Genomic DNA, 57,671 nt, shown 5'->3' on the forward strand with positions numbered 1-57,671 from the left:
GGGTTATGGTCGGATGCCAGCGCGCAAGGCCTGCGTGACGTTTCCGGTTTGCTGTGCCGTGGCGTAGTGCGCGCCTGCTGGCCTATAAATCAAGCGTTTTCGCTTGAAATATACAGGCCCCGCCGTTTGTCTGCCGAGGCTGCGATTTTCTGGCGGCAGATCCTCTGTCAACCGGCCCGCATGCCTGCGGTCCGTCATGGCCTTGTCGGCTGCCACGATGCGCGGCGCCGGCATATGACTGCTGGTCCGGGGCGTTTCGTGATCTTCAAGACGTCGCATAATCGCTCTCTCCCTAATAGCGATTCCAACCTCATATTTGTATTTTTAGGAAACAAATATGAGGTTGGCAAGCGGTTTGCGATTGGCCGGCCGATATTCTGCACCTGCCGCCAAGGCGGTGCTGTCAGCTTTGGTGACAGTGTTGGGCATGCTTTGGGGGGGATGCTCCGGCGGTCAGACCCTTGGGGCGCGACCTCACTGAACGGGCGAAGGCGTTCTATGAGGCCTTAGCGGTCATGCATCGGATCGGTGTAACCGCTTTCCAGCCATCCCGAGAGGTCCAGCCCGGTGAGGTCCGCCGTGCGGATGATGTCGCGCCGGAACCGTTTGTTGAGCTTGGTGATTGTCGCGGCATCCTGCATGGGCACATGACGCGCATCCACCGGCACGATGTATTTCTTTTGCGCGGGCAGGGTATCACCGTAAGAGGTGTCGATCCCGAGGAAAGCACAGACGCGCCGCAGCGTGTCTTGCTCATGTGTCCAGAGTTGGTCGGTGGTCAGAAACAGCAGTTGCTCGCGCGGAAAAACCGTCAGCAGCCGCCGGATCTGCGGGGCATAACAGGACCGCTCCACATAAGAGAAAACGCGATGCACACCGCCTTTGGCGAACCTGACGCGGCATCGTCCGATCAGCGATACGGCGCGGCTGAAGGAATAGGTTTCCTGAGCGCGGGCGCGCTCCATTTTCCATGCCGAGAGCGCGCGGTAGGTGGGGTGGCGCAAAATGAAAATGAGACGGGCCTCGGGATTATAGCGATGGATGCGCTTGATCGCCTCGGGCCAGTAGAGATAGATCGGCGTGGCTTCCCCGAACAGTTTGGGCTGGCGGAGATCGAAATGGGCATGCAGATCGTCATAGGGCGGGGCCTGCCAGTCGATATCCTCACGGTCGAAAAAATGGATCTCTTTCTGTTTGGAAAAGGCCAGATCGGGGTGCTTGAGCAGCTTCGCCCGCAATGCTGTCGTGCCGCCCTTCTGGGTGCCGGCTATGAAAAAATCCACTTGTCTGTCTGGCATCGCTCGGCTCTTGTCGGTGTCATCAGGCGCGGAATCTGAATATTCGCAGCCTGCGATATATAACAAGTCGTATCCGGTCGATCCGTCGTATAAAGTTGCAAACCGTGGCGGAAAGTCTCGGGCAGGGGGGCCGCCTGCGCCACAGGAGCCGCCCCAAGGCTTTGCGGATGGTCCATGTTTTGAACGGGGGCGCTATGCTCATTCGTGTGGGTGACGAGAGGACCGATACTCTCAATATTGTACTGGCCGGGTTCCTGTCCTCGATCGCGGGCGGATTGAATGCCGTGGGTTTCCTGATCCTGGGCACCTTCACCGCGAATATGACGGGCAATGTGTCGATGATGGCGGATGATCTGGCCGATGGACGGGTGGGGGTCGGGCTTTCACTTGCGGGGCTTGTGATTGCCTTTATCGTGGGTGCCTGCGCGGCGGCGGTGATGGTCAATCTGGGCGAGCGCCGCCGGATGCGCATGGTCTATGCGCTGGCCATCGGTGTGGAAGGGTTTGTGGTGCTGGTATTGGGGGCGGGCCTGCTGTGTGGTGGCGCGGGGTCGGCGGCAGCGCTTGTCGGTTTAAGCGTCGTCATGGGGGGGCAGAACGCGGTCACCACGATGATCTCGCGTTCGAAAGTGCGCACCACCCATGTTTCGGGCATGGCAACCGATATCGGCATCGAACTGGCCGCGCTGATCGGGCCAAAGCCGTTACGCGGCGATGCCCTGCCCAAGCTGCGCCTGCATAGTGTGACGCTTGCGGCCTTCGCGTCGGGCGGTATTCTCGGGGCGCTGCTGTTCGATCTTTGCGGGGCGTGGCTCTTTGTGCTGGCGGGAGTGTCCTTGATGGGGATCTCGTTGGCCGAGATCTGCTGGGCACGGAGATATGTGCCATAGACAAAGGGGCCGGAAGACCGGCCCCTGCAGAGTTTGATCGCGGCTCTGATTAGTTCCAGAAGCCTTCGTCAACATCTTTCGCGTCTTTCAGCTGATCCTCGGTCTGCGAGGTCACAACCACATACTTACCGTCATCGATCGGGACCAGATGGGTTGCATCAACCGGAATGACCACATGTTTGTCACCGATATCGAGGAAGCCACCGACTTCTGCCACCACACCGACCATCTTGCCCTCGGGCGACAGGACGATGTCCTCGATCTCGCCGATATCGTCAAAACCGTCGCCATTCCAGTCCGAAGACACGGCGTTCCAGTCCATCGTGTCCCAGGTTTTGCCACTGTCTTTGGCGATGGTGTAAATGTCGCCACCGGTGATGTCGCGCGCACGGATCAGATTGGTCGAATCCGACATATCGAGACCATTCGCCGTGGCTTGGGTGGCCATTTTGGCGGGTGCCGCGGTGTCTGCGGTGGCATTCGCATTGGTGTCTTCTGCATAAGCTGCGCCAGTAGCCAGAGCCAGTGCGACGGCGGTGGTGGTCAGAAATTTCATAATGTTTTCCTCCGTTTGTTCACTGCATGCCCAACGGTTAAGCAATAAATCTGTTCCATGGTTTTTGTAAAAAATCTTATGAATTTTCGAAAAGGCGATCATCGGGGCGGATTTTGCGAGAGCAAGCGCGGCGCCGCGGGGTGGAGGAAAGCAGAAGCCCCCCGCCTGTCTTGCGACGGGCGGGGGGCTGGGCCGGATCGCCGGCGAAACGGGTTTAATGGGCGATCATCACATGGCGCACGGTGGAATAGTCTTCCAGAGCATAGGACGACATATCCTTGCCATAGCCCGACTGTTTCATCCCGCCATGCGGCATCTCGTTGGTCAGCATGAAATGGGTGTTCACCCAAGTGCAGCCATATTGCAGGCGGGAGGCCACCTGCATGCCCTTGGAGATATCTTTCGTCCAGACGGAAGAGGCCAGCCCGTAATCGCTGTCATTGGCCCAGCCGACCGCCTCTTCGGGCGCATCGAAGGGCGTGACCGACACGACAGGGCCGAACACCTCGCGGCGCACGATCTCGTCGGTCTGCAAGGCACCTGCGACGACGGTGGGTTTGTAGTAAAACCCCGGACCCTCGGGAATGTCGCCGCCAGCGGTGATCTCGATATGGTTGGCCTCGCGGGCGCGGGCCACGAAGCTGGCGACACGGTCGCGCTGGCGCAGGGAAATCAGCGGGCCGATCTCGTTGCGGCTGTCATCTTCATGGCCGAAGGGGATCTCCGCGACGGTCTGGGTCAGGTCGGCCACGAAACGGTCATAGATCCCGCGCTGGACATAGATGCGGCAGGCGGCGGTGCAATCCTGACCGGCATTATAGAAGCTGAACGCCCGCAGCCCCGCGACCGTCGCCTCGATATCGGCGTCGTCGAAGACAATCACCGGAGCCTTGCCGCCCAGCTCCAGATGGGTGCGTTTGATGGTCTTGTTGGCGGCTTCCAGAATTTTGCGGCCTGTGGCGATATCGCCTGTAATCGAGATCATCGCCACTTTCGGATGGTTGATCAGCGCCGAGCCAACCGTTTCGCCACGCCCGAGAATGATATTCACCACCCCTTCGGGCAGGATGTCCGCGAAGATCCTGGCCATCGCCAAAGCCGTCAGCGGCGTTTGTTCCGAGGGTTTGAACACCACCGTATTGCCCGCGCCGATCGCAGGGGCGATTTTCCACGCCATCATCATCAGCGGATAGTTCCACGGCGCGATCGAGGCCACGATGCCGATGGGATCGCGGCGGATCATGGAGGTGTGCCCTGCAAGATACTCGCCTGCCACAGGCCCCGTCATGCAGCGCACCGCCCCTGCAAAAAAGCGGAAACAGTCGATGATGGCGGGCAGCTCGTCATTCAGTGCCAGCGGGCCGGGCTTGCCGCAATTCAGGGCCTCCAGACCGGCCAGCGTTTCGGCCTCGGCCTCGATGCGTTCGGCAATTTTCAGCAGGTAGCCCGAACGTTCTGCCGGTGTGGTGCGCGACCAGCCCGCAAAGGCGGTTTCGGCGGCGCTGACGGCCTCTTCGACCTGTTGCAGCGAGGCTTCCGGCAGGGTGGTGATCACCTCGCCCGTGCGCGGATTGAGGATCTGCTCTTCGGTTTCGGTGCCTGCCACAAGGCGGGCGCCGATCAGCATCTGCTTATCCATGAAAATCTCCCAGTTATTTCTCGGAACCGGCGGTATGTTCGCCGTCTTTTGTCAGGTAGTAGGCGGCAAGGATGGGAAGCACGGTGACCAGCACCACCACCATCGCCACCACATTGGTCACGGGGCGCTGACGCGGTCTTACAAGCTCTTCCAGCATCCAGATCGGCAAGGTTGTCTGGTTGCCCGCGGTGAAGGTGGTCACGATGACCTCGTCGAAACTCAGCGCGAAGGCCAGCATGCCGCCCGCCAGAAGGGCGGTTGCGATATTGGGCAGGATCACCAACCGGAAGGTTTGCGCCCCGTCTGCGCCCAGATCCATCGCCGCATCGATCAGCGATCCCGACAGCCGCCGGAAACGGGCGACGGCATTGTTATAGACGATCACGATACAGAAGGTCGCATGCCCCAGCACGATGGTCCATGTGCTGAACGGGATATCCAGCAACGAGAAGGCCGAACGCAGCGAGATCCCCGTGATGATCCCCGGCAGGGCGATGGGCAGGATGACCAGAAGCGAGATCGTCTCGCGCCCGAAGAACCGCGATCTGGCAACGGCTGCGGCGGTCAATGTGCCAAGGATCAGTGCCAGAACCGTCGAGATTGCGGCCACCTTGACCGAAAGCCCCATTGCCTCCCACACATCCGCACGTCCCAAGGTCACGCCGATCCATTTGGTGGTAAAGCCGGGCGGGGGCCACTGGAAGCTCTTTTCCTCCGTCGAGAAGGCGTAGAGGAAGATCAGGGCAATCGGGGCCAGCAGGAAGAAGAGGCCCCCGAATGCGGCCAGTTTCAGGCTGGTTGGCGAACGGATCTCAGAGTGCATCGAAAGCTCCCATTTTGCGCGCGCCCCACAGGTAGATTCCCATGATCACGATCGGCACCACAGTGAACGCCGCCGCGAGCGGGATATTTCCGGCGGTGCCCTGCTGGGTATAGACCGCCTGACCGATGAACAGGCGCGAGTTGCCGACGATCTGCGGAACGATGTAATCGCCGAGTGTCAGCGAAAAGGTGAAGATGGATCCTGCGACCACCCCCGGCAAAGCCAGCGGAAACAGGACCAGCCGGAAGCTCTGTCTTGGGGTGGCCCCCAGATCTGCTGCCGCTTCGGTCAGGTCTTGCGAGACACGTTCCAAGGCGGCCTGTACCGGAATGATCATATAGGGTAGCCAGATATAGAGAAAGACAAGGAAGGTGCCCAGATAGCTGACCGAGAGCGAGTTGCCCCCGATGACGGGGATCGCCAGCACAGCCTCGAGAAGCCATGTCAGATGCAGTTTGGCAAAGACCCAGTTCAGGATGCCTTCCTTGGCCAGCACCAGTTTCCACGCATAGACTTTGACCAGATAGCTGGACCAGAGCGGCAGCATGACCCCGATGTAAAACAGCGCCTTCCATTTGCCCTTGGCGTAGCGGGCGGCAAAATAGGCGATGGGAAAGGCCAGAACGGCTGCCGCCAGCGTGACGGCGCCGGCCATGCAGACCGTGCGCAGGATGATGTCAAGATTATAGGGGCGCAGAAGCTCGCCATAGGTCTTCAGAGTGAACTCATGCACGATGACGCCGGAAAACTCGTCGATCGCGAAAAAGCTCTGCAGCAGTAAGGCAAGAAGCGCGCCGATATAGACGATGCCCAGCCAGAGCGTGATGGGCAGCACCATCAGAAAGACGAACATTCTCGGATGGCGGATGATCCAGTCGATCAGCCGTGCCAGAAGGCCGGAGCGCGGGCGGAAGATCGCGGCTTGCGACAGGGGCGCGCTCATCCGTCGCGCTCCATGATATGCACCCGCGCAGGGTCCCACGAGATCGCGGTGGTTTCGCCGATCTGCGGCGCATCCTCGCGGGCGGGAACCAGCGCGGTCAGGCTCTGGCCGTTCAGATCCAGCACCAGTTTGGTGACGCGCCCGTGGAAGAACCGCCCGCGCACCGTGGCCGCACGCCCTGCCGGATCAAGCACGATATCCTCGGGCCGCAACGACGCCCATTGTCCCGCCGGTCCGCCTCCTGCCAGATCGGCCGGAAGCACGTTGGAAGAGCCGACGAAATCCGCCACGAAACGGGTATTGGGGCGGCGGTAGATCTCTTCCGCGCTGCCGACCTGCTGGATTTTGCCATGAGCAAACACCGCCACCCGATCCGCCATCGAGAGCGCCTCGTCCTGATCATGGGTGACGAATACGAAGGTCAGTCCGAGCGCGCGTTGCAATTTGCGAAGCTCTTCCTGCATCTGCTCGCGCAGCTTCAGGTCCAGCGCGCCCAGCGGCTCGTCCAGCAGGACCACACGGGGTTTGTTGACCAAGGCACGGGCCAATGCCACGCGCTGGCGCTGTCCACCAGACAGCGCGCCCGCGCGGCGCTGGCCATAGCCGCCCAGCTCGACCAGCTCCAGCGCCTCTTCGGCGGCACGGTGACGCTCGGCCTTGCCGATCCCTTTGACGCGCAGCCCGAAGGCCACATTGTCGCGCACATTCATATGCGGGAAGAGCGCGTAATTCTGGAAAACGGTATTGACGTTGCGCAGATAGGGCGGCACGCCCTCGGCGCGTTCGCCGAAAATTGCGATATGGCCTGCGGTGGGTTGCTCGAAACCGGCAATCAGCCGCAGGCAGGTGGTCTTGCCAGAGCCGGACGGCCCCAGCATGGCGAAAAATTCTCCGTCGCGGATCGACAGGTCGACCTCGTCCACGGCCTTGACGGGTCCGAAATGGCGTGACACGCCCCGGAAGGTTACAGCATCTGTCATGTTTGGTCTTTCAGGCAGGGATGCCCGAACCCACAGGGGAAAGGGGTTCGGGCAAATCTGATGTGATCAGCGGCCGCCGATCACACCGATATAGTCAGAGACCCAGCGGTAATAGGGCACGCAATTGCCCTGACTTTCACAGCTGGATACCGGCGTTTGCCAGAACCGGATCCGGTCGAAATCGTCCAGACCATTGGCCGAGCAGCCCTCTGCGGTCTGTTTGCCGGAGCCGTCGGTGCAGGCCGAGGGCACCGAAGGGACGGCCCCGAACCATACCGACAGATCGGACTGGAGGTTGGAATTGAGCGAATGCTCCATGAAGGCATAGGCGCAATTTGGATGCTTGGCCTCGGAATGCAGCATCAGCGTATCGGCCCAGCCGGTCGCCCCTTCCTCGGGGATCACCGACGCGACCGGCACCCCGTCGGCTTTCAGCAGGTTGACCATGAACGGCCAGGACGATGATGCGACGACCCCCTCGTTCTTGAAATCGTCGATCTGGATGAAGGCATCATGCCAGTAGCGCGACACGAGTTTGCGCTGGCCACGCAGCAGATCAAGGGCTGCGGCATATTGGTCCTCGTTCAGCTCGTAGGGGCTGGTGATGCCCAGTTCGGGCTGGTGGGCCATCAGATATAGCGCGGCATCGGCAATATAGATCGGCCCGTCATAGGCCTGCACCCGCCCTGTATTGGCCTTGCCATCGGGCAAGGTCATGGCCTTGAAGACCACCTCCCAGCTTTTGGGCGCGTCGGGGAAGGTCTCGGTATTATACATCAGGACATTCGGCCCCCACATGAAGGGGGTGCCGTAATGTACGCCCTTGACCGTATGCCACGGCGCGTCTTTCAGGCGGTCATCCACGCGCGACCAGCTGGGAATGAGGTCGGTGTTGATCGGCTGCACACGTCCGCCCGCAATCAGCCGCAGCGAGGCATCGCCCGACGCGGTCACCAGATCGAAGCCGCCCTCGTTCATCAGGGCCACCATCTCGTCCGAGGTATTGGCCGTCTTGATCTCGACCTTGCAATTCGTGCTCTGTTCGAATTTGGTCACCCAGTCATAGTCCGGATCGGTCTCGCCGCGCTCGATATAGCCCGGCCATGCGACAATCGAGACGGTCCCTTCGCCCGGTTCGAGCGTGGTCAGCATATCCGCCGCCTGTAGCGGAACGGAGCTTGCGGCAAGCAATGCAAGGCCCGAGACACAGGCGCTTAAAATCGGTTTCATCATGGCTTTCCCTGTTGCAGCGGGAGTCACGGCTCCCTTGCACACAACCCTGTGAAACTCCTTTTGCTTTCACAAATTCAATTATCAGGTTTCAGGTATCGGAAATGCCGATACCGAAGAATTACTTCATGTTTTTATGGGCTTGTGCCGTCAGAATAAATTCTCTTGTGACGCGGCTCAGCGGGGCACCTTTGCGCCAGACAGTTCCAACCTGCACAACTGGTAGGCTTCCGGACACATCGCGCGACACGATGCGGTCCCCCTCAAGCGACCAGCGCCGGTAGACCATTTCGGGCAGCAGCGCGATTCCCGCCCCCGTGGCCACAAGCGAGCGGACCGCCTCGACCGAGCGGGTGCGGAAGGCAACCCGCGGGCGGGCCCCGAAGGCCGAAAGCAGCTTGCGCGTGGCCTCTTCGATCTCGTCGATTTTCAGCATGATCATCGGGGCATCGGTGAGATCCTCGATAGAGACCGAGGGGCGCGTGGTCAGCTCGTGGCCGTTGGGCAGCCATAGCTGATAGGGAGATGTGTCGATAATTTCGGTATGCAGCGCCATCCGGTCGCGCATATTGGAAGCCACCATAACCGCCACATCCAGCTCGCCGCCGACTAGAAGATGTTCGAGATAGTCGCCGCTATCTTCAAGGGCGGTCACCTCGACCTGCGGATTGGCGCGGCGGAAGCGGGCCAGAATATCCGACAGCACATAGCCTGCCACCAGCGAGGTCACACCGATATGCAACGTGCCGGTCAGAGCCTCGCTTTCCTGTGTCAGGGCGTGACGGGCATCGGAGACACCGGCCAGGATGCCGGTGGCATGGCGCAGGAACTGGTGCCCCTTATGGGTGATATCCAGCCCGCGCGGATGGCGGGTGAACAGCGCCACGCCCAGATCGGTTTCCAGTTCGCGGATGGCTTCGGTCACCGCCGATTGCGAGATCGCCAGCGCCTGCGCCGCCCCCGATACCGTGCCGGTTTCGGCCACAGCAATAAAATACCGCAGTTGTTTGAGTGTGAATGCCATCGCCTGCCGCCTGCGCGCAACGCCTCTGCGCTGCGCTATCTGTCCCGATTTGACGCGCCCGCGCAAGGGCCTGTCTGCCGGTCGGCGCTTCGGGGCCTAAGGGAGGGACCAAGGGCAAGGACCGGACACCCGGCGCCTATTTTCCGTCGCAAAGCTTCAGCAGCACGATGCCAAAGAGGATGCTGGCCACGGCGATCAGCCGTGCGGCTGTGGCCTGTTCGCCAAGAAACGCTATCCCCGCCACCACGGCCCCTGCGGTGCCGATACCCGTCCAGACGGCATAGGCCGTGCCCAGAGGCAGGGATTTCATCGCCACCGCCAGCAAGGCGAAACTTGCGATCATGGTGAGGACGGTGATGATGCTGGGAACAAGCAGGGTGAAACCGTCGGATTTTTTCATATAGAACGCCCAGACGGTTTCAAGGATGCCTGCGCAAAACAGAATGAACCAGGCCATTGGGCTCCTTTACGAAGGGGTTGGAGGGACAGGGAGCGTGTCGGGGAAGATCCCCGCCGAGGTCTCGGCCCCGTCATCGAAGCGCGCCAGATAGTCTACGATCAGATCGCGATTCACGGCAAAGCCTTTATACTCGGCCAGCGCCGGATCGAGATCGCGCAGCACGCGGTGCAGGCGGCGGGCCCATTTGGGCTGGGTGCAGATATCTTCGAGGCTCAGCAGATAGCAACGGATCGGGAATACCAGCGCATTCGAGCGCGGCAGGCGGAGGAAGGATTGCAATTCGACGCGCAGAAACTGTTTGCGCCCGACATTCTCGGCGGTGAGTGTGCGTTTCTCCGGTCCCCAATGCGGATAGTTTTCGGGGCTGGTGTCAAGGCGTGGATTGACCGTCATGGTCCAGTTGAGGCGGCGATAGCTCTGGCCCTGCTGCACCGCCAGCAGGAATTTCAGCGCCTTGGTAAACACCCCCATCTCTCCGGCTTTCGGTACGGGGGCGTGCCATTCGAAGAAGTTCATGCCGATATCGAAATCCAGCGACCAATCGGCCTGACTGGTGATCATACCGGCATCCATCCACAGATTGCCCTCGCGTTCATGCAGCAGCGCGAAATCGCCTTGGGCCTGACGGGTAATATATTCCATCGGGCCATAGGGCAGGGTCGCGGCCTCCAGAAAGGTAAAGCGCTGCTCGATGCCGAGAGGGCGGTTGATCCAGTGCCAGCGGTCTCCGTCACGATTGAGCGTGAACAGCTCGGGATAGTCGCGCGCCTTGGCCTGCATGATGCATTCCAGCAGATCCCAACCGGCCAGCTCCATATGTGGCAGCGACTGGCAGCGCAGCGGGTCCTGCGCCAGAGTGATCTCGCGGTCCCGCATCTCGGAGACGTAATGTTCATCGACATCGAAGGCAAACTCGAAGGGCGTGCCGGTCGGGCCGCCCGGATGTTGTTCGATATTGACCGAATACATGTAGCTGTCTTGGTCGAAGGGGAAGGGAAAACGGCGGATGGCCTGTGGCGAGTTGTAGAAGGTGTAATCGCCACGGAAGGTCTCGTCATTGAAGCGCAAAGTCATGGGATGTCCTTACAGATCGAGGGTGAGGTCTTCGCCGAGAAAGCGCGACATGCAGGGCATGATCTTGGTCTGTGCGGCGCGTTCGTCTTCGCTGAGCCAGTGATCATGGTGCAGGATGCGCCCGTGGCACGCGCGCACCGCCGTTTCGCAGCGACCGCAGGCCCCGCCACGGCAGGACCAGTCAATGGGCACATCCGCCGCCTCGATCGCCTCAAGCAGGCTCTGATGCGGCCCGACGGTCAGTGTCCTGCCCGAACGCCCCAGCGTGACCGAGAAAGCAGCCCCCGGTGGCGGGGCAGCAAAGGCTTCGGAATGCAGATGCGACTGCGGCCATCCCAGACGTGCCGCCGTGGCCTCCACTGCCGTGATCAACCCCTCCGGCCCACAGCAGAACACATGGGTTCCGGCGGGTTGCCCGTCCAGTAACGTGGCCAGATCCATGCGGTTGCCCTCGTCCGAGAAATGCAACGAGATGCGGGAGGATCGGGGCAGCAGGCCCAGTGCTGCGGCCTCCTTGCGCGAGGGGGCGGCATAATGCAGCGCCCAATCCAGATTGAGCCGGTCAAGCTGCCGGATCTGCGCCAGAAACGGCGTGATGCCGATGCCTCCCGCGATCAGCAGATGGCGTTTGGCGCGCGGATCGATGGCAAAGAGGTTTGCGGGCATCGACACCCGAAGGCGGTCTCCCTCGCGCACTTTCTCGTGCAGGAACCGCGAGCCGCCCCGCCCTTGCGGGTCCAGCCGGACCGCGATCTCGTAGCCCGAAGGGTCATGCGGGTCGGAAATCAGCGAATAGGAGTTGCGCCGCAGCACGTCGCCATCGGGCATCTCGACCACGATATGGGCGCCGCCCGAGAAAAGCGGCAGCGGGGTTGCGGCCTCGAAACGGAAGAGTTTGACCTGCGGCGTCAGGGCCTGCACCCGTGTGACGGTCAGCGGTAGGGCGGTCATGGACGGATCTCCTGCGGGTCCGGCCTCTGGCCGGGGGTTTCGGCATCGACACAGACGCCCTGAAACACGCCCAGTCGGCGCGAGAAATGGTCGCGTACGAACAGCGCCAGACCGCAATGGGCGCATATGAACGGGTCGGTCAGCACATCTTCGGTGACCCCTTTGCAATGCACGCATTGCACCGCCCGTGCGATATGGCCGCGATGCTCGGTCTGGATCATCTCGGCGGCGATGCCCGCGCCAAGCGCGCGGGCGCTGACCCTGCCGATCAGCCCTTCGCTGCCCGCAAGGCACAGGCGGGTGGCGATGCTTGCCTGTGCCAGAAGCCGGTCCAGCCGTGGCAGGGCGGCGGCCAGATCGGGTGCCTCGCCATAGCTGCGGCAGGGCAAGGCGGCAAGTTTCGGGCCATCGGGGCTGTCTTGCGGTATGAAGAGGATATGCGCCTGTTCGAGACAGCCGGGCATATGCTCGGACAGGGCCAGAAGAGCCGCCCCACCCGCGCCATCCGCCACACAAAGAAGCGGAGCACCGCAGGGCGGCTGCAATGTCCCGTAGGTCGGGCGGGTGGCGATGGAGGGGGTGAATACGGTTGCCATGAAAGACCTTCTTCTGGAAGCATGTCACGTCATGCGGCGCTCACGCGCGCGGGGCGGGTCGCGGTGGGGCGGGCCCTAGCCTTTGGCTGTGCGGCGCAGTTTCTGCGGATCGTGGAAAGGCATCTCGGCGGCCACCGCGCGGATCTCGCCGGTCGGGTTCTGCACGACGAGCGGCGTGCCCGGCACGGCGCAGTCCACCGGCATCCGCGCCATGCCCACCGTATGGTTGTTCAGCGGCGAATGCATCGAAATGGTCACAACCCCCACCTTCTTGCCGTCTTTCAGCAAGGGGGCCCCTTCGACCGCGGGCTGCGTGCCTTCGAGCTTCACGCCATAGATCTTGAACCGTTCCTTGCCCTTCAGGCGGTAATGCTCTTCGGCACCGCGAAAGCCGGTCTTGCCCTTGGAGACGGTGAAGTCCAGCCCCAGCTCCCATAGCGTGTCACCGCAGGGTTCGTCTTCAAACGGATACATTTCCGAATTGTCATAGGGAAAAAACAGCAGCTGGCTTTCGGCGCGCAGCAGATCGAGTGTGGTAAAACGCGTCGGGATGATCCCTATTGCGGCCCCTTCGGCCACGATGGTGTCCCAGATCAGACAGGCATCCTGCCTGCGACAGAAAATCTCGTAGCCGCGTTCGCCGGTATAGCCGGTGCGTGACAGCATGACCGGTTTGCCGAACAGTGTGGTCTGGATATGGCTGAAATAGGCCACATCGCGAAGGCCCGGCACATGTGCCTCCAGATAGTCCACCGCCAAGGGCCCCTGCAGCGAGATGTCGTGCAGATCATCGTCAAACAGCACGGCGGCATTGCGCCCATAGGCCGCCATCGTGAGCGCCTCGAAGCCGAGGCCCGAGCCATGCACCACCATGAACGCATGCGGGCCGGTGCGATAGACCACGCAGTCATCAATGAACTTGCCCTGCTCGTTGAGCATGGTCGCATAGGTGGACCGTCCGGGTTTGAGCGCCTCGATCTCGCGGGTGACGGCACGGTTGATGATATGGGAGGCATGCGGCCCGATGACATGGACCTTCTTGAGCCCCGAAACATCCATCACACCGGCTTTGGTGCGGATGGCCATGTACTCCTCGGTCTGGTCCTTGTCATAGGTCCAGGCGGTGCCCATCCCGCTCCAGTCTTCTAGCTGAGAGCCAAGCGCGCGATGACGGTCGGCCAGCGCGGAAAATCTCCACGATGCGGTCATGTGTTCGTCCTGATGTTAGGGAAGATGTGAGGGAAAGGGTCCGGACCCGTAGTCCGGACACCATCATCATTTTTTGTGGGTCACGGCCCTGTAGGCATGGCCCTCATGTCGCCAGCCGCCGATGACCGCGATGACCACAAGGATCAGGCAGACGATCAGCCACAGGCCCTCGACACTGCCATATCCGGCATAGATCGCGCCGGTCACTCCGTCCCAGCTGGTGGCGTTGAAAGGTGCTTCCATAGATGTAACTCCTGAGTGGGCAGATTATTCTGCGGGGCTGACAGAGGGATGGATGGCTTCGGGATAGGCGGAGGCTGGCACTTTGACCAAATCGAGCCCAAGCTCCTCGGCCTCGCGCGGCACACGCAGCTCGCCCATCAGTTTCAGGACCAGCGAGACGACATAGCCCGGTACGAAGCCCATCACCGCCATGACGGCTGCCCCGATCAACTGTCCGGTGAAGGAGATCTGGATGACATCCTCGCCGAAAAGGGCCGGATAGCCCGAGGCCGCGATGCCGACGACAATCACGCCCCAAAGCCCGAGGAAGCCGTGCACCGCAACCGCGCCCACCGCATCGTCAATGCCGCGCCGTTCGATGAACGAGGCTACAAAGGGCATGGCACAGGCGCCGATGAAGCCGATTGCAAAGGCCATAGGCGGATACCACAGGTCGATCCCCGCCGCGCAGGAGATGATCCCGCCAAGCGCCCCCGACATCATCCAGAACGGATCACGAGTAATCATCCATGCCCCGATAATACCGCCCGCAAAGCCCATCAGGACGTTGAACGTCATGCCCGAAAGCGTCATCGGCGTGCCGTAGATGCTGGCCTCGATCGTGCCCGACCAGCTCCAGCTTTCGCCCGGAACGATGACACAGCCCATCAGGAAGCCCCAGAAACCTGCAATGATCAGCATCAGCCCGACCAGCGTCATCGGCATGGAATGCCCCGCGATATGGTTGGCACTGCCATCGGCATTGAACTTGCCGATCCGCGGCCCGAGATTGATCAGCACGCCCAGCGTGAAGAAGCCGGCAATGGCATGGACGACGCCCGAGGCCCCGAAATCATGATAACCGAACTTGGTCACCAGCCAGCCATCGGCATGCCAACCCCATGCGGCGGCCAAGATCCAGACAAAGGCGCCCAGAACGATCGACAGGATGATGAACCCCGTCAGTTTGATCCGCTCGATCACGCCGCCCGACAGGATCGAGGCGGTGGTGGCGGCAAACAGCACGAAGGCGCCCCAGAACACGCCCGAGGACCGGTCGCTGAGATTGGGGCCCATATATTCGCTCCACGGCAGCGCGATGCCATTGGCATAGGCAAAGCCCGAAGTGCCCATCGGCCCTTCCGATCCGCTCAGACCGGTGGGGAAGGCCCAATAGATCCACCAGCCGACAAAGTAGAAGAACGGGACGATCATCGCGAAGGCGAGAATGTTCTTGATCCCCGCAGAAAGCGCGTTTTTGGACCGCGAGGCCCCCATTTCATAGGCGAGAAAACCGGCATGGATCAGCACCATGAGCGGGATGGTCAGAAAGTAGAAGGTCTCAGAGAAGGTGCCATTGGTGGCGGCGACACTTTCCTTGAGCTGGGCAAGCTGTTCAGACAGGGAAGCGAGCTCTTGTTCCAAGTGAGTCTCCTTGTTGGATGTCCTGAAGGCGCGATTCTTGTGGTTCAGACCAACTGACTTTATTGGTTCTTTTTGTTCGTATAGCCTCGGTGAGAAATTGCCCTTATTGCAACATTAATTCCCATCAGGAATAAACAGATCCGGTATTTGGCACATATCTAATCGCTCGCCCCCTGCCTCCTGCCTAGTTTCTTGGCGGTTTGTGCCTTAGCGCCAGAAGGACGGGTCGGGCCGGTCGCAGGGGGATTGCAAAGAAAATCCCCGTTCAGCGGCGCTGACGGGGAGAAAAGGCGTAAAATTGGTGCTCTGACGAAGGGACCAGTTCAGCTTTCCTGAAGCAGGAGTTTCTGGTCCTCGACCAGTGAAAGCTTCATGAACTCGGTTGCCTCTTCGATATCGCGGGCGGCGATCGCGTTGAAAAGCCCGTTATAGGCGCGCTGGTAGCTGGCCAGCTTTGCGGGGGTGAGATGGCGTTTATACATCGCCGCGCGGAAGGATTGACGCCGCGCATCCAGCACCAGATTGAAACAGGCGACCAGCAGCGGGTTTCCGGTGCCCAAAGCCAGTTGCCGGTGGAACTCTTCTTCCAGCCGGATGAAGGCGGTGGCATCGGTGCTCATGGCTTCCATCTGCGAGACGATCTCTGAAAGCGCCGTTATCTGTTTGGGGGACATGGACAAAATCGCAAGACGCACGATTTCCGGCTCCAGCACGCCCCGCACGGTCAGCAGATGGAGCGGGCCGGTTTCCTCGGCAACCGGCGAATGGGCCTGTAGCGTGCCAGCCGGATCATAGATCACAAAGGACCCCGATCCCTGCCTGCGCCGGATCATCAGGCGGGTCTCCAGATAATCCAGCGCCTCGCGCACGGTATTGCGCGCAACGCCCAGATCCTGCGCCATCTGCCGTTCCGATGGCAGCCGTTCGTCCTTGGCATATTCACCGGAGACGATGCGGCTGCTCAGGGTATCGATCACATATTGCACGGTCGATCCCGGAAGCGGATGCAAAGCGGATGGAGGTGGTGCAGAGGCTGGCACGAATTGGTTCCTTGAGGCCCGAAGGGACGTCCTGCCTTTTTCATAGGCGGCGGGCGCCTCAAGGTCCAGCATTAAGCGGATGCGCGGTAGCCTAGCTGCGTGGGCGCTCCTTCTTCGGGTCATAATGCGCCACGGGGCTTATTCTGGCCTGCCTGCGCCGCAGATGCCCGTCAAGCTGGCCCACTTCCAAGAGCGTTCCGCTGGCCGAATGGGCCACATCGACCCGTGCCAGCGCAATCGACATATGGCTGCGCGGGGAGCGCATGGCCGAGCACACAACACCAATCTGCGCCCGCCCCAGACGCAGGCAATCGCCATGCGAGACCGCTTCCTCGCCCTCGATCTCCAGCCCGACAAAGACACGGGCGGGATGCTGCTTGCGCCGGATCAGCGCCTCGCGCCCGACAAAATCGGCGGTTTTCGACTTCAGCGGGACGGTGAAGCCGATCCCTGCCTCGAACGGGTCGGTCTGGTCGTCGAAATCATAACCTGCAAAGATCAGCCCCGCCTCGATGCGCACCAGATCCAGCCCGGCCAGCCCCATCGGGCGCAGTCCGCAAGGCTGGCCCGCCGCCCATACCGCCTCGAAGACCTGTTTGGCGTCGCGCGGGTGGCAGAAGATCTCGTAGCCCAGCTCGCCCGTATAGCCCGTGCGCGAGACCACAAGAGGAACGCCGTCCGGACCGCCAAGGCGGCCCACCGTGAAGCGGAACCATTCCAGCGCGGTGAGGGCCGGCTGATGGGGCGCGGTCCAGAGAACGGTTTTCAGGATCTCGCGTGCGGCAGGCCCCTGCACCGCGATGTTATGCTGCTGGTCGGTGGAGCTGCGGATCATCACGTTCAGCCCCAGCCGCGCCGCCTCTTCCCGCATCCATGTCCCGCCCAGATCGCTGCCGCCGATCCAGCGGAAATTCTGCGGCCCCAGCCGGAACAGGGTGCCATCGTCGATCATGCCGCCATGCGGGTAGCACATTGCCGAATAGACCACCTGACCGCTGCCGAGTTTCGACACATCGCGGGTCAGCACCCAGTTCAGCAGGGCCTCGGCATCCGGCCCCGTGACCTCGAATTTGCGCAGGGCGGAAAGGTCCATGATCACGGCTTTCTCGCGGCAGGCCCAATAGCTTTCAACCGGATCGGTCTGGGTAAAGCTGTCGGGCAGCCAGAAGCCACGATAATCGGTGAAATTGCGGGTCAGGGGGGCAAAACTGGCGTGGAACCCGCTTTCGCGCGTCATGATAGGGTCATCCTCCGGGGTGGGGCGCCAGGCTGCCGCGCGGGAGAAGGTCTCCGCTCCGCTATAGCTGCGCATATGGATATCGGTCAAATCCCAGCCATTGGCGGCAGAGGTGTCATCGGGGCAGGCCGAAGAGACACAGACCAGATCGGTCAATGCCCGGAGCAGCACATAATCTCCCGGACGTGACCACGGCTCGTCCGCCACCAGAACACCATGCTGGTCAATGGCGGTGTTGAAGAAGAAATTGGCCGCCATCCAGCCTGCGCGCCCCGCAATGTCGTAAGGGGCCAGCGCGGCATTGAAATTCTCGGAGCAGTTCACATGCCCCGGATATCCCAGATCGTCATAATATTTCGCCGAGCAGGCCAGTGCGAACGCGTCATGACGGCCACAGGTGTCCTGAATGACCTCCACCAGCGGGGTCATGTCCTGATCGAAGTATTTCCCATGCAGGCCCGGCATCGGATAGGCGAGAGCCTGCAGGCTGCGGGTGGTGGTGACATCCAGCGGCAGGGCCTGTCCGCGGTCAAGCTTGCGCGCGTCGAAGCACTGGAAATCGGTGCATTGGCGGCCATCGACATCAATGATCTGGATGTAATCGCCCTTGGCGATCCGGTAGGCGCGCGCCGTGGCCGAGGCGATGCGCAGATCCTGTAGCGGCTCGGCCAGAGGGTCGGGCAGGGCATGGCGCAGCTGTGCCCCGGGATGCGCGCGGTGCAGCAGAAGCCCGATGGGTGTGGCGGTGTTCTGGGTCTCGAAATCCATGACAGGGGCGGGGGCCGCCAGCAGCAGCCATCCCGCAGAACGGGCGGTAAAACGGGCCTGGTCGCCGGCGGGGCTGCTCTGGCCGAAAAGGCCAATCCCCTGTCCTTCAAGGGGAATATTCCGCCGTTCCAGTCCGCGCCTGAGGCGTTCCATGCCGCTCCCTGCGGCGCGTAGAAGCGCCTGTAGGGGGGCAAGCGGGCTGTCGGCCCTTGCGCCGATCAGCCCTGCATCGGGGCGCCCGTCCGGATGGGTGACCAGAAGCAGCGCGGCCTGTCCCCCTTCCAGATTGGTGAGCGTGATCTGGTCCCCCTCGGCCAGCCGGACCAGATAGGCCCCGCGCCCCGGGATCGTGTAATGCTCGGTTCCCCGAGGGCGACCAAGGGCCGCCACGCGCCGCGCATGTGTCGGGAGTGGCGCACCGGGCCGGAACAGGGGCAGGTCGGAAAACAGGGTCATGGCGCAGGTCCTGACAAAAAGGGGGGAGCCGGTTCAGTTCTGCAGATAGGCCTGCATGCTGTCATCCAGCGCGTCTTTCCACGGCGTGTGATGCACAGGGGCCATCGTGCCGGTGATGACGGAGCGGTAGCTGTTATTGCGAAAGCCCATGATGTCTTTCTTCTTATGCGCCTTCCATTCGAAGAATGCCTCGCAGGCCCCGTCCACATCGAAGCTGGGATAGTCGGTTTCGGCGATAAGTTCCTTGATATAGTCGCCCTGATAGGTGATGGCGTATTTCACGTCATCCGACGCCTCTTCCGCAGCCTCGCGCGCGGCCACATCGGCCATCATGCTTTGCGTGTCATCGGGCAGGTCGATGCGCCCCAGAATGACATCACGCACAAACCATGCCTGCGCATCGAACATGTTGAAGGTGAACCACTGGTCCTGCATGCCCAGATAGAACAGCTTCGGATTATGCACATAGGCCACGCCTTTATACAGGTCGGCGGTGGCCAGACGGTTGGCGGTTTTCAGGCGCAGATCATCGGGCAGGAAGGGGAAGACATGCCGGTATCCGGTGCATAGGATGATTGCGTCGATGTCTTTGCTGCTGCCGTCCCTGAAATAGGCGGTCTTGCCTTCGACATGCGCAAGCCCCTGTTTCTCTTCCCAGTTTTCCGGCCAGTCAAAGCCCATCGGGGCCGAGCGATAGCAGCTTGTGATGCTGGCGGCCCCATATTTCCAGCATTGCGATCCGATATCCTCGGCAGAATAGGACGCCCCGACCACCAGCACGTTCTGGCCCGCGAATTCACGTGCGTCACGGAAATCATGGGCGTGCAGGATGCGCCCGTGGAATTTGTCGAACCCCGGATATTCTGGCACATTCGGTGACCAGAAGTGACCGGAGGCCACGATCACATGGTCGAATTCCTCCTGATAGACATGATCCTTGACCATGTCATGAATGGTCAGCGTGAAAAGGCCGCTCTGGGGGTCGAAAGAGACCCAGCGGATAACCGAGGAAAACCGGATCCATTTGCGGACATCGGCCTTGAGCACGCGCCCTTCGATATAGTCGAACAGCACGCCGCGAGGCGGATAGGAGGCAATTTGCTTTCCGAAATGTTCTTCGAAAGAATAGTCCGCGAATTCAAGCCCTTCCTTTGGTCCGTTGGACCAGAGATAGCGATACATCGAGCCATGTACGGGTTCGCCATATTCATCGACGCCGGTGCGCCAGCTATAGTTCCACAGCCCGCCCCAGTTGGATTGCTTTTCAAAGCAGACCACCTCGGGGATGGGCGCCCCTTTTTCGGCGGCGGACTGGAAGGCTCTGAGCTGGGCAAGGCCGGAGGGCCCCGCGCCGATGACAGCAACGCGCTTTGACATATCTCTCCTGTGCTCCTCTGTCTGGTTTGGACCAATTATAAATTTGGTTCATTTTACAATACCAATGAGCAATCCAATTATTTTACTGGTCAACCTTTTTTCTTTACAGGAATATCGGGCGGAGACATTCGCGCGATGAACTGGCATTTAATTATGCAGAGGCTGAATAAATGAGCGGGGCATCATTTGCACAAAGGCTGACAGTCACCGGCACCTTGCCACGATTGCGGTCAAGAAACGGGTCTGCGGTCCGTATCGGGTTCCTGCTGCCCAGAAGCGGGCCGGAAAAGATCTGGGGACAACCGGGTTTGGACGGGGCCTCGCTCTGGAGCGACTGGATCAACGAGCGCGGCGGGCTGATGATCGGCGGGCGGCGGCATCCGGTGGAGATCCTGTCGCATGATACCGCTTCGGGGCCGGAGGCCACGTTGCGCGCCGCGCAAGAGATGGTCGAGACGCATGGGGCCTGTCTGGTGCTGACCCTCGGTGGCAACGAGGTCGGCCCCGCCATCGACTATCTCATGTCGCGCCGCATCCTGACCACGACCCTGCTGCCGACCGATCTGTCGCCCGACCGTCCCTATCTGATCGCCCCCGCCGAGGTGCATCCGCTGTTCAATGTCACGGGGGTTGCACATCTGGCAACCGAATATCCGGGCGCGAAAATTGCCTTATGCAGCCAGAATGACCTGATGGGATTGCCGTCTCTGGCCTGCTACCGCGCCGCCTGTGCTGTGGCGGGACTGCCGGTCGTGGAAGAGGTGCTTTATGAGGAAGGCGCTGCGGCAGAAGGCATTGTGGCGCGGATGGTCGCCTCGGAGGCGGATATCCTGTGCTGGTGCTCCTCGACCCCGCCGATGGTCAGGGCGTTGACGCTTGCGGCTTTTGCACAGGGGTTCGGCGGTCAGATCCTGTCCTGCACGGGGGACGGTTACCGGCAGCTTGTTGCGGAAACTTCGGCGGATTTCATGGCCCGCTTTACCTTCCAGTTTCCCGATTTCGATGATCCGGCACTGGCGGATCTGGCCTTTTTCTTCCGGCGCCCGCAGCAGTTTTTCGAGAATTACAATAGCCGCTTCCCCGAAAGCTGGAGCGCGGTCAGCTGGGAATATGCCTCGGTGCTGGATCTGTGGCATCAGGCTGTCGAGCGGGTCGAGACGACATCTCCGGTCTCGGTGCTGGCGGCAATGAAACGCGGGCGGCAGATGCCGCATGCGTTCGGTCCGGCGCGCTGGTGGGGGGATGCGGTCTTCGGGATCGATAACGCGCTTGTCGGCAACTGGCCGGTGGTGCGCCTGCAGGACGGGCATGCACGGATCGTGGCGTTCGCGTCGGTGATCGACTGGCTGGATGCGCATGAGACCGTTCTGGCGAACGAGCTGTCGCGCTTTGGCCAGCTTTGGCACCAGAGGATAGCGGTGCGGCCCCCATTGCAGGATCGGGAGGGCCGAGCGGGAGGGTCGCCCCCTCCCGCCGGATAGGTTAGCTGATCGACAGGCCTTTTTTCATGGCCACCAGATCGATGTCTTTCGCCACGAAAACCGCGCCCGCTTCCAGCGCCTGATCATAGACAGCGGGATCGCTGGTCAGGATGCCCGGCGGTTTGCCCGCGGCGCGGATGCGGCGGATGGCCTCCAGCACCACGCGGGTGACTTCGGGATGCGACGGCTCGCCCGGATAGCCCAGCGAAGCGGCCAGATCGGCGGGACCGACGAAAATCGCATCGACGCCGTCAACGGCGGCCATTGCCTCGATTTCGTCCAGCGCCGCCTTGCTTTCCACCTGTACGATCAGGCAGATCTCTTCGCGGGCCTTCTTGTGATAGCCCGGCACGGTGGCAAATCGGGTGGCGCGGGTCATGCCCGACACGCCGCGAATGCCGCTGGGCGGATAGGCGACCGCGTCCACCGCTTCCTGCGCCATTGCCGCGCTCTGGACCATCGGCACAAGGATCGTCTGAGCTCCAAGATCCAGCAACTTCTTGATTTCGGCGGCGTTCAGGCAGCTCGGGCGGACGATCGAGCTGGCTTTATACGGCGCGACGGCCTGCAACTGCGACAGCACGGTTGCGGGGTCGATGGGCGAGTGCTCGGTGTCGAACATCAGCCAGTCGAACCCTAGCACGGCCAGCATTTCGGCCACGATCGGATCGCGCAGGCTGCACCAGCAGCCGCGCTGGACTTCAAAGGCTTGCATCGCGGCTTTGAAGTGGTTTTTGGGCATATCGGTCATGATGGGCTTTCTGTGATAGCTTTCCCCGCCCCGCTTGGTAGGGCGGGGCCAGAGAGACTGCGATTGCAGGCGGGGCGTGTGTTATTCGAAGCTGACGCCGATCGCGCCAAGCGGGCCGTAATCGGCAAAGATCACATCGCCCGAAGCAATATCGACGGGGCGGGTGAACGAGCCACCCAGAACGATATCGCCTTTCTTCAGGCCATCGCCCAGCGGGGCGAGCTTGTTAACCAGCCATGCAATCCCGGCTGCCGGATGGCCCATGATGGCCGCCGACACGCCGCTTTCCTCGATCACGCCGTTTTTCGAAAGCGTCGCCCCGATCCAGCGCACATCCACATCGAACGGGCGGAAGATGCGCCCGCCAAGCACGATCGCGCCAAAAGCGGCGTTATCGGCGATGGTATCGGCAATCGCGCGCGGCACCTGCGTGCGGTAATCGATGATTTCTAGCGCGGGCGTCACGTATTCGGTGGCGCGCATCACGTCATGCATCTGGCACCCTGCGCCTTGCAGGTCTTCGCCCATAACAAAGGCCAGTTCGGTTTCCAGACGCGGCTTGATGAACGTGCCTGCCGGAATGCGCGCCCCGTCCTTGAAGACCGCATCATCCAGCATCACGCCATAATCGGGCTCGGTCATTTTCGAGGCCATCTGCATGGCACGGCTGGTCAGGCCGATCTTGCGTCCGATGATTTTCGCGCCAGCCGCGATGCGGGCATTGGCCCAGCGGCGCTGGATGTCATAGGCGTCTTCCAGCTCCATCTCCGGCCATGTTTTCGACGGCTGGACACAGACTTCGCGGGTTTGCTCGGCCTTCAGGATGGCGTCGGCAGCAGCCTGCCTTTGTTCGTTATTTAGCATGGTAGTCCTCAGTTGGCGGCGACGGTCGCTGCGGCAAGCGAGAGCGCACCTGCGCCCGTGCCCAGCAAGATCACCGCGGTGGTGAACAGGGTCACATTGGCATCACATTCGCCCAGAACGGGCAGCATGAAGGGCGGCACGCCATTGACGTCATCCACAAGCGCCAGCCCCAGCTTCTTGCGCAGCGCCACAGCGGTCCAGAAGCCGCCATAGGCGCAGGCGGCCAGGCCCGCGGAGAGCCAGATCTGCCAGTTCACGCTGGACGCCGTCCAGATCAGACCCAGCGCGATCAGGGCCATATAGACGTAGCTCATCACCTGCCAGACGCAGTGGAACCGGCCATGCGGCGTCCATGAATCGTTGAACCAATGGGTTTTGTTGGAATCGAAGGCGAGCGGAATCGCCGAATAGCCGAGCGTTGCAAGCGTCAGCAGAATCTTTGCCGTAAGCAGCATGGTGTCCTCCCTAAAACTGCGCAAACCGGTCTTCCTCCTACCGGTTTGTGTATCAATAAATGATACAGTGTATGAATAAGTGAGACAGTTGAAACGAGCTGTCAAGCGATTCATTGGCCCCAGATGCAGGATAAATGATCACTGCTCGGCGAGGCGCAGGCTGAGGTAGTGCAGGCCGGAAGGGCTGCGCCCCGAGACTGTCCATGCGGTCGAAGGGGGCGGATGGTGCCGTTTTAATCCGAAGGAATGAATAATTATTATCTATTTATTACAATGCCTTGAATTCTAAAAATGATGAAAACTGTTGGTTTTGGCGCGGGTCGGCTGCGAAAATTCATTGACACGAATCCAATGTATCTTAATCATGGTATGGTGTATCGCAGAACAATACACACATAATTACAGGATCCGGTCTTCTGCAAATGAGGAGTGCAGGCGATAGGAATGATCCGCATTCGGCGCTGGGAGGTTGTCGCCGGATGAACAGGTGCATTCCCGTTGCAAACCGGATCTGTTCAGGGAGGAATTCTATGCTCACCAGACGTCGTCTGTTGAAATCTGCTGTCGCGACCGGTCTTGCCGGTGCGGCGGTGACCGGTTTGCCGATGCCTGCATTGGCCAAGACCCGCACGCTTAAGATCGGATTTGTGACCCCGACCACCGGCCCGCTGGCAATTTTTGCCGAACCGGACCAGTTCGTGCTGGACCAGTATCGCGCCGCGCTCAAAGACGGGCTGGAGGTCAATGGCACGCGCCATCCGGTCGAATTTATCGTCAAGGACAGCCAGTCCAGTTCGAACCGTGCCTCTTCGGTAGCACAAGAGCTGATCTTCGAAGACGAGGTCGATTTGATCTGTGCGTCGGCCACCCCCGATACCACAAACCCCGTTGCCGATCAGGCCGAGCTGAACGGCGTTCCCTGCATCACCAATGACACGCCCTGGCAGGCGCATTTCTTCGGGCGTGGGGGCGATCCGAAAGTGGGGTTTGACTATACATTCCACTATTTCTGGGGGCTTGAGGATATTATCGCGGTCTTCATGTCGCATTGGGCGGCTGTGGACAGCAACAAGGTCGTGGGGGCGATGTGGCCCAATGATCCCGATGGCAATAGCTGGTCCAACAGCCAGAACGGCTTCCCCGCCGAGATGTCGAAGGCGGGCTACAAGCTGGTGGATACCGGACGTTACCAGAACGGCTCGGACGATTTCAGCGCCCAGATCCAGGCCTTCAAGAAGGCTGGTGTGGAGGTGGTGACGGGGGTGATGATCCCGCCCGATTTCAACACCTTCTGGACGCAGGCCGCCCAGCAGGGCTTTACCCCGAAAGTGGTCGATGTGGCGAAGGCCAGCGAGTTTCCGCAGGCGATGTCGGCGATGGGGCCGCGCGCCGAGGGGCTTTCGGTCGAGGTCACATGGCACAAGAACTTTCCCTTCCGTTCGGCGTTCAGCGGCCAGAGCTGCGAGGCGCTTGCCGCCGCCTATGAGGCCGCGACCGGCAACCCGTGGACGATGCCGCTTGGCACGAAACATTCGCTTTTCGATGTCGCGACCAATGTGCTGAGCCGCACGCAGGATATCGATGATGCGGATAGCATCGTCGAGGCGATCCGCGCCACCGATCTTGAAACCGTTCTGGGACGGGTCAATTTTCAGGACGGTCCGGTGCCCAATATTTCCAAAACCCCGCTGGTTGGCGGGCAATGGAAACTTGGTTCGGGCACGCCGCAACTGGAAATCGTGACCAATTCCAATGCACCGCAGATCCCGCTGACCGCGCAGATGCTGCCGATCAAGGCCTGATGGTCTGGCGGGTTCACCGGACCCGCCCTCCTACCTATTCATGACATTTCAAGAGGAGGAAGCGGTGCAACCACTTCTCAGCTTGTCGGGCGTCGAAAAGAGTTTCGGCGCTCTGAAGGTCGCTGACGCGATCACATTCGATCTGGCACAGGGCGAAGCGCTCGGGATTATCGGCCCCAATGGTGCCGGAAAATCGACATTGTTCAATCTGATCGGCGGGGCGCTGAAGCCGAGCGCGGGCACGATCCGGTTTGACGGGGCCGATGTGACCGGCATGCGGGCGTCGGAACGCTGCCGTCGCGGGGTCGGGCGCAGTTTCCAGATCCCGCATCCTTTCGTCGGCATGAGCGTTTACGAAAACCTGCTGGTGGCCAGCCAGTTCGGTGGCGCGGGCTTCGATGACCCGCGCAGCGCCTGCAAGGAGATCCTTGAGAAAACGGGGTTGATCCACCGCGCCAACAAACCCGCAGGCAGTCTGACGCTGCTGGAACGCAAGCGTCTCGAGATGGCGCGGGCGCTGGCCACCAATCCGAAGCTGCTGCTTTTGGACGAGATCGCGGGCGGGCTGACCGAAGGCGAGTGCCACGATCTGGTGGCCACTATCAAGCAGATCCATGCCGGAGGTGTCTCGATTATCTGGATCGAGCATATCGTCCATGCGCTTCTGGCGGTGGTGGACCGGCTGGTGGTGATCGATTTCGGCAAGATCGTGGCCGAGGGCGAGCCGCGTGCGGTGATGGCCGATCCGTTGGTGCAGGAAATTTACATGGGGATTTCGGTCGATGACGAAGCTGCTTGAGACAGAGGGGCTGACCGCGCATTACGGCGATTTTCAAGCGCTGTTCGGGGTGGATATGACGGTCGAGCATGGCGAGACCGTGGCCATTATCGGCGCCAACGGGGCCGGAAAATCCACCTTTCTGCGCAGTCTGACGGGGCTGCAATCGACCAAGGGCCAGACCATCCGGCTGGACGGGCAGCCGATTGCGGGGCTTGCGCCGGACAAGATCCATAAGGCGGGTCTGGCGATGGTGCCCGAGGGGCGGCGGCTGTTTCCCTCGCTCTCGGTCGAGGAAAACCTGCTGATCGGTGCGGCGGGCAAGCGGAAGGGGCCTTGGGACCTGAAAGCGGTCTATGAGCTTTTCCCCGATCTGGTCGCCAAGAAAAACAACCCCGGAACGGCGCTTTCGGGCGGACAACAGCAGATGGTGGCGATCGGACGGGCGCTGATTTCCAACCCCAAGCTGCTGCTATGTGACGAGATCAGCCTCGGGCTTGCACCCAAGATCATCAAGGACATCTATCAGGCCGTCCCGCTGATCCGCGCGCGCGGCACGGCCATTCTGGTGGTCGAGCAGGATGTCGGGCAGGCAATGGCGGTCGCGGACCGGATCTATTGCTTCATGGAAGGGCGGGTTTCGCTTTCGGGCAAATCCTCCGAGTTGACGCGCGCACAGATCGCGCAGGCCTATTTTGGAACGGAGATCGCGTGATGGTTTGGATCAACGCACTTATTCAGGGTGTGATGTTGGGCGGCCTCTATGCCCTTTTCGCGGCGGGGCTGTCGCTGATGTTCGGGGTGATGCGCTTTGTCAATATCGCGCATGGTGATTTCATCGTGGTCGGCGCCTATCTGATTTTTACCTTCGTCATCAGCTGGGGGCTCAGTCCGGTTGTGGGTGTGGCGATGGTGGTGCTTATTCTGGGGCTTGCGGGCTATATCAACCAGCGCATCCTGCTGAACCGCGCCTTGGGCAAGGATATCCTGCCGCCGATCCTGATCACCTTCGGGATGTCGATCATTTTGCAGAACGGGCTGCTGGAACTCTATTCCGCCGATAGCCGCAAATTGCCGACCGGCATGTTCGAGACCGCCTCGCTGCAACTGAGCGACCAGATTGCCGTGGGTGTGCTGCCGCTTCTGATGTTCGTGACCGCCATCGCGGTGATCTGGGCCTTGCAGCTTGTGTTTTACAAAACGAGCCTCGGGCGGATGCTGCGCGCCACCTCCGATGATGCCGAAATCGTGCCGCTGATGGGCGGTAACCGCGGGCATACTTTCGCTTTGGCGACCGCGCTGGCCAGCGTTGTGGTGGGCATCGCGGGGATCTGGTTGGCGATGAAAACCAATTTCGATCCTGCCGCCGGACCGGCGCGGCTTCTTTTCGCCTTCGAGGCGGTGATTATTGGCGGGCTGGGCAATCTGTGGGGCACGCTTCTGGGCGGGATCATCCTTGGCGTGGCACAGACGCTGGGCGCGCAGGTCGATGCGGGGTTCCAGATTTTGGCAGGGCATCTGGTTTTCCTGCTGGTCCTGATTTTCCGCCCGACGGGGTTGATGCCGAAGGTGGCGCATTGAGATGAGCATGAAAGAAATGGATATGAGCCCGCAAAAAAGCGGAATGAACTGGGGCGCGCTGGCCACGGCAGGCCTTGTGCTGGCGGTGCTGGGCACTTTGGCTGCGGCTCCTTTCTGGGCCAGCCGCGCCGATCTTCGGTTCCTGATGGAGGTGCTGAGCTATCTGGCGCTGGCGCAGATGTGGAACCTGCTGGCAGGCTATACCGGCCTTGTGTCGGTGGGACAGCAGGCCTTTGTCGGGCTGGGGGGCTATGTGTTCTTCGCGCTGGCGATCTTTACCGGCATGCCGCTGCCTCTGGCGCTGGTGCTGGCCGGATGCGTGACGGCGCTGGTGGCGCTGCCGACGGGCTGGATCGCCTTCCGGCTGCAAGGGGCCTATTTCGCCATCGGCACCTGGGTGATTGCCGAGGTGTTCCGGCTGGGGGCCGCGCAGGTCTCGGCGCTTGGCGGCGGGTCTGGGATCTCGCTGCCCGTGCAGGTGGTGAAATCGCTTTCTGCCAGCCGCGACGGGCGCGAGATGGTGATGTATTACTTTGCCTTCGCCATCGGTATCGCCTCCGTGGCGCTGGTCTGGATGCTGCTGCGTTCGCGCTGGGGTCTGGCCCTGACGGCCATCCGCGATAGCGAGATCGCCGCTGAAACCGTTGGTGTGGCCACGCGGCGCGTGAAATTCCTGATCTATCTTCTGACGGCAGGGTTCACCGGTCTGACGGGGGCCTTCATCTTCCTGCAGAAGCTGCGCATTACCCCCGATAGCGCCTTTTCGGTCAATGACTGGACGGCTTTCGTGATCTTTATCGTGGTGATCGGCGGGATCGGCACGATCGAGGGCCCGATCCTCGGGGTGATCGTCTTCTTCGCGCTGCGCAGCCTCGCGGCGGACTGGGGCACATGGTATCTGATCGTCATGGGCGTGATCGCGATTGCGGTGATGATGATCGACAAGCGGGGCATCTATGGGGCGCTCAAGGCCCGTCTGGGGCTGACGATCCTGCCAGTCAGCCGCCGTCTCGACTAGGGGCTGCCCCTCCCATGCCCCTGTCGCGTGTCCCAAACGGCGCGGCAGGGGCATGTTGCAGCGAAGGCGCATTGCACAAAGGTATATTATCCGCCTAAACTCGGATGAAAGAGCGGATAACTGATCGGTTGGGCCATGCGGATTGACAGCGAACATCTGGAAATCCTTGCGATGATCGTCGAACAGGGGGGCTTGACCGAAGGGGCGGAGGCGCTTGGCAAATCCCAGCCTTCGGTCTCGCGGTCTATGGCCATTCTGGAAAAACGGCTGGGGCTTTCCCTGTTTGAACATGGCCGCCGCCCGCTGCGTCCGACCGATTTCGGACAGGAGCTGGCCAAGATCGGACGCCGGATCCATAACCTGTCGCTGGAGGCCAGCGCGCTGGTCGAGCGGGTGCAAAGCGGCCGCGCGGGATATCTGCGCATGGGGGGCACACCGCTGTTCATGGACGGGGTGATCACTCCGCTACTGGCGGATCTGCAAGAGCAGGTCAGCGGGCTGCAATTCGAACAGGTCTATGGCTATTACGACAGCCTTGCCAGCAAGCTGCGCAACAAGACCATCGATCTGGCGGTGCTGCCGCTGCCACAGGGGCAGGTGCCGATTGATATGGTGTTCACCCCGATCCTGTCAGGGCGCAATGTGATTGCCTGCCGCGCAGGTCATCCGCTGACGCGGCGGCGCTCGGTGGAACTGGGCGATATTGCCACCTATTCCTGGGTGGCCCCGCCGCAGGACAGCCCGCTCTTTCGGGATCTGAAACAGGCGATCGAGGCGACCGGAGCCTCCGAACATGCCAAATTCACCTTTTCCGGCGGGACCTTGGCATCGATCACCAGTTTTCTGGCGCGCACGGATTGTCTGACGATGCTGCCATCCTCGGTGGTGCATATGGTGCGCGAGATGCTGGGGATCACCGTGCTGCCGGTCAAGGTCGCCCATCCGGACCGGCAACTGGGCCTGTTACGCCTGAAAAATGCCGAGGCCCCTGCGGCGTTACAGGTGGTGTCGGACCATATCCGTAGCCATTGCGCTGCGCTGCAATCGCGGCTGGATGCCGAGATCGAGGCCCTCTGAGGCGCGGCGGCGCGCCTATGCGGGAAGCCTGTCGGGGACGGGGGGCAGGTCGCGTAGGGCAAGATCTTGCGCCTCTGCCGGTGGCAGTCCTGTCATACAAAGCAGCCGCATGACGATTTCCGGTTTGGCTGTGGCCGGAAGGTCGCCCTTCAGGATCAGAAGCGCCGCGCCCAGCAGGGCGTGGCTGGTCAGCCGCCAGATCAGGCTGGCATCGCTGATCGTAAAGCGGCCCGCCTCCGTCGCCCGTTCCATATCGCGGATCGCAAAGGGCCCCATCGCCCGATACATCGCATCGGCAATCACCTCGGAGCGGTTGAGCAAGGGATGCCAGCGCGCGTCCTGTGTGGCGACCTCCAGCACCGAGCGCACCCCACAGGCATAGACCAGCGCGGAATCGCTGAAGGTATTGGTGACGGATTCGATGCGCATCGCAAGATCCTGCATCAGGAATTCCAGCACCGCGACGGCCAGATCGTCTTTCGATTTGAAATAGTTATAGACAGTGCCCGCCCCCATATCGGCGGCCTCGGCGATTTCCAGCATGGTGGCGGCGTCCACACCCTTTTCGGACATCACCCGACAGGCCGCGTCAATCAGCGCTTTGCGGGTGCGGCGCTGACGGCGGGCGACACGTCCTTCGGCGGGCGGTTCTGTCGGGGTCGAGGGCATTTGGCACCATTCCAGTCATCTACGAATCACATTCGCTTTCTTAGCGTCCCGCCTCCGAAACCGGAAGCAATCTGCCGCCAAGCCACGCCCGCCTGCGGCAGGTGGTTTTGGCGCTCCTTACAGTGCGCCCGAACCTATGTCCCAGAATATCCTTTTTGAACAGCAGGCTAGGGGCGGCTTTTCATCCAGATAAAATGACGAAAATTCAAACTTGACGATCATTCATTTTTCGATCCTAATCAAGCGCAGGGTTATATTGCGGACTTTGCCGGCACGAGGAGAGCAGGGAAGGTCCGAGGGAGGACATCATGAACAACTCAGCCAAGCCTCAGGGCTTTGATACCGATGTGGCCATTGTTGGCGGCGGGCCTGTCGGCCATCTTCTGGCGATTTTGCTAGGTCAGCGCGGCAAGCGCGTGACGCTGATCGAACGCTGGACCACCTATTACCCGCTGCCGCGGGCGGTGACCTTCGATCACGAGATCGCCCGCATTCTGGCGACACTCGGCATCAATGCCGAAACCGATCCGGCAATCAATTTCCATGACGAGCTGTATTACTGGCGCAATCGCGATGGCGAGGATCTGCAGATCGTTGACTGGCAGAGCAAATCGGCGTCGGGCTGGCGCGTGCGCTACTGGTTCAACCAGCCCTATCTCGAAGAGCGGCTGATGGAGATCGCCAACCAGCTCGAAACGGTCGAGATCATTCGCGGCTGGGAAGCCGCCGAGATGGTGCAAGATGCCGAAAGCGTCACGCTGACGCTGCGCCGCAACCCCGAAGAAGGCGGTCGTCCCGACGAGACCCGCCAGCTGCGCGCGAAATTCGTGGCAGGCACCGACGGGGCCAACAGCTTTGTCCGCGAGACGCTGGGGATCGAAAACGAGGATCGGGGCTATTTCTTCGACTGGCTGATCCTCGATATGATCCCCGATTTCGATTACGTGGCCAGCCGCCCGCACGAGCCCGCCCAGTGGCAGCTCTGCGATCCGGTGCGTCCCACCACGATCGTGCCGGGGGGGCCGGGCCCCGTGGCGGGCGGCCCTGACCGCCGCCGCTGGGAGTATATGGTCCTGCCGGGCGAGGATGCGACCGAGCTGCAAAAGCCCGAGAATGCGTGGAAGCTGCTGGAGCCGTGGGGCATCACCCCCGAGAATTCCCAGCTTGAGCGTGCGGCGGTTTACCGTTTTCAGGCGCGGTGGGCGAAGCTGTGGAACAAGGGGCGCTGCCTGATCGGGGGCGATGCCGCCCACCTGATGCCGCCCTTCGCGGGCGAGGGCATGTGTGCGGGGGTCCGTGATGCCTTGGCGATGGCTTGGCGTCTGAACGGTATCCTTGAAGGCAAATATGGCCTTGAGGCGCTGGACAGCTATACCACCGAGCGCGTCGAACATGCCAAGCATTACATCAATTTCAGTCAGGAACTGGGGCAGATCATCTGTATCGCGGACGAGGCCGAAGCCGCCAAGCGCGACAAGGAGATGATCGCGGATCTGGCCGCGCGCAACCATACGCCCGTGCCCACCGATATCTGCCATCTGGGTCACGGGGCATGGTGTCAGGACAGCGCGCATTCGGGCGAGCTGTCGGTGCAGGGCGTGGTCGAGGCCAATGGCAAGGTCGATCTGTTCGATCAGGCCGTGGGGCAGGGCTGGGTGCTGATCGGCTATGATACCGATCCGATGGCGGTGCTGAGCGCGGCACAGAAAGCGCAGCTGGCCTCGCTGGAAGGCTTCGGGGTGCAGATGTCGGCACAGGCCGGTCAGGCCAATGTTCTGGACCGCGAAGGCACCTATAAGGCGTGGATGGAAGAGATCGATGCGCGCTATGTGCTGATCCGTCCGGATTTCTATGTGGCTCTGACGGCCAATAGCCCCGAAGCCCTGCGCGAGCGGTTCGACAAGGTGATGCAGTCGCTCAATGTGCCTGCGGTCGAAGCCGCGCTTTCGGCCTGAACCGGCGCCCCCCGATGGCGATATCGGGGGGCATCGCACGGGGTCATATCTTTCAGATATGAAATCATTCAATATTAGGATGCTACGCGGCTGGTCTGTTTGTAGTCTCCTACTCTGGGAAGCCCGGTCTGCCGGATCGGGACAGGGGGGAAAATGTCACTGAATTTTATCTGTAGTCTCAATCCCGCGCGGGTGGTGTTTGCCTGTGGCGCGCTGGATCGGGTGGCCGAGGAGCTGCGTGCTTTGGGATGTGCGCGGGCGCTGGTGCTTTCGACGCCGTTCCAAGAGCAGGATGCACAGGCCTTGGCGCAATCGCTGGGCGCACAGGCTGTTGGTGTCTTTGCGGGGGCGGCCATGCATACGCCCGTAGAGGTGACCGATCAGGCCATGCAGGTCTATGCCGAAACCGGCGCGGATTGCGTGATCGCGCTCGGGGGCGGGTCGACCATCGGTCTGGGCAAGGCCATCGCGTGGCGCAATGATTGCCCGCAACTGGTGATCGCGACGACCTATGCGGGGTCGGAAGTGACCCCCGTCCTGGGCCAGACCGAGGAGGGTGTCAAAACCACCCTGCGCGATGCCCGTGTCCTGCCCGAGACGGTGATCTATGATCCCAATCTGACACTGGGACTGCCCGTCGCGATGAGCGTGACTTCGGGACTGAACGCTATGGCCCATGCCATCGAAGGGCTCTATGCGCAAAACAAGAACCCCGTGGCGTCGATGATGGCGGTGGACGGGGTGCGGGCGCTCAAACAGGCTCTGCCTGCCATTGTCCGTCGTCCGGAGGATGCGACCGCGCGCGGCGAGGCGCTTTATGGCGCGTGGCTGTGCGGCACGGTGCTGGGATCTGTCGGGATGGCGCTGCATCACAAGCTTTGTCACACTCTGGGCGGCTCTTTCGGCCTGCCCCATGCCGAGACGCATTCGGTGATGATCCCGCATACCGCAGCCTATAATGCGCAGGCGGCGGCGGAGGATCTCAAGCCGCTTGCCGATATGTTCGGGGGGGATCTGGGCAAGGGTCTTTGGGATTTTGCCAAAGAGTTGGGGGCGCCGATGGCGCTGCGTGATCTGGGGCTGGCCGAGGCCGATCTGGACCGTGCGGCGGATCTGGCCGTGAAAAACCCCTATTGGAACCCGCGCCCCGTCGAGCGGCAGGCGATCCGTGCGCTCTTGCAAGCCGCATGGGAAGGCCACAGGCCCTAAGCGGCCCGCCTTGCGCCCGCCAGTTGCCCGCGCGCGATCCGGCCCCTTTCGGGTCGTGTCGCCTGTGGCGGGACAGGCCTGAGGGACAGGGTCCACAGGCGGGGCTGGCGCATTGTTTTCATACGGATTTGTCAAGCCCGCGCCCGGCCCGTACCCGCGCTGCCGCGGGGCGGAAACCGGCTCCGGCTTGGCAGGATTCTGACATAAGGAACGTGACTATGACAAAATTTTTCACCGAGGAGGCGTCCGATCAGACGGTCAATGCACGGATGGGCGACACTGTGCCCGCGCGTCTGAAGACGGTCATGGAAGCTTTGGTCCGGCATATGCACGAGTTCGTCAAAGAGGTCGAACTGACGCAGGAAGAATGGGATATCGGGATCGATTTCCTGACCAAGACCGGACAGATCTGCAGCGGCGAACGTCAGGAATTCATCCTGCTGTCGGATGTGCTGGGGGTGTCGATGCTGGTGGATGCCATCAATAACCGCAGGCCCACAGGGGCGACGGAGAACACCGTGTTCGGCCCGTTCCATGTGGCCAATGCGCCGATCCGCGAGATGGGAACCTGTATCAGCCTCGATGGCAAGGGCGATACCTGCCTTTACGAAGGTCGGGTGATCGACCTGCATGGCACGCCGATCGAGGGGGCCTGTGTCGATGTGTGGTCGGACAATGCCGAAGGCTTCTATGATGTGCAGCAGCCCGATCTCCAGCCGAAATGGAACAATCGCGGGCGGTTCATCACCGGCTCGGACGGGGTATACCGTTTCGTCGGGATCAAGCCGGTCAGCTATCCGATCCCCGATGATGGTCCGGTGGGACAGATGCTCGGGCATCTGGGGCGTCACCCCAACCGTCCGGCGCATATGCATTTCATGGTCACCGCACCGGGGCATAAGACTATTGTGACGCATACATTCGTGGGCGATGACGTCTATTTGGGCGATGATGCCGTTTTCGGTGTGAAACAGACGCTGGTCGCCCCGTTTGAACATATCAATGGCGAGACGATGTGGCGTTCCCCCTTCGACTTTGTCATGGTCGCGCAGGCCGAGTAAGCGGAGAAAAACGATGCCCCTGATGTCGATGCAGATCGCACATGATCTCTGGACCGAATGCGGTTCGACCCTCGAAGCGGCGCTGCCCGAAATCCGGCAGATGCTCTGCCGCGAGCTTTCGGTGCCGATGGAGTTTTGCCATCTGACCCTTGTTCCGGTCTATGGGCTGCCCGATCAGGCGCAGGCCTCGGCGGATCTGCGGGTGCTTGAAAAGCCCGAGCGCAGTCTGGAGCAGGTGCGGGCCGCCGCCCTGAAGCTGCAGGATATGCTCAGCGCCGCCGCGCAGGTACGGGTGGCCGTGCGGGTGACGATGATGGACCCCGCGCGGTATTTCGCTTTGCGCTAAAGCGGACCTGTCCGAAAGACAAAGACAGCGCCGCGCAGCCTTCGGGTTGCGCGGCGTTTCCATGTGCGCGGAGCCAGCAGGCCTGCGGGGATTGCATCCGTTGGGGGGGATATCGCGCCGCTTGCGGCCCCGCCCGACGGAGCCGCAAAAACAGTCTGCGCCGCCCCTTGGGCTCTGGGTCGGAAGATGCCCGGCGTGCCGGGTCAGTCGCGCGGCGGCTCTGCGGGACGGGGCTTGAAGGCCGTGCCGCGCAGGGTCAGGGCCACGACCAGTGCCACGCTCATGACAATGCCGCCCATCTCGAACGCTGCGGTGATTGCCTGCCGGAAAGCCTCGTCAATCTCGGGGCGCAATGTGGCGGGCAGGGTATCGACCGCCTCCATGCCGCCATTGATGATGGCCTGCACATCGATATCGCCCCCCAAGGCGCGCAGGTTCGAGGACAGCCCCATTGCCATCACCCCCCCCGACACGGCGACCCCCAGCGTGCCGCCCATCGAGCGCAAGAAGGCCATTGTCGATGTCGCGACGCCCATGCTGTCTTTCGGAACCGAGTTCTGCACGATGGCCGTGGCATTGGGCATGGCGATGCCCATCCCCGTTCCCAAAAGCGCCAGAGCCAGCCAGAATGCGGGATAGGCGGCCCCTGTCATCGCCAGAACGGCAAGCATGCCAAGCCCTGCGGCTTCGAAGGCGATGCCTGCAACCATGAAGATTTTGGGACGTCCGAGATCGGAGGACAGTTTGCCGCCGAAGGTCGAGGTCAGCAGCATCGCGATCACCTGCGGCAGCATCATGGCCCCTGCCTGTGCGGGGTTAAGCCCGAGCACGAGTTGGAAGTAGAGCGGCAAGAATACCATTGCGCTCATCATCGCAAACCCCATGCAGGACATGGTGAGAATGCCCGTTGCAAAGGCGCTGATACGGAACAGGCGCAGGTTGATGATCGGTTCGGCCGCGCGCAGTTCGGTCCAGAAGAACAGCGTCAGAGCCAGCAGGGCGATCCCCCCGAGGATCAGGCTTGTCAGCGACCCCCATGCGAAGAGCGAGCCGCCGAGACTGAACAGCAGCAGCAGCGCCGAGGCGCCGATAATCAGCAGGCCCGCACCGAGATAGTCGATCTTGTGGCTACGGCGCGGCGGCGAGGGCGGCAGGGCCGTCCATAGGAGCGCCAGCGCCAGAATGCCCAATGGCAGGTTGATATAGAAGACCCAACGCCATGAAAGCAGCGTGGTCAGCACCCCGCCCAGCAGTGGCCCCGTCAGGCTGGCAAAGGCGAAGGCCCCCGAGAACAGCCCCTGATAGCGCACCCGCTCGCGGGGACTGACCAGATCGCTGATCACGGTCTGGCTGAGCGTCATCACCCCGCCCGCGCCGATCCCCTGCAGGAAGCGGAAGGCGATCAACTGGCCCATGGATTGCGCTACACCGCAGAGCATCGACATGACCAGAAACACAATCACCGCCCCCAGCAGGAAGACGCGCCGCCCGAACATGTCCGAAAGCTTGCCATAGATCGGCGTCGAGACCGTGTTGGTCAGCATGAAGGCGGTGACGACCCAGCTGAGATGGGCCAGACCGCCCAGATCACTGGCCATGCGCGGCAGGGCGGTGTTGACAATGCTCTGGTCTAGCGCGGCCAGCGCCATTGCCACGATCAGCCCCGAGAAAACGCGGCGCAGATGCGGGGGCAGCCAGCCGGTGGAGATATCATTGGAGGTTTGGGACGTCATGAACTCTTGCAGGCCTTGTAATGCGTGACAGGAAGCTGGCTGGCCGGATTCCGTTAGGGCGGGGGTCCGGAACAGGGCCGGAGGCCGCAACGGTCGGGTGGCTGGGCTGGGTAGGCTCCGGCTTTTAACGCCGGTTCGAACAGCCTGTAAAGTGCATGCGCGGGATTTCTCCTCGCCCGATGGGTGCATGCCTGCACAGCCCATGCAAAAGGCAGGCACCGTGATGCCTGCCTGCGGTCGTCTCAGTGCTTGGCGGTATCGACCCTGGTCACGACCGACATCCCCGCGCGCAACTGGTTGATCGCGCTATTGTCCGGATCGATGCTGACCCGAACGATCAGGCGTTGCACGATTTTGGTGAAATTGCCGGTGGCATTATGGGCGGGCAGGCTGGCATAGCTTGCGCCGCTGGCGGGGGCGATAGAGGCGACATGGCCGGTGAAGGTCGTATCGGGCAGGGCGTCGATCTCGATATTGACCGGCTGTCCAAGCGTCATATGGTCAAGCTGGGTCTCGCGGTAATTGGCGTCGATATACAGATCCTGCGGCGGCGGCACGACGAGGCAGGCCACAGTTTGCGGCCCCACAAGCGCGCCCATCCGCAGGCTTTGCACGCCGATCATCCCCTCGATCGGCGAGCGGATCACGGTGCGGTCCAGATCCAGCTTGGCCTTGTCAAGCGCGGCCTGCGCGCTGGCTTTCGCGGCGCTGGCCTCGTTCTGTTTGGCTTGCAGCACCTGACTTTGCATCTTCGCCTGTGTCAACGCGGCCTGCGAGCGTGCCAGTTCGGCCTGTGCTGTCGTCACATGGGTGCGTGCCGTCTCGCGCGCCTGCTGGCTGGCGGAGCCGTCCTGTGCCAGATTGGCATAGCGGCTGGCATCCGAACGGGCCAGCTCCAGATTGGCCTGCGCGGCGGTGGTCTGGGCGCTGGCTTCCTCGATGGCGGCTTTTTGCTGGGCGATCTGCGCGGTCAATGCGGCCAGAGCCGCATCGGAGGTATCAAGCTGGGCCTGTGCAGCGGCCACGGCAAATTTGTAATCGCGGTCATCAAGCTTTGCGATCACCTGATCTTTATGCACGGTTTCATGCTCTTGCACGGCGATTTCGGTGACGCGGCCGCTCACCTCGGGAGAGAGGGCGACGATATCGGCATTGATATAGGCATCATCGGTGACCTGCCAACGCGACTGGCTGGCGGGACGGTTGAGAATAATCCAGCCTGCGCCGAGAGCGCATAGAATGCAGGCGACAATCAGGATGTTTTTAGAGCGGAACATTGCAACGGACCTAGTTGGAAGAGGCGGCTTCTATGCCGGTTCAGGACGTGACGGGGGCGGAGGCCGCCGGAGGGGGCGCATCGCGGCGCGGGGCGACAGGAGCGGGGGGCGGGCCTTTGCTGAGATCTGGGGCCGGAATATGCTTGAGCAGCAATCCGACAGGGGCCAGCAGGAAGGCGAAACTGCCCAAAACGATCAGCACATCCGCGCTGGACAGGATCAGCGCCTGTTGTGGCACCACGGCGAAAAGATCGCGCGTCGTTTCCTGCATCGGCAAGGTCAGACGACCGATGGAATCCTGCATGTGTTCGGCGTGGAAGGCCTCGCGATATTCGAGGAATTTCTCGATCAGCGCCGAGCCCAGCGTGGTGCCGAAAGCCCGGATGGTGTTCACGGTGCCCGCAATATAGGGCCCCTCCATCGGATGCACCACCGAGGTTGCCAGAAACAGCAGCGAGACGATGAACATCGGCTGCCCCAGACATTGCAGGATCTGCGCCAGAACGAACTGGTCGGCCATCCATGTCGCGGTGATGCGGCTGTTGATCCAGCAGGCGATGCCGATAAAGATCAGCCCCGTACTGAGCACCAGACGCGCATCGATCCATTTCCGATAGAGCAGCAGCGCCACGGCGGGGGCCACCAGCACCTGCGGCACGGCCACGATCAGCGAGAGCGGTGCGACCTGCAGGGCCTTGAACCCGTGCAGCGCGCCCAGAGCGGTTGCCGGAATGAGGCTGGCCGAGAGCATCAGCACCAGCACGCAGAGCAGAAGCGAGAAGCCCAGCCACAGGTTTCGCCGCGCCAGAAGCTGCGGTTTGATAAAAGGCGCGCTATGGCGCCACTCGGTCACAAGATAGGCGAGGATCAACAGCACGCTGGCGCATAGGCTCCAGGTGATGAAGGGGGTTTCGAACCATTCCAGACGGTTGCCTTGGGTCAGGGCGACAACCAGCAGGCCGAGGCCCGGAATGCCCAGGCTCATGCCCAGCCAGTTGCCCTGCCGGAAGCGGGGCCAGATGATCGGGTCATTGGGCAGGCCCCAGTGAACCAGTGCCGCAGCGCAGATCCCCGCAGGGATGATCTGCCAGTAAAGCCATTGCCAGAGCGGCGCCTCGCCCTGCCAGAAGGCGGTAAAGCTGACCGCAATATTGGGGGCGACGGTTGCGGTCATCGAATACAGGGCCAGACCGTGCAACCGGATATTGGCGGGCATGAATTTGAGAGCCGCCATCATCAGCACCGGCACCAGACAGCCCGCGGCCATGCCTTGCACGAAACGCAGGCCGATGAACAGTTGCAGGTTCAGGGTGAAGGGCAGCAGGATGGCGATGAAACAGCAGATCGCCAGCGCGATCTGGTGAAAGCGCCGCAATCCCAATGTGATGGCGAACCATCCGGCAAAGGGCATGACCAGCAGCTCTCCGGCGGTGTAGCTGGTTTCGATCCATGAGGCCGCATCCGATGCCGCGCCGACCTGCGCCGAGATATCGGTCAGGGCCAAAGCCCCCACACGGTTATTGACGCCCGACATCAGGGCTCCCAGCAAGATCCCCGCCAGCGCCGCGGCGGTGCGGCGGGTGAAGGGCGGCGGGCCGCCCGGACCTTTCGGCGGGCCGCCTGCCGGTGCCTGCCCCCCCGGTCCGGCCATTGCCGGTGCGCCGGTCATTTATCCGCTCCCGTTTTGGCCCCGCTTCGGGCGGGCTGCTGGCCCTTTGTCTGGGCCTGCGCGCTGGCAAGCGGCGGGTGTTGGCGGTAATCCCCGCCAATGGCACGGAACAGGTTGACGGCGGCGATACTGGCCGATGCCTGTCCTTCGGTCAGGGCGCGGCGGCTGGTCAGAACATCGCGTTGCGCCACGAGCTGCGGCAGATATTCGGTCAGACCTTCCTCGTAATTGCGTTCGGCGCTATGCAATTCGGCCTGATAATAAGTGACGGACTGGCGCAGATAGGACAGGCGCTGGCGTTCTTTCTGCTCGCTGGTCATCGCATTGGCGATTTCTTCCCATGCGCGGATCAGCGTTTCCTGATAGGCGCTGGCCGCCGCTCTTTCGCGCGAGCGCGAGAGTTCGTAATTGGCCACGATCTTGCCGCCCGAGAAGATCGGCAGGCTGACGGTCGGGCCGATGCCGAAATAGCGCGCGTTCCACGCATCGAAATCGGACAGGTCGAAGGCCTGTTTGCCGGCCCGCGCACTGATCGAGAAGCTCGGATAGAAATCGGCTTTTGCAGCCTGCCGTTGCGAGATGGCCGCATGCAGATTGGCGTCTGCCGCATGCACATCGGGGCGTTTCAACGCCAGATCGGAGGGCAGCCCGCTGGGCGGGGTATGGGTCAGCGTCGGGATCCTGCCCCCCTTGCCAAGCAGCGTATCCAGCGCGTGGGGGGGCTGGCCCAACAGCGCCGCGAGACTGTTCATAAGCTGGGTGGATTTGGCTTCGGCGCGCGGAAGCAGGGCCTGCACATCGGCAAGCTGGGCGCGTGACGAGGCGATATCCTTATCGCTGGAAATCCCGTTATCGACCCGCGCACGGGCGATGCGGACGGCGTGGTTGGCCACATCCAGCGTTTCACGGATCGTCACGACATCCTGCTGGGCGGCGCGCAGCTGGATATAGGTCGAGGCCACCTCTGCCGTGAGCGCAAGCATCGCGCCACGCATCTCGTCTTCTGCGGACAGGGCCTGCATCCGTGCCGATTGCTTGGTGTTACGTGCCCGCCCGAAGAGGTCCGCCTCCCAACTGGTCTGCACGCCCAGATCCCAGACATCGGCTGTCTGCGGGCTGGCCCCTGCGGCGACATCGGCCCCATAGGCACTGAATGCACCGCGCTGCACGGAGCCCTCTGCCGACAGGCTGGGCAGCAGGCTGGCATTGGCGATCTTGACCGACTGGCGGCTCTGCACGATGCGTTCAACCGCCTGCTGCAGGGTCAGGTTGTTTTGGAGCGCGCGCTGTTCAAGCTGGTCCAGTGTCGGGTCCTTGAAGCCCTGCCACCACGGGCTGCCTGTGGTCGCTTCGGCCAGAAAGGCGGCACGGATGGCCAGATCGGGTGTCGGGTCGGTCTTCGAGGGCAGTGCGGCACATCCGGCCAGACCGAGGCTGAGCGCAAGCAGCAAGGAAGGGCGGTAGGGGCCGTAAGTTTTCAACCCCGCAAACAGGGAGGGTCTCCCGGAAGTGGCAAAATCAGCAGGCATGGCGCTCGTTCTCAATGGCAAAGGACATCCCGATATGGCAAGGCGAATCCTGACCATACCGCTCGGTTCGATTTTGAACCGTACCGAGCGGTACTATCTTTCGTTTCCCAAATTGTCGAGTATGCTTGTTCGGGATTTTTTCGACGAGGTCCGCCAAATGGCAGAAATGACGCATGCAGAGCAAAAGCCCGAAATGCCGGAAAAGGCCCGTGTGGTTCTGGCCGCCGCGCGCGAGGTCTTTCTGACGCATGGTTTCGCGGCGGCGACGACCGATATGATCCAGCAACGGGCAGGGGTCTCGAAATCGACGGTCTATTCCTATTTTCCGGGGAAAGAGGCGCTGTTCGAGGCGGTGTTGCAGACCGAATGTTCGGCGCATATGTCTCGGCTCGAGGGGCTGCCGAGCGAACGCGACGATCTGCGCATGTCCCTGCATCGGGTCTCGGTGGCCTATCTCGACCTTATCCTTGCGCCGTCCTCCTTGGCGCTGCATCGTGCAGCAGTGGCAGAAACCGTTCGATTTCCAGAGATTAGCCGGATCTTCTTCCAGTCTGGCCCGCTGACCTTCCAGACCCTGATCGAAGCCCTCCTGACCCGCGCGACCGAACGCGGAGAGCTTGCCCTGAGCGCTGACAAGGTGGCCCGTCTGGCACCGCTTTATGCCGGTATGTTGCGGGGCGATTGGCAGGTGCGGCTGTTGACGCAATCTCCCCCCGAAACGCCCAGCCATGAGGCGCTGGTGGCATGGGTGGATTTCGTTCTTGATACGCTGTTTCGTGGGATTGCGCCGCAGGTGTCCTAGACCTGTGATGCGCCCCACGCTGCGGGGTGCCTTGATGGGGGTGGGTGCAAATTTGCACAGAGGCGGTGCAAGATTTCCTTATATTCGGGACGGCGCGGTTTCTTGACACTCGCCCGTTCCCGACCAAATAACTGCCTAGGCAGGGAAACTGTCTGTCAGCCGTTTGAAAGGAGCCACCGTGCCGCATCTGACCGATCACGATTACGACCCGCTGGATAATTTCGGGCGCTTGCTGATTGATGCGGCCTCGCTTTTGTCACGGGCGGTCGACAAGCGGGCCAGAAGCCTCGGGATCAGCGGGCCGCAACTTGTTGTCTTGATCCGCATTGGCGGGGGCGCCAATCGCACCGCCGCCGAACTGTGTCGCGGGCTGGATTATGACAGCGGGGCCATGACGCGGATGCTTGATCGTCTGATCAAGCTCGGTCTGGTGCAAAAGGCCCCGGATCCGAAAGACGGGCGGATGATCATCCTGTCGCTCACCGAAAAAGGGGCGGCGCTGTATCCTGCGCTCAAGCCGGTCGCCATCGATGTGATTAACCAGCATTTGCAGGGCTTCGGTTCTGAGGAGGTGCTGCAATTCGGTGCGATGCTCCGGCGTCTCATCGAGAATGCGGACCCATTGGTGGGGCGGTCCGAAACCGGTGCTGACGCATCTGCAAAAAAGGATAATATCGGAACGACATGATCTCTCTTTTCCGGATTTCTCCGGCCCTCGGGGCCGTTTCCTTGTGTTTTTCTCTGGCTGCGGCAACAGATGCTGCCGCGCAAGGCCAGACTGTTCAGAATGGTGACCACATGACGCAAACCCAAATCGTAACAAGCGCGGATATCTCGGTATCCGCCGCACAGGCACTGGTCCAGAAAGGCGTGGATCAGGCACTTAAGGCACAGAAGAACCTTAGCTTTGCGGTGGTCGATCGTGCCGGATATCTGGTGGCGTTCGCACGTATGGATGGGGCGGCGCTGGTGACCGTCGATGTCGCAATCGGCAAGGCCCATGCGGCGGCGTTTCTCAAGGGGCCGTCGAAAGGCTTCGAGGATATGATCAATTCCGGCAGCCCGTCGATGGCCACCGTGCCGAATGTTCTCCCGCTGCAAGGGGGGATGCCCATCCTTTATAACGGGCAGATTGTCGGTGCGATTGGTGTGAGCGGCTCGTCCGGTGACGATGATCAGGCCACGGCTGCCGCCCTTGCCGGAAGCTTCCAGCCGTAATCCGGCCTCTTTACCGCACGGACACAGTGGCCCGTGCGGGGCGTGTCCAGCCTTTGTCCGGGTCGCAACGGCGACCTGCACGAGGCGTTGAAAAAAGGAATATCCAGTGACTTTAGCGCAAAAAACCGTCGTTGTGATCGGCGGTACGTCGGGATTTGGGAAAGCCACCGCCCTTTCGGCGGCAGAGCTTGGGGCAAAGGTGACGATCACCGGACGGGATCGTGCCAAGCTTGATGCGGTCATCGCAGAGATGGGCGCGGCGGGGCATGCGGTATCGGGGGCGGTGCTGGATGCCGCCGATCCGGCCTCGATCAGCAGCTTCTTTGACCAGATCGCGCAGTTCGACCATCTGGTTTCGATGGCGGGCGGCTTCATGGGCGGCGGGTTCCTCTCTGCCGATTATGAAACGATCCATCACGCGGTTGAAGAGAAGCTCTTTGCCAATCTGCGCATTGCCCGCGCGGCAGCCCCAAAAATCGCGCAAGGTGGCAGCATGACGTTCACGGCGGGGTCCGGCGGACGTCCGCAAGGGGCGTCGGGCGCGATTGTCGGCAATGAATCGATTTCGACGATGGTGCGTGGTCTGGCCGTGGAACTGGCTCCGAAAGCCCGTGTCAATGCGGTGTCGCCGACATGGACCGTCACGCCGCTGTGGCGTGGTATGTCGGAGGCCGAGGTGGCGCAGACCAAGCAACATTTCTCGGATCTTATCCCGTTGGGGCGCACTGCTGAGATCGCAGAGGTGTCCTCGGCCTATCTGTTCCTGATGCAGAATGGTTTCATTACCGGCCAGACCCTTGCGGTCGATGGCGGGGTCGATCTGGTCGGCTAAACTCTCCCTGCCGTCGGGCCGCTGGTCCGGCCCGACGGCGACCTGATGTGATCCGGTTGGGGTGGTCGTTTTTTGGGCGCGAGCCTTGTGATCTGCCTTCATTATTAGCGTTTCCGGTCCGGTTCTGGCGCAGATCCCGTATAGGGCTTGCCGCTCCGGTCGTTCCGGCCCGAAGCTGGGCCTCTATAATAATGACAAACGACTGGATAAACTATGACGGCTCAACCAACGCCCTCGGGTGCTGTGCTTTCGGTGCGCGGCCTTTCGGTGGCTTTGCCCAAAGCGCTGGACCGGCGCTTTGCGGTGGAAAATATCAGCTTTGACCTCCTGCAGGGCGAGATCCTGTGCATCATCGGGGAATCCGGCTCGGGGAAATCGGTGACCGCCAGCACGGTGATGGGGCTTTTGCCCGATGTGATGACGGTCAGCGCGGGCGAGATCACCTTTCGCGGCAAGGACCTGCTGAAACAGCCCGAATCCGAATTCCGCAAGATGCGCGGGCGGGCGGTGTCGATGATCTTTCAGGACCCGCTCTCGGCGCTGAATCCTTTGATGACCATCGGCGACCAGATCCGCGAGGTGCTGGACACCCATCAGATGGGCGATAAGGCCAGCCGCGCCCAAAAGGTGGTCGAGATGCTGACCGAGGTGGGCCTGCCCGACCCTGCGCTGATCCAGCATCAATACCCGTTCCGCCTGTCGGGCGGGCAGCGTCAGCGGGTGATGATCGCGATGGCTTTGGCACTGGACCCCGATATCCTGATCGCCGACGAGCCGACCACCGCGCTGGATGTGACCACTCAGGCGCAGATCCTTGATCTGATCCGCAAGGTGCAGCGGCGCAAGAATATGTCGGTGATGTTTATCACCCATGATTTCGGTGTGGTGGCCGATATTGCCGACCGTGTGATCGTGATGGAAAAGGGCCATCTGGTCGAGCAGGGCGATGCGGCATCGGTGCTGGAACGCCCGACCCACCCCTATACCAAAAAGCTGATCGCCGCTGTGCCCACGCTGCGCGAAGAAGACCGCCTGCGCGATAAGGCGCCGCCTGTGGTGATGGAGGTGAAGAACCTGCAAAAGACCTATCGCACGCGCTCGGGGTTTCTGGGCAAGATGCGCGAGGTCCATGCCGTGAATGACATCAGCTTCACCCTGCGCAAGGGCGAGACGCTGGGGATTGTGGGCGAAAGCGGCTCGGGGAAATCCTCGATGGGCAAGGTGCTGATGAAGCTGATCGGGGCCGATGGCGGGCAGATCAATTTCCGTGGCGAGGACACGCTTGCGCTGAGCGAGGCCGAATTCCGCCCGCTACGCGCCCGCATCCAGATGATTTTCCAGGACCCCTATGCCTCGCTCAATCCGCGCTTCACCGTGGGGCAGGCGATGTGTGTGGGGCCGGTGGCGCATCGTCTGCTAACCCATGCGGATGCGCGCAAGAAGGCCGAGCGTCTCTTGCAGACCGTCGGGCTGGAGGCGCAGGCCTTTGACCGCTACCCGCATGAGTTCTCGGGCGGTCAGCGCCAGCGGGTGGGGATCGCACGCGCGCTGATGTTCGATCCCGATGTGATTGTGGCGGATGAGGCGGTCTCGGCGCTGGATGTGTCTATTCAGGCGCAGGTGCTGGATCTGCTGAACCGGTTGCAACAGGAGAGCAAGCTGGCGATGGTCTTCATCACCCATGACCTGCGCGTGGCCAGCCAGATCTGCGACGATATTCTGGTGATGCACCGCGGGAAAATGGTGGAATACGGCCCGCCCTCGCAGATCTTCCGCAACCCGAGCCATGACTATACCCGCAATCTGGTCTCGGCGATTCCGGGGATGGCGGCCTGAGGGGCGGCGTCTTACGGGCGGCGCCTGCCGTCGCCCGATCCGGCCTGTTTCACAAAATGCATCCGTGACGCGCATCTTTCCCTGTGGAAACCGGTGCAAACGCATCAATTCCGTGCAGTAGTTGTGAAGCGCAACCAATATCGTTGTGTTTCACAACTTTCCTCTTGCCCGAGACCGCAAATGGCGGAACCCTGAGGGCAGGAACCGGAAAGGAGCGACATGGCGGATTTTGACCTTCCCCCCGAGAATGACGACCCGCCCATGATCATCGGCGGGCACCGGATCGACATTCTGGAAGGGGCGCTCAGCTGGTATATCCGTTCGCTCGATTCCATCGTCTCGCGCGATCTCGACAAGCGGATGGCGCATCTGGAGATCGCCAAGGGCAAAGGCAAGATCACCGCGCTTTTGCTGGTTGACGACTACCCCGCGATCCGCCCGTCCGAGATTGCCGAGGTGCTGATGCGCGACCGTCCGGCCACGGGTCGCATTCTTGACCGCATGGTGGAGCAGGGGCTGATCCGGCGCGAGCCCTCGCCTGATGACCAGCGCGCCCAGTCGCTGTTTATCACCGAAAAGGGCCATGCGCTGTCGTTAGAAGTCCGCGAGATCATCCGCACGCAGGAGGCCGAGTTCTTCCATATGATTCCCGCACCCGAGCGTCAGGCGTTCAAACGGATGCTGAAAAGCGCCTATATCAATATGAGGAAGAGCTGGCATGACTGAGCCGCGTTGTGTGATGATTTCAGGGGCCAATCGCGGCATCGGGGCGGCGGTGGCCAAGCGTCTTCATGAGGCGGGCTGGGCCCTGAGCCTTGGCATGCGTCGCCCCGCTTTGCCGGACTGGGCCGATGCTGCGCGCGTGCAGGTCTGCGCCTATGATGCCACCGATCCCGCCTCTGCCATCGCTTGGGCCAAGGCGGCTTTGGCACGCTTTGGGCGGATTGATGCGCTGGTGGCCAATGCGGGCATCGCCAATCCGCAGGATGTGGTGAGCATTTCCGATGGTGAGATGAACGCCCTGTTGCAGGTGAATGTGATGGGCCCGCAGCGTCTGGCCAAAGCCGCTTGGGAGGGGCTGAAGGTCTCGGGGCAGGGGCGGGTGATCCTTTTGGGCTCGCTTTCGGGGAAACGGGTGAAATCGGCGCGCTCCGGCCCCTATTCGGTGTCGAAATTCGCGGTGGTGGGGCTGGCGCATGCGCTTCGGCACGCAGGATTCGATGACGGGATCCGCGCCACCGCCATTTGCCCCGGTTTTGTGGCCACCGATATGGCGCAAAGCCTGACCGACCGGGATACAGCCGCGATGACCCAACCCGAAGACCTTGCGCAGGTCATCGAGATGCTGATCAACCTTCCCAACACGGCGAGCGTCGCCGAATTTCATGTGAATTGCCAGCTCGAGGAGAGCTTCTGATGCCCGGTCCTTTTGTTGTTCCTGTTCATGGGGATGTGGATCTGCCCGAAAAGGTGGATGTGGTGGTGATCGGGGGCGGCATCATCGGCACCTCGACCGCGCTGGAACTGGTCGAGCGTGGCCTGAAGGTTGCGCTTTGCGAGAAGGGCGGCATCGGGCACGAACAATCCAGCCGCAACTGGGGCTGGGTGCGGATCACGCGCCGCGACCCGCGCGAGGTGCCTCTGATGGCCGAAGCGCTGCGCATCTGGGCCGGGATGGCCGAGCGTACGGGCCGCGATCTGGGCTTCAAGCGCTCGGGGATCGCCTTTGCCTGCGCCGATGACAAAGCCTATGCCGAGCACGAGAAATGGCTGGAGAACCTGCGCGATTACCAGATCGACAGCCGGATGATCTCGGCGGATGAATTCGCCCAGCTGAATCCGGGCAGCAAGATGAAGGTGAAGGGCGCGCTTTATACCGCCGCCGACGCCCGCGCCGAGCCGCAGAAGGCCGCTCCCGCCATTGCCGAGGCTGCCCGCGACCGTGGGGCCTATATCCTGACCGAATGCGCCGTACGCGGGATCGAGACCTCGGGCGGCTATGTCTCGGGGGTGGTGACCGAGCGTGGTCCGATTGCCTGCGAACAGGTGGTGCTGGCCGGTGGCGCATGGTCGAGCCTGTTTGCCCGCAACAACGGGCTGCGCCTGCCGCAGCTGAAGGTGAAGAACTCGGTCATCCGCACCAAGCCGCTGGAAGGCGGGCCGGAGATGGCGATCTGGTCCGAAGGTTTCTCGATCCGCAAGCGGCAGGATGGCGGCTATACGATTGCCGACGGCTTCCGCAATATCGTGGATATCGTGCCCGATAGCTTCCGCTATATGAAGGACTTCCTGCCCGCGCTTGGTGCCGAATGGAAGGCGCTGATGCTGCGCTTTGGCGGGCGTTTCTATGACGAGGCCCGCATCCCCAACCGCTGGCGGCTGGATGAGGCAAGCCCGTTCGAATATAACCGCGTGCTTGACCCTAAGCCTGCGTTCAATCTGCAAGACAAGGCGCTGGCCAATCTGCGCGAGGCATTCCCTGTCTTCAATGATGCCCAGATCGCCCAGCGTTGGGCAGGCGCCATTGATGTGACGCCCGACGCCATTCCGGTAATCTCGCCCGTAGACCAGATCCCCGGCTTCCATATCGCCACCGGCTTTTCCGGCCACGGTTTCGGCATCGGGCCTGGCGCGGGCCGTCTGATGGCCGATCTGGTCACCGGCCGCACGCCCGTGGTCGATACAAAGCCTTTCCGTTTCAACCGCTTCAGTGATGGCACCAAGATAGAGATTATCAGCGGTTTCTAACCCGTCAGGGGGCGACCCATCGCCCTGTGACACCCTAAGCGGGGCCAACCCGCACTCTCGACAGACAGACCTATCCCCGCAAGCCACCCGCTTTGCGGAGCGGGATAGATTTGCCTGCAACCAACAACAGGGAATGCACGATGACGCAAGATCACAAGACCACATTCACCCGCCGCCAAAGCCTGATGATGATGGGGGCGGCCGGTTCGCTGGGCCTGATGGGGCCAAGCCTTCTGCGCAAGGATGCGGCGCTGGCGGCCAATGCCTCGCCCGAGGGGCAGCTGGTGCTGGCCTTTTCGCAAGAACCCACCGTTTTCAACCCCTTGATGCCGCATATCGAGGTGGATGAGGGCGTTTATTACGCCATTTTCGACACGCTGTTCGATTTCGACCCCGAGGGCCAGCTCTTCCCGATCCTTGCCGCCGAAGTGCCTACCGTTGCGAATGGCGGGATCTCGGAAGACGGGTTGAGCTGGAAGGTAAAGTTGAAGGACGGCGTCACTTGGCACGACGGCACGCCCTTCACCGCCGAGGATGTGAAATTCAGCCTCGAACTGACCGTGAACCCCGATTTCCGGTCCTTCCGCTCCACGGGCTATAAGTTCATGCGCGACATCACCGTGGTCTCGCCCACCGAGATCACTTGGACCATGTCCGAACCCTTCGCGCCGCTCGCAGGCGTTCTGGCCTCGACCTATATGATCCCCAAGGCAGCCTTTGACGGTCAGGCCGATCTGAACAATACGCCCTTCATGAACAGCCCCATCGGCACCGGCCCCTATAAGTGGAAGACCCGTATGGCGGGCGACCATATCGAGCTGGAGGCCAATGCCGATTACCATATGGACGGGCCGCATCTGAAATCGCTGATCATCAAATATGTGCCCGATCTCAACGTGATGTACACCCAGTTCAAATCGGGCGATATCGATGTGGTGGGGCTGCAATATATCTCGCCCGACCATCTGGCCGAGGCCGAGAAACTGCCGGGCAAAGTGGTCAAAGTGGCAGGCACCGCAACTTTCGAGAGCTTCGGGCTGAACATGCAGCGCCCGCAGTTTCAGGATCTGGCGGTGCGTCAGGCGCTTTATGCGGCCATCGACAAAAGCTCGATCATCGATGCGCTTTACTACGGCGTGCCGACCCCCACCGAGACCTATATGCCGCAGCAGAGCTTCTACTATAACCCCGATCTGCCCAAGCATGAGTTCAACATCGAGGCCGCCAACAAGCTGCTGGATGATGCAGGCTGGGAGAAAGGCGCCGATGGCATCCGCGCCAAGGATGGTGTGAAACTGTCCTTCACCAATTCCACCACCGCAGGCAACCACCTGCGCGAGCAGGCACAGCAATTCATCCAGCAGACCTTCAAGGAGATCGGCGTGGATATGCAGATCAAGAACCTGCCGCCAGCCGTGATGTGGGGCGATTACTGGATGAATTCGGAATTCGATACGGTGGTTGTGGGGCTGAACTGTCTGGCGGGCGCCGACCCTGATACGTCGGATTACTTCATGTCCACCATGTCGCCTGCCTTGGGTGGTTCGGGGCAGAACACCTTCGCCTATCAAAGCGAGAAGGTGGACGAGCTGCTGAAGGCCGGTGCGAAAAGCTTTGTGCCAGAGGACCGCAAGAAGATCTATCAGGAACAGCAGGCCGTCATGCGTCATGACCTGCCCTTCCTGCCGATGTTCCAATACGCCGTGGTCAAGGGCTGGAAAGAGGATGTCGCAGGGCCCACGCCCAATGTGAACAACCGCATCGATACATGGAACGTGCGCGACTGGTCGCGCGCCTGACCCCCAGTCGGAGGCCTAGGCCTCCGCGACTAGTCCCATCGCGCTCGTCGCGATGGGATCTTTCCCGAGTTTTCTTGGAGCCCCAACCGAAAGGCACGACATGCTGCGCTATATCCTGTCCCGCCTCGGGCAAAGCCTGATCCTTCTTGTCATCGTTTCCTGTATCGGCTTTTGCGTGCTGTCGCTGGCCCCCGGGGGGCCTTTGTCGCAATTCGCCCTTAGCCCCGGCATGACGCAGGAGCAGCTGGCCAAGATCGCCGAACAGATGGGGCTGAACCGCCCGCTTCCGGTGCAATATATCGACTGGCTCAGCCATCTGTTCGTGGGCGATTGGGGGCAAAGCTACCGCGACGGCCAGCCCGTTCTGGCGGTCATCGGGCGGCATCTTTTCGCCACGCTTTTGCTGATGGGCACGGCGACGGTGATTTCGGTGACGCTGGGCTCGGCCATCGGGATTTTCTCGGCGCTCAAACGTGGGGGCGCGTTTGACTATACGATGACGGTCTTTGCTATGGTGGCGCTGTCGATCCCGACCTTCTGGTTTGGCCTCGTGGCGATCTATGTCTTCTCGCTCAATCTGGGCTGGCTGCCTGCGGGCAATATGTACACCGTGGGTGATGGGTCGGTGCTGGACTATCTGCGTCACCTGATCCTGCCCGCGATGGTGCTGGCGCTTGTCGATGTGGCGATCTGGTCGCGCTATATGCGGACCTCGACGCTGAATGTCATCAAGCAGGATTTCGTGCGCACGGCGCGTGCCAAGGGGCTGACTTCGCGCCGTGTGCTTTTCAAACATATCGTGGGCAATTCGCTGGTGCCGATGATCACCTTGGCGGGGTTGCAACTGCCCATGGTGCTGGGTGGCGCTCTGGTGACCGAGACCGTTTTTACATGGCCCGGCATGGGGCGGCTCTTCCTCGATAGCCTTGGCTATAACGACTATCCGGTGGTGATGGGGCTTCTCATGGCCTCGGCCATTCTGGTTCTGGTGGGCAATCTGGCCGCCGATCTCATTGTTGCGCTGATCGATCCGCGCATCCGTCTGGACTGAGGAGGTTTTGATGACCACCACCACAACCGATCTCGCGCCCCGCGCCAAAGTCTTCCGCTCGCGCGCGCTGCGCCGCTTTGCCTCGCATAAGCTGGCGCTTCTGGGGCTCATCATGGTGCTGGCGCTGACCGTGGCCTGTTTCGCGGGGCCGCATTTCCTGCCCTATGACGAACTCTATATCGACCTGCGCGCGCGCTTTGCGCCTCCCGGCACTGGCGCGCATATCTTCGGCACCGACCCTCTGGGCCGCGATATTGCCGCGCGGCTGTTCCATGCGGGGCAGGTGTCCATGGCCATCGGCTTTGCGGTGATGGTGATTGCCACTGCGATCGGGTCGGTCATCGGGGTGCTGTCGGGCTATTACGGGGGCAAGGTTTCGGCGGTGCTGATGCGGATCGTTGATGCGTTTCTGTCCTTTCCGTCGGTTTTCCTGCTGCTGGCGCTGGCGGCCTTTATTCAGCCCGGTCCGGTGATGATCGCGCTGATCATTGCCGCCACCAGCTGGATGGAGGTGGCCCGCATCGTCGAGGCCGAGGTCAAATCGCTGAAAGGTCAGGATTTCGTACAGGCCGCCCAGATGCTGGGCCTGTCCGAGCGCTGGATCATGTTCCGCGAGCTTCTGCCCAATGCCATCGGCCCGATCATCGTGGCGGCCACCCTGACGGTGGCCCGCGCGATCCTGCTTGAGGCCTATATCTCTTTCCTCGGCTATGGGATCCAGCCGCCGCTGCCCTCTTGGGGCAATATGCTCAATGGTGCGCAGCAATATCTCGATAGCGCGCCTTGGCTGGCCATTGTGCCTGGTGTGGCGATCACCATTGCCGTGGCGGGGTTCAACTTTATCGGAGACGGTCTGCGCGACGCCTTCGACAGCCGCACCGATCTGTGAGGGCATGATGCGCCGGTTTTCCCCCTTCGAGGATACGCTCTGGTATGCAACGGCCGCCCCCGCGCCGCAGACTCGGCCCTTGCAGGGCGATGTGCAGGCGGATGTCTGTGTTGTGGGTGCGGGCTATTCCGGCCTGACCACGGCGCTGGAGCTTGCCAAACAGGGCGTCAGTGTGGTGGTGCTTGAGCGCGCTCAGGTGGGGTTTGGCGGCTCGGGGCGGAACGCGGGCCATTGCACGCCGACCTTCACCCATTATTCGCTGCCCGATCTGCGCCGCGTGCTGGGCGAACCTTGGGCCGAGCGGCTGATCCACCGCCAGACCCGCGCCAATGACCGCGTGGGCGCGATGATCCGCGATTATGGGATTGATTGCGAATGGGAACAGAACGGCTATGTGCAGGGCGCTTTATTCCCCAGCCATATCAAGGTGATGGAGAAACGCGCCGCCGAGTATAACGCGGTGGGTGCTCGCACGCGCATGCTGGACCGTGCCGAGGTTGCGGCCATCACCGGATCGCCGCGTTTTATGGGCGGGTGGTATCACGAAGAGGCGGGCGGGCTGAATGCGCTTGGCTATGCGCGGGGGCTGGCGCGGGCCGTCATGCGCGAAGGCGGGCAGATCTTCACCGAAAGCCATGTGACGGGCACCTCGCGCGAGGGCGGGAAATGGGCGGTCACCACGCCGCAGGGCAGGGTGCTGGCCGAGAAGGTGATCTATACCACGGGCGCCTATACGGTGGCGGGCTGGCCGAAGCTCGACCAGACCTTCCGCATCCTGCGGGTGTTTGTGGCGGCGACCCAACCCCTTTCGCCCGAAACGCAGGCCCATCTTCTGCCCAAGCGCACCACCATTCAGGACGGGCGCGGCGATATCTATGTCTATAAATACAGCGCGCAAAACCGCATTGTGGCCTCGATGTTTCCGATGGTCCGGCGTGGCTATGACCGCGCGTTGACCGCAAAGATCATGACCGACCGTCTGAAGTGGCTGCATCCCGAAATCCGCGAGGACATCCGCTGGGACTTCTTCTGGACCGGCGAGCTGGACATGCAGCGCCAGACCGTGCCCCGCCTGTATCAGCTTGCCCCCGGAGTGGTGGCGATGACTGGCCTGTCGGGGCGGGGCGTGCCGACCGGGTCCATGCTGGGCGGTATTCTGGCGGATTGGGCGATGGAGGCCGAATTGGACCTCCGGCTTGAACCGCTCAGCGCTCAGCCGCGCTATATGGATGTGGCGCCAAAGGCGGCGCTTCTGGGCTATCGGTTGCGCGATAATTTCAAGGCTTTGCGACAGGGCGCGCCCCTGCCGCCCCATGCATAAGACGGGGTGTTCCCGTCTGATTTAAGGAGAAGACCCATGCCAGGACCGAAGCTTGACCCGGTCGAAAGCGATGCCGTCCTGCCGAAGGCGGTGGATGTTGTGATTATCGGTGGTGGAATTGCGGGCACCTGTGCCGCGCTTGAACTGGTGGACCGCGGGCTGAAGGTGGCGATCTGCGAGAAGGGCGAGATCGGGGCGGAACAATCCAGCCGCAACTGGGGCTGGGTGCGGCTGACCCATCGCGACCCGCGCGAGATGCCCTTGATGGTAGAAGCCGTGCGCATGTGGGAGGGGCTCAACGAGAGGGTCGAGGCCGAGACGGGCTATCGCCAGTCGGGGGTGACCTATACCTGTGCCAGCGATGATGTGCTGGAAGAAGAAAAGGAATGGGCCGATCTGCTGCAAAGCTACCAGATCCCCGCTCGCATGATCACCCGTGAGGAGGCGCTGGCCGAATATGAGGGGATGGATCTGCCGATCAAGGGCGCGCTTCATAACCCCAAGGATGGCCGCGCCGAGCCGCAGAAGGCCGCGCCTGCCGTGGCCCGCGCGGTGCAGGCCCGTGGTGGCAGCGTGCATCAGAATACGGCGGTGCGGATGATCGACGTCAAGGATGGCCGCGTGACGGGTGTGATCACCGAACACGGGCGGATCGCCTGTTCGCAGGTGCTGCTGGCGGGGGGCATCTGGTCGCGGCTGATGCTGGACAATATGGGCATCTACCTGCCGCAGCTGCGCACCAAGAACACCGTGCTGCGGACCTCCCCCATGGAGGGCGGACCCGAAGGCACGATCAAGTTCCGCGAATTCGCCATGCGGCGCCGGATGGACGGCGGCTATACCATCGCCTCTTCCGCCAATAGCCGCTACGAGATCACCCCCGATAGCTTCCGCCTGTTCGGTGCCTTCCTTCCGGCGCTGAAGAACGAATGGCGCGGGCTGCGTTTCGGCTTTGGCTCGGCCTTTGTGGACGGGCTCAAGACCAAGCGCAAATGGAGCGCCAATGATGTGACCCCCTTCGAGGAGACCCGCATCATGGACCCCCAGCCCGAGACCGCCTTTATCGATAAGGTCTTTGCACAGGTCTCGGCCCGCTGGCCCAAGATGAAGGGCATGAAGATCGAACAACGCTGGGCGGGGATTATCGACGTGCTGCCCGATGTGATCCCTGTGATCTCCGGCACCGAAGGGGTGAAGAACGGGGTCAAGGGGCTGTTTGTCTCGACCGGATTTTCGGGGCATGGCTTCGGGCTTGGTCCGGGAGCGGGGCGGCTGGTGGCCGATCTGATGACCGGCCATCCGCCCATTGTGGACCCCACGCCCTTCCGGCTGCACCGTTTCTCGGACGGGTCGAAAATCGCACCGATGAGCGGCATCACCCGCAGATGAAAAAGGGGGCCACGCGGCCCCCTTTCCTTAGCGATGTACGGTATGATCTGAGGCTTTCCACTCGTCCCAGCCGGGCTGACCCTGCATGAAGGCCTCAATCTCGTGCTGGTTGGCCTCCAGCTTGGGATCATGGCGCAGGTAGTGGCGCGTTTCGCGGGCGATCAGCCCCGACAGGATCAAGAGGCCGATCAGGTTCGGGATGGCCATCAGCCCGTTCATCACATCCGAGAAGTTCCACACCACACCCAGCTGCATGGTGCAGCCGATATAGACGATGGCCGAGAACAGCACGCGGAAGGGCATGACAAGGCGGCGACCGAAGAGCCGCTCGATATTGCGTTCGCCGTAATAGGCCCAGCCGAGGATGGTGGAATAGGCGAAAAGCACAAGACCCAAGGTCACGATCCAGTCGCCCCAGCTTCCCGGCAGCCCGTGGGAGAAGGCGCGGGCGGTCATCACGGCCGCCGAGATCTGCTCGCCGGTCACGGGGTCGAGCTGGTTCCAGACGCCGGTGGTGACAATCACCAGACCGGTGCAGCTGACCACGATGATCGTATCGATAAAGGTCTGTGTCATCGAGACAAGCCCTTGCCGGACGGGGTGGCTGGTCTGGGCCGAAGCTGCGGCAATCGCCGCCGAGCCCATGCCGGATTCATTCGAAAAAATGCCGCGTGCCACACCGAATTGCACAGCGATCATGATGGTCGAGCCCAGGAACCCGCCGGTGGCCGCCGAGCCGGTAAACGCGTCCGAGAAGATCTCGGCCAAAGCCGCCGGAATGGTGCCCGCATTGGCGATCAGAATATACAGCGCGCCCAGCACATAGAAGACGATCATCGCAGGCACCAGACCCGCCGTCACCCGACCGATGGACTTGATCCCGCCCACCAGAACAACCAGCGTCATCACCGCCAGCACCGCGCCGGAGATCCATGTCGGGATATGGAAGCTCTGGTCGAGGTTCGAGGCGATGGAATTGCCCTGCGTCATATTGCCGATGCCGAAACAGGCGCAGACCGCGAAAATCGAGAATGCGATGGCGAGGAATTTCCCGAACCCGTTCGGAATGCCGCGTTCGAGGTAATATTGCGGGCCACCCGATTTCTCGCCCGCCGCATCGGTCACGCGGAAGCGCACACCGCAGAAGGCTTCGGAATATTTCGAGGCCATCCCCAGCAGGGCCGTCACCCACATCCAGAACAGCGCCCCCGGGCCGCCCACGCTGATGGCGGTGGCAACCCCCACGATGTTACCGGTGCCGACAGTGGCCGCCATTGCGGTGGTCAGCGCCTGAAACTGGCTGATATCCCCTTCGGCCCCATGATCGTGACGGCGCCACAGACCAAGGCGCAGCGCCGCGCCAAGACGGACAAACTGCAACGCGCCCAGTCGGAAGGTGAGAAAAATACCCGTTCCCAGAAGGAGAGGGATAAGAAGGTAGGGGCCCCATACGATGCCCCCGACTGTTCCCAGAAAGGATTCCAGAGTGTCCGTCGTCATCAACTGTCTCTTTATTCAATAAGTCATCCCGAGCAAAACGTCGGGCCTGAAGCCGATTGTCAAGCCGAAGGCGGGGTGGATGTTTGATCGATTGATTAAGAAAAATGCCTGAAATGTAGAGTGTGGGTGAAAATATTTGCATCAGGTGCATGTCGGCTATGTGAAAAAAATCGTAAAACAGAGCGTTTCGCTGGCCGGAGGCTGCCGTTGATATGCCAAGGGTTTTCGTAAACCGGCGCGCAATTATGCGTTTATGTTCAATATTTAGACCGATCTGGCTGGTTGTTCTCGGATGGCGGCGGTGGACGGGATGTCGTGCCGCGACAAAATCCCTGTTCCCGATCCGCCATTTCTGCAAAACGGCTCAGGCGATTATTTTATGCGTCTCATTTCTGAGCCTATCGAGGAGGTATATTGAAATTGCAAATCCGGCTGTTGAAAATCTGGGTGGTCCTGAATGCCGTATTGGCGGGGGCCGATTGTATTTTCTGCGTTTATGTTCTTGGCTTGGCATGCGGGTTTGCCAGCGTGTCGGGGCACTGTCAGCATATCGGGGTCGCGTCCCTGTTTGTCGGCTCGCGGGAAGATTTCCTGTTTCTGGGGCTGCCGTTGCTGGTGCTGTGCGGTCTTCTGATCCTGTCGGGCACAACGCTTTACATCCTGTGCCGGAAGGCACCGCAAAAGACGCTCAAGGCAGAGAGGCCCTCTTTGCCATGCGGCAGATGACGTCAAACCGGATAAGGCCTGAGGCGCGTCCGCTGTGGCAGGAAGGCCGATGCTTTGTGAAAATAGGCTGCATTTTCACGGCCGGATTGCCAAACGTGGCGAAGTTG

The 57,671-nt window shown here is 61.6% G+C and carries 54 protein-coding genes; 26 read left to right on the forward strand and 28 right to left on the reverse strand.

Annotated features, from left to right (window positions below; all coding sequences use genetic code 11):
* Positions 1-3: 3 nt before the first annotated feature.
* A complete protein-coding gene (locus RPE78_RS14995; RefSeq protein ID WP_406721686.1) occupies positions 4-279 on the reverse strand; it encodes a hypothetical protein in 276 nt (91 codons plus the stop codon).
* Positions 280-506: 227 nt separating this feature from the next.
* Positions 507-1,298: a sulfotransferase gene (locus RPE78_RS15000; RefSeq protein WP_330646882.1), complete on the reverse strand. Its 792-nt coding sequence runs from the start codon at positions 1,296-1,298 to the stop codon at positions 507-509.
* A 194-nt stretch (positions 1,299-1,492) separates the two neighbouring features.
* On the opposite strand from RPE78_RS15000, the gene RPE78_RS15005 reads away from it, so the two are divergent.
* A complete protein-coding gene (locus RPE78_RS15005) occupies positions 1,493-2,188 on the forward strand; it encodes a YoaK family protein (RefSeq protein ID WP_330646883.1) in 696 nt (231 codons plus the stop codon).
* Positions 2,189-2,237: 49 nt separating this feature from the next.
* On the opposite strand, the gene RPE78_RS15010 is transcribed toward RPE78_RS15005, so the two are convergent.
* The 17 genes from RPE78_RS15010 to RPE78_RS15090 form a co-directional block, all read right to left on the reverse strand.
* Positions 2,238-2,744, reverse strand: a complete 507-nt coding sequence (locus RPE78_RS15010; protein ID WP_330646884.1) for a PRC-barrel domain-containing protein — start codon at positions 2,742-2,744, stop codon at positions 2,238-2,240.
* Positions 2,745-2,958: 214 nt separating this feature from the next.
* The gene (locus tag RPE78_RS15015; protein WP_330646885.1) at positions 2,959-4,383 is read right to left on the reverse strand and encodes a gamma-aminobutyraldehyde dehydrogenase; all 1,425 of its coding nucleotides are present in this window, start codon (positions 4,381-4,383) and stop codon (positions 2,959-2,961) included.
* Positions 4,384-4,396: 13 nt separating this feature from the next.
* Positions 4,397-5,206 carry an ABC transporter permease gene (locus RPE78_RS15020; protein WP_330646886.1) on the reverse strand — a complete coding sequence of 270 codons (810 nt, stop codon included), beginning with the start codon at positions 5,204-5,206 and terminating at the stop codon, positions 4,397-4,399.
* Complete coding sequence (locus RPE78_RS15025; protein ID WP_330646887.1) at positions 5,196-6,149, reverse strand: ABC transporter permease; 954 nt, start codon at positions 6,147-6,149, stop codon at positions 5,196-5,198. Before RPE78_RS15025 ends, RPE78_RS15020 begins: the two co-directional genes overlap by 11 nt.
* The gene (locus RPE78_RS15030; RefSeq protein ID WP_330646888.1) at positions 6,146-7,129 is read right to left on the reverse strand and encodes an ABC transporter ATP-binding protein; all 984 of its coding nucleotides are present in this window, start codon (positions 7,127-7,129) and stop codon (positions 6,146-6,148) included. The genes RPE78_RS15025 and RPE78_RS15030 overlap by 4 nt, the downstream gene beginning before the upstream one ends.
* A 66-nt stretch (positions 7,130-7,195) precedes the next feature.
* Entirely contained in the window at positions 7,196-8,359 is a 1,164-nt protein-coding gene (locus RPE78_RS15035; protein ID WP_330647274.1) for an ABC transporter substrate-binding protein, read from the reverse strand.
* A gap of 121 nt (positions 8,360-8,480) precedes the next feature.
* The gene (locus tag RPE78_RS15040; protein ID WP_330646889.1) at positions 8,481-9,383 is read right to left on the reverse strand and encodes a LysR family transcriptional regulator; all 903 of its coding nucleotides are present in this window, start codon (positions 9,381-9,383) and stop codon (positions 8,481-8,483) included.
* A gap of 136 nt (positions 9,384-9,519) precedes the next feature.
* Entirely contained in the window at positions 9,520-9,840 is a 321-nt protein-coding gene (locus RPE78_RS15045; protein WP_330646890.1) for a multidrug efflux SMR transporter, read from the reverse strand.
* 9 nt (positions 9,841-9,849) lie between these two features.
* Positions 9,850-10,917, reverse strand: a complete 1,068-nt coding sequence (locus RPE78_RS15050; RefSeq protein WP_330646891.1) for a DUF3445 domain-containing protein — start codon at positions 10,915-10,917, stop codon at positions 9,850-9,852.
* A gap of 9 nt (positions 10,918-10,926) precedes the next feature.
* Positions 10,927-11,868: a PDR/VanB family oxidoreductase gene (locus RPE78_RS15055; RefSeq protein ID WP_330646892.1), complete on the reverse strand. Its 942-nt coding sequence runs from the start codon at positions 11,866-11,868 to the stop codon at positions 10,927-10,929.
* The gene (locus tag RPE78_RS15060; protein ID WP_330646894.1) at positions 11,865-12,464 is read right to left on the reverse strand and encodes a dimethylamine monooxygenase subunit DmmA family protein; all 600 of its coding nucleotides are present in this window, start codon (positions 12,462-12,464) and stop codon (positions 11,865-11,867) included. The genes RPE78_RS15055 and RPE78_RS15060 overlap by 4 nt, the downstream gene beginning before the upstream one ends.
* A gap of 75 nt (positions 12,465-12,539) precedes the next feature.
* On the reverse strand, positions 12,540-13,673 hold the full coding sequence (locus tag RPE78_RS15065; protein WP_330646896.1) for an aminomethyltransferase family protein: 1,134 nt from the start codon (positions 13,671-13,673) through the stop codon (positions 12,540-12,542).
* A 66-nt stretch (positions 13,674-13,739) separates the two neighbouring features.
* Entirely contained in the window at positions 13,740-13,916 is a 177-nt protein-coding gene (locus tag RPE78_RS15070) for a hypothetical protein (protein ID WP_330646897.1), read from the reverse strand.
* A gap of 24 nt (positions 13,917-13,940) precedes the next feature.
* Complete coding sequence (locus RPE78_RS15075; RefSeq protein WP_330646899.1) at positions 13,941-15,320, reverse strand: ammonium transporter; 1,380 nt, start codon at positions 15,318-15,320, stop codon at positions 13,941-13,943.
* A 323-nt stretch (positions 15,321-15,643) separates the two neighbouring features.
* Entirely contained in the window at positions 15,644-16,297 is a 654-nt protein-coding gene (locus tag RPE78_RS15080) for a FadR/GntR family transcriptional regulator (RefSeq protein ID WP_406721687.1), read from the reverse strand.
* Positions 16,298-16,451: 154 nt separating this feature from the next.
* Positions 16,452-18,821 (reverse strand): DUF1989 domain-containing protein, encoded by a 2,370-nt coding sequence (locus tag RPE78_RS15085; protein WP_330646901.1) that lies wholly within the window; start codon positions 18,819-18,821, stop codon positions 16,452-16,454.
* A gap of 33 nt (positions 18,822-18,854) precedes the next feature.
* Positions 18,855-20,198 (reverse strand): NAD(P)/FAD-dependent oxidoreductase, encoded by a 1,344-nt coding sequence (locus RPE78_RS15090; RefSeq protein WP_330646902.1) that lies wholly within the window; start codon positions 20,196-20,198, stop codon positions 18,855-18,857.
* 170 nt (positions 20,199-20,368) lie between these two features.
* On the opposite strand from RPE78_RS15090, the gene RPE78_RS15095 reads away from it, so the two are divergent.
* A complete protein-coding gene (locus RPE78_RS15095) occupies positions 20,369-21,679 on the forward strand; it encodes an ABC transporter substrate-binding protein (protein ID WP_330646903.1) in 1,311 nt (436 codons plus the stop codon).
* Position 21,680: 1 nt separating this feature from the next.
* Here the strand turns inward: RPE78_RS15095 and RPE78_RS15100 are convergent, their stop codons facing one another.
* The 3 genes from RPE78_RS15100 to RPE78_RS15110 all read right to left on the reverse strand — a co-directional run bounded on the left by RPE78_RS15100 (position 21,681) and on the right by RPE78_RS15110 (position 23,749).
* A complete protein-coding gene (locus RPE78_RS15100) occupies positions 21,681-22,430 on the reverse strand; it encodes an aldolase/citrate lyase family protein (protein WP_330646904.1) in 750 nt (249 codons plus the stop codon).
* A gap of 81 nt (positions 22,431-22,511) precedes the next feature.
* Entirely contained in the window at positions 22,512-23,294 is a 783-nt protein-coding gene (locus tag RPE78_RS15105) for a fumarylacetoacetate hydrolase family protein (RefSeq protein WP_330646905.1), read from the reverse strand.
* 8 nt (positions 23,295-23,302) lie between these two features.
* Positions 23,303-23,749: a hypothetical protein gene (locus tag RPE78_RS15110; protein ID WP_330646906.1), complete on the reverse strand. Its 447-nt coding sequence runs from the start codon at positions 23,747-23,749 to the stop codon at positions 23,303-23,305.
* Between the two features lie 530 nt (positions 23,750-24,279).
* On the opposite strand from RPE78_RS15110, the gene RPE78_RS15115 reads away from it, so the two are divergent.
* The 6 genes from RPE78_RS15115 (at position 24,280) to RPE78_RS15140 (ending at position 30,005) form a co-directional block, all read left to right on the forward strand.
* Complete coding sequence (locus RPE78_RS15115) at positions 24,280-25,551, forward strand: ABC transporter substrate-binding protein (RefSeq protein ID WP_330646907.1); 1,272 nt, start codon at positions 24,280-24,282, stop codon at positions 25,549-25,551.
* 40 nt (positions 25,552-25,591) lie between these two features.
* On the forward strand, positions 25,592-26,350 hold the full coding sequence (locus tag RPE78_RS15120) for an ABC transporter ATP-binding protein (RefSeq protein WP_406721688.1): 759 nt from the start codon (positions 25,592-25,594) through the stop codon (positions 26,348-26,350).
* Entirely contained in the window at positions 26,334-27,044 is a 711-nt protein-coding gene (locus RPE78_RS15125; protein ID WP_330646909.1) for an ABC transporter ATP-binding protein, read from the forward strand. The genes RPE78_RS15120 and RPE78_RS15125 overlap by 17 nt, the downstream gene beginning before the upstream one ends.
* A complete protein-coding gene (locus RPE78_RS15130) occupies positions 27,044-27,910 on the forward strand; it encodes a branched-chain amino acid ABC transporter permease (RefSeq protein ID WP_330646910.1) in 867 nt (288 codons plus the stop codon). Before RPE78_RS15125 ends, RPE78_RS15130 begins: the two co-directional genes overlap by 1 nt.
* Before the next feature lie 7 nt (positions 27,911-27,917).
* Entirely contained in the window at positions 27,918-28,928 is a 1,011-nt protein-coding gene (locus tag RPE78_RS15135) for a branched-chain amino acid ABC transporter permease (RefSeq protein ID WP_330647275.1), read from the forward strand.
* Between the two features lie 135 nt (positions 28,929-29,063).
* The gene (locus tag RPE78_RS15140; RefSeq protein WP_330646912.1) at positions 29,064-30,005 is read left to right on the forward strand and encodes a LysR family transcriptional regulator; all 942 of its coding nucleotides are present in this window, start codon (positions 29,064-29,066) and stop codon (positions 30,003-30,005) included.
* A 15-nt stretch (positions 30,006-30,020) separates the two neighbouring features.
* Here RPE78_RS15140 and RPE78_RS15145 read toward each other — a convergent pair whose 3' ends face one another.
* Positions 30,021-30,674, reverse strand: a complete 654-nt coding sequence (locus RPE78_RS15145; protein WP_330646913.1) for a helix-turn-helix domain-containing protein — start codon at positions 30,672-30,674, stop codon at positions 30,021-30,023.
* A 308-nt stretch (positions 30,675-30,982) separates the two neighbouring features.
* On the opposite strand from RPE78_RS15145, the gene RPE78_RS15150 reads away from it, so the two are divergent.
* The 4 genes from RPE78_RS15150 (at position 30,983) to RPE78_RS15165 (ending at position 35,245) form a co-directional block, all read left to right on the forward strand.
* The gene (locus RPE78_RS15150; protein WP_330646914.1) at positions 30,983-32,629 is read left to right on the forward strand and encodes a bifunctional 3-(3-hydroxy-phenyl)propionate/3-hydroxycinnamic acid hydroxylase; all 1,647 of its coding nucleotides are present in this window, start codon (positions 30,983-30,985) and stop codon (positions 32,627-32,629) included.
* Positions 32,630-32,782: 153 nt separating this feature from the next.
* Positions 32,783-33,838: a maleylacetate reductase gene (locus tag RPE78_RS15155; RefSeq protein ID WP_330646915.1), complete on the forward strand. Its 1,056-nt coding sequence runs from the start codon at positions 32,783-32,785 to the stop codon at positions 33,836-33,838.
* A 218-nt stretch (positions 33,839-34,056) separates the two neighbouring features.
* On the forward strand, positions 34,057-34,899 hold the full coding sequence (locus tag RPE78_RS15160; RefSeq protein WP_330646916.1) for a dioxygenase: 843 nt from the start codon (positions 34,057-34,059) through the stop codon (positions 34,897-34,899).
* Positions 34,900-34,912: 13 nt separating this feature from the next.
* Positions 34,913-35,245: a hypothetical protein gene (locus tag RPE78_RS15165; protein ID WP_330646917.1), complete on the forward strand. Its 333-nt coding sequence runs from the start codon at positions 34,913-34,915 to the stop codon at positions 35,243-35,245.
* 203 nt (positions 35,246-35,448) lie between these two features.
* On the opposite strand, the gene RPE78_RS15170 is transcribed toward RPE78_RS15165, so the two are convergent.
* The 4 genes from RPE78_RS15170 to RPE78_RS15185 all read right to left on the reverse strand — a co-directional run bounded on the left by RPE78_RS15170 (position 35,449) and on the right by RPE78_RS15185 (position 41,453).
* Entirely contained in the window at positions 35,449-36,978 is a 1,530-nt protein-coding gene (locus RPE78_RS15170; protein WP_330646918.1) for an MDR family MFS transporter, read from the reverse strand.
* A 242-nt stretch (positions 36,979-37,220) separates the two neighbouring features.
* A complete protein-coding gene (locus tag RPE78_RS15175; RefSeq protein WP_330646919.1) occupies positions 37,221-38,255 on the reverse strand; it encodes an HlyD family secretion protein in 1,035 nt (344 codons plus the stop codon).
* Positions 38,256-38,295: 40 nt separating this feature from the next.
* Complete coding sequence (locus RPE78_RS15180) at positions 38,296-39,924, reverse strand: MFS transporter (RefSeq protein WP_330646921.1); 1,629 nt, start codon at positions 39,922-39,924, stop codon at positions 38,296-38,298.
* A complete protein-coding gene (locus RPE78_RS15185) occupies positions 39,921-41,453 on the reverse strand; it encodes an efflux transporter outer membrane subunit (protein WP_406721689.1) in 1,533 nt (510 codons plus the stop codon). Before RPE78_RS15185 ends, RPE78_RS15180 begins: the two co-directional genes overlap by 4 nt.
* A gap of 157 nt (positions 41,454-41,610) precedes the next feature.
* Between RPE78_RS15185 and RPE78_RS15190 the strand changes: the two genes are divergently transcribed.
* From RPE78_RS15190 to RPE78_RS15250, 13 genes are all read left to right on the forward strand, one after another.
* Positions 41,611-42,255, forward strand: coding sequence for a TetR/AcrR family transcriptional regulator (locus RPE78_RS15190; RefSeq protein ID WP_339109719.1), 645 nt, complete (start codon positions 41,611-41,613; stop codon positions 42,253-42,255).
* Positions 42,256-42,433: 178 nt separating this feature from the next.
* Positions 42,434-42,943 (forward strand): MarR family transcriptional regulator, encoded by a 510-nt coding sequence (locus tag RPE78_RS15195; protein ID WP_330646925.1) that lies wholly within the window; start codon positions 42,434-42,436, stop codon positions 42,941-42,943.
* Between the two features lie 110 nt (positions 42,944-43,053).
* Positions 43,054-43,473, forward strand: coding sequence for a heme-binding protein (locus RPE78_RS15200; RefSeq protein ID WP_330646927.1), 420 nt, complete (start codon positions 43,054-43,056; stop codon positions 43,471-43,473).
* A 106-nt stretch (positions 43,474-43,579) separates the two neighbouring features.
* Complete coding sequence (locus tag RPE78_RS15205) at positions 43,580-44,305, forward strand: SDR family oxidoreductase (RefSeq protein ID WP_330646928.1); 726 nt, start codon at positions 43,580-43,582, stop codon at positions 44,303-44,305.
* Between the two features lie 213 nt (positions 44,306-44,518).
* A complete protein-coding gene (locus tag RPE78_RS15210; protein WP_330646929.1) occupies positions 44,519-46,141 on the forward strand; it encodes an ABC transporter ATP-binding protein in 1,623 nt (540 codons plus the stop codon).
* Between the two features lie 219 nt (positions 46,142-46,360).
* Positions 46,361-46,867, forward strand: coding sequence for a MarR family transcriptional regulator (locus tag RPE78_RS15215; RefSeq protein WP_330646931.1), 507 nt, complete (start codon positions 46,361-46,363; stop codon positions 46,865-46,867).
* Positions 46,860-47,558, forward strand: a complete 699-nt coding sequence (locus tag RPE78_RS15220) for an SDR family NAD(P)-dependent oxidoreductase (protein ID WP_330646932.1) — start codon at positions 46,860-46,862, stop codon at positions 47,556-47,558. Before RPE78_RS15215 ends, RPE78_RS15220 begins: the two co-directional genes overlap by 8 nt.
* On the forward strand, positions 47,558-48,889 hold the full coding sequence (locus RPE78_RS15225) for an FAD-binding oxidoreductase (protein WP_330646933.1): 1,332 nt from the start codon (positions 47,558-47,560) through the stop codon (positions 48,887-48,889). The genes RPE78_RS15220 and RPE78_RS15225 overlap by 1 nt, the downstream gene beginning before the upstream one ends.
* Before the next feature lie 140 nt (positions 48,890-49,029).
* Positions 49,030-50,688, forward strand: a complete 1,659-nt coding sequence (locus RPE78_RS15230; RefSeq protein WP_330646934.1) for a peptide ABC transporter substrate-binding protein — start codon at positions 49,030-49,032, stop codon at positions 50,686-50,688.
* A gap of 100 nt (positions 50,689-50,788) precedes the next feature.
* Positions 50,789-51,739 (forward strand): ABC transporter permease, encoded by a 951-nt coding sequence (locus RPE78_RS15235; RefSeq protein ID WP_330646935.1) that lies wholly within the window; start codon positions 50,789-50,791, stop codon positions 51,737-51,739.
* 10 nt (positions 51,740-51,749) lie between these two features.
* The gene (locus RPE78_RS15240) at positions 51,750-52,628 is read left to right on the forward strand and encodes an ABC transporter permease (RefSeq protein WP_330646936.1); all 879 of its coding nucleotides are present in this window, start codon (positions 51,750-51,752) and stop codon (positions 52,626-52,628) included.
* A 7-nt stretch (positions 52,629-52,635) separates the two neighbouring features.
* The gene (locus tag RPE78_RS15245) at positions 52,636-53,949 is read left to right on the forward strand and encodes an FAD-binding oxidoreductase (RefSeq protein ID WP_330647276.1); all 1,314 of its coding nucleotides are present in this window, start codon (positions 52,636-52,638) and stop codon (positions 53,947-53,949) included.
* A 36-nt stretch (positions 53,950-53,985) separates the two neighbouring features.
* Entirely contained in the window at positions 53,986-55,338 is a 1,353-nt protein-coding gene (locus RPE78_RS15250; protein WP_330646937.1) for an FAD-binding oxidoreductase, read from the forward strand.
* Between the two features lie 27 nt (positions 55,339-55,365).
* On the opposite strand, the gene RPE78_RS15255 is transcribed toward RPE78_RS15250, so the two are convergent.
* Entirely contained in the window at positions 55,366-56,838 is a 1,473-nt protein-coding gene (locus RPE78_RS15255; RefSeq protein WP_330646938.1) for a sodium:alanine symporter family protein, read from the reverse strand.
* 414 nt (positions 56,839-57,252) lie between these two features.
* On the opposite strand from RPE78_RS15255, the gene RPE78_RS15260 reads away from it, so the two are divergent.
* Entirely contained in the window at positions 57,253-57,564 is a 312-nt protein-coding gene (locus RPE78_RS15260; protein WP_330646939.1) for a hypothetical protein, read from the forward strand.
* Positions 57,565-57,671 lie beyond the last annotated feature (107 nt).

The sequence above is a fragment of the Thioclava litoralis genome, from assembly GCF_045278885.1.
Lineage (GTDB): Bacteria > Pseudomonadota > Alphaproteobacteria > Rhodobacterales > Rhodobacteraceae > Thioclava > Thioclava litoralis.

Coding starts and splice junctions, on each gene's coding strand:
- RPE78_RS15030 (WP_330646888.1), bottom strand. CDS start 7,129: ATGACAGATGCTGTAACCTTCCGGGGCGTGTCACGCCATTTCGGACCC.
- RPE78_RS15220 (WP_330646932.1), top strand. CDS start 46,860: ATGACTGAGCCGCGTTGTGTGATGATTTCAGGGGCCAATCGCGGCATC.
- RPE78_RS15150 (WP_330646914.1), top strand. CDS start 30,983: ATGAACAACTCAGCCAAGCCTCAGGGCTTTGATACCGATGTGGCCATT.
- RPE78_RS15105 (WP_330646905.1), bottom strand. CDS start 23,294: ATGCTAAATAACGAACAAAGGCAGGCTGCTGCCGACGCCATCCTGAAG.
- RPE78_RS15160 (WP_330646916.1), top strand. CDS start 34,057: ATGACAAAATTTTTCACCGAGGAGGCGTCCGATCAGACGGTCAATGCA.
- RPE78_RS15035 (WP_330647274.1), bottom strand. CDS start 8,359: ATGAAACCGATTTTAAGCGCCTGTGTCTCGGGCCTTGCATTGCTTGCC.
- RPE78_RS15240 (WP_330646936.1), top strand. CDS start 51,750: ATGACCACCACCACAACCGATCTCGCGCCCCGCGCCAAAGTCTTCCGC.
- RPE78_RS15045 (WP_330646890.1), bottom strand. CDS start 9,840: ATGGCCTGGTTCATTCTGTTTTGCGCAGGCATCCTTGAAACCGTCTGG.
- RPE78_RS15255 (WP_330646938.1), bottom strand. CDS start 56,838: ATGACGACGGACACTCTGGAATCCTTTCTGGGAACAGTCGGGGGCATC.
- RPE78_RS15170 (WP_330646918.1), bottom strand. CDS start 36,978: ATGACGTCCCAAACCTCCAATGATATCTCCACCGGCTGGCTGCCCCCG.
- RPE78_RS15145 (WP_330646913.1), bottom strand. CDS start 30,674: ATGCCCTCGACCCCGACAGAACCGCCCGCCGAAGGACGTGTCGCCCGC.
- RPE78_RS15210 (WP_330646929.1), top strand. CDS start 44,519: ATGACGGCTCAACCAACGCCCTCGGGTGCTGTGCTTTCGGTGCGCGGC.
- RPE78_RS15125 (WP_330646909.1), top strand. CDS start 26,334: ATGACGAAGCTGCTTGAGACAGAGGGGCTGACCGCGCATTACGGCGAT.
- RPE78_RS15190 (WP_339109719.1), top strand. CDS start 41,611: ATGGCAGAAATGACGCATGCAGAGCAAAAGCCCGAAATGCCGGAAAAG.
- RPE78_RS15175 (WP_330646919.1), bottom strand. CDS start 38,255: ATGTTCCGCTCTAAAAACATCCTGATTGTCGCCTGCATTCTATGCGCT.
- RPE78_RS15095 (WP_330646903.1), top strand. CDS start 20,369: ATGAGCGGGGCATCATTTGCACAAAGGCTGACAGTCACCGGCACCTTG.
- RPE78_RS15180 (WP_330646921.1), bottom strand. CDS start 39,924: ATGACCGGCGCACCGGCAATGGCCGGACCGGGGGGGCAGGCACCGGCA.
- RPE78_RS15120 (WP_406721688.1), top strand. CDS start 25,592: ATGACATTTCAAGAGGAGGAAGCGGTGCAACCACTTCTCAGCTTGTCG.
- RPE78_RS15010 (WP_330646884.1), bottom strand. CDS start 2,744: ATGAAATTTCTGACCACCACCGCCGTCGCACTGGCTCTGGCTACTGGC.
- RPE78_RS15215 (WP_330646931.1), top strand. CDS start 46,361: ATGGCGGATTTTGACCTTCCCCCCGAGAATGACGACCCGCCCATGATC.
- RPE78_RS15085 (WP_330646901.1), bottom strand. CDS start 18,821: ATGACCCTGTTTTCCGACCTGCCCCTGTTCCGGCCCGGTGCGCCACTC.
- RPE78_RS15050 (WP_330646891.1), bottom strand. CDS start 10,917: ATGACTTTGCGCTTCAATGACGAGACCTTCCGTGGCGATTACACCTTC.
- RPE78_RS15225 (WP_330646933.1), top strand. CDS start 47,558: ATGCCCGGTCCTTTTGTTGTTCCTGTTCATGGGGATGTGGATCTGCCC.
- RPE78_RS15200 (WP_330646927.1), top strand. CDS start 43,054: ATGACGCAAACCCAAATCGTAACAAGCGCGGATATCTCGGTATCCGCC.
- RPE78_RS15230 (WP_330646934.1), top strand. CDS start 49,030: ATGACGCAAGATCACAAGACCACATTCACCCGCCGCCAAAGCCTGATG.
- RPE78_RS15130 (WP_330646910.1), top strand. CDS start 27,044: ATGGTTTGGATCAACGCACTTATTCAGGGTGTGATGTTGGGCGGCCTC.
- RPE78_RS15185 (WP_406721689.1), bottom strand. CDS start 41,453: ATGCCTGCTGATTTTGCCACTTCCGGGAGACCCTCCCTGTTTGCGGGG.
- RPE78_RS15250 (WP_330646937.1), top strand. CDS start 53,986: ATGCCAGGACCGAAGCTTGACCCGGTCGAAAGCGATGCCGTCCTGCCG.
- RPE78_RS15100 (WP_330646904.1), bottom strand. CDS start 22,430: ATGACCGATATGCCCAAAAACCACTTCAAAGCCGCGATGCAAGCCTTT.
- RPE78_RS15055 (WP_330646892.1), bottom strand. CDS start 11,868: ATGACCGCCCTACCGCTGACCGTCACACGGGTGCAGGCCCTGACGCCG.
- RPE78_RS15155 (WP_330646915.1), top strand. CDS start 32,783: ATGTCACTGAATTTTATCTGTAGTCTCAATCCCGCGCGGGTGGTGTTT.
- RPE78_RS15015 (WP_330646885.1), bottom strand. CDS start 4,383: ATGGATAAGCAGATGCTGATCGGCGCCCGCCTTGTGGCAGGCACCGAA.
- RPE78_RS15135 (WP_330647275.1), top strand. CDS start 27,918: ATGAAAGAAATGGATATGAGCCCGCAAAAAAGCGGAATGAACTGGGGC.
- RPE78_RS15070 (WP_330646897.1), bottom strand. CDS start 13,916: ATGGAAGCACCTTTCAACGCCACCAGCTGGGACGGAGTGACCGGCGCG.
- RPE78_RS15060 (WP_330646894.1), bottom strand. CDS start 12,464: ATGGCAACCGTATTCACCCCCTCCATCGCCACCCGCCCGACCTACGGG.
- RPE78_RS15025 (WP_330646887.1), bottom strand. CDS start 6,149: ATGAGCGCGCCCCTGTCGCAAGCCGCGATCTTCCGCCCGCGCTCCGGC.
- RPE78_RS15065 (WP_330646896.1), bottom strand. CDS start 13,673: ATGACCGCATCGTGGAGATTTTCCGCGCTGGCCGACCGTCATCGCGCG.
- RPE78_RS15040 (WP_330646889.1), bottom strand. CDS start 9,383: ATGGCATTCACACTCAAACAACTGCGGTATTTTATTGCTGTGGCCGAA.
- RPE78_RS15140 (WP_330646912.1), top strand. CDS start 29,064: ATGCGGATTGACAGCGAACATCTGGAAATCCTTGCGATGATCGTCGAA.
- RPE78_RS14995 (WP_406721686.1), bottom strand. CDS start 279: ATGCGACGTCTTGAAGATCACGAAACGCCCCGGACCAGCAGTCATATG.
- RPE78_RS15245 (WP_330647276.1), top strand. CDS start 52,636: ATGCGCCGGTTTTCCCCCTTCGAGGATACGCTCTGGTATGCAACGGCC.
- RPE78_RS15110 (WP_330646906.1), bottom strand. CDS start 23,749: ATGCTGCTTACGGCAAAGATTCTGCTGACGCTTGCAACGCTCGGCTAT.
- RPE78_RS15235 (WP_330646935.1), top strand. CDS start 50,789: ATGCTGCGCTATATCCTGTCCCGCCTCGGGCAAAGCCTGATCCTTCTT.
- RPE78_RS15115 (WP_330646907.1), top strand. CDS start 24,280: ATGCTCACCAGACGTCGTCTGTTGAAATCTGCTGTCGCGACCGGTCTT.
- RPE78_RS15000 (WP_330646882.1), bottom strand. CDS start 1,298: ATGCCAGACAGACAAGTGGATTTTTTCATAGCCGGCACCCAGAAGGGC.
- RPE78_RS15090 (WP_330646902.1), bottom strand. CDS start 20,198: ATGTCAAAGCGCGTTGCTGTCATCGGCGCGGGGCCCTCCGGCCTTGCC.
- RPE78_RS15165 (WP_330646917.1), top strand. CDS start 34,913: ATGCCCCTGATGTCGATGCAGATCGCACATGATCTCTGGACCGAATGC.
- RPE78_RS15005 (WP_330646883.1), top strand. CDS start 1,493: ATGCTCATTCGTGTGGGTGACGAGAGGACCGATACTCTCAATATTGTA.
- RPE78_RS15020 (WP_330646886.1), bottom strand. CDS start 5,206: ATGCACTCTGAGATCCGTTCGCCAACCAGCCTGAAACTGGCCGCATTC.